Genomic DNA, 57,321 nt, shown 5'->3' with positions numbered 1-57,321 from the left:
ACTTTCCAGCGTCTTTTCATTTTCTGCCTGCATACCCTGCAGGGTTTCCCGCTCAACCTTGATCCCCGCAATCTCCATCTTGGCTAGGACAAAGGCCAGCGGTTGCTCCATTTCAAGCAACAAATCCAGCTGATCGTGGGCGCGAAGCTGTTCTTGCATTGGCTCCTCCGTTTCCAGCAGTACTTGAACCTTACGAGCCAGATGCTCAAAGAGCTGCTCTTGCTCTGGCAGAGCGCGCTTGGCTCCCTTGCCATAAACCTCATCATCAGTCGGCAGAATTGTTTGGCCGTAGAGGCGAGCAATAGTCGCCAGCTCATTATCCTCGACCGTCGAAAGCAGATACTTGGCTAGGCGCGCATCAAAGGCTGCTGCTGGTAGCTCGATGCCATAATGACTGAGCAGTACCTTGGTCCGCTTGAGGTCGTATGTTTTCAAAGCTGTTTTTGTCAAAAACTCCTGAAAGAGAGGTTGCTGTAGTAAATCGCTGGAACCGACATAAATCTGACGGCTATCGCCCCAGGCAAGGCCGACAATCTCTTCCTTATGGTAGTTGTCACCCAAGATTTCAAAATAGAAGAATTGCTCTGGTACCAGCATATCTGCTGTGACCTCAGTCACTTTGGTAAATTCAATTGGTTTGACTTCTACCGGCTCCTGAGCCGTTCCTAGCTGAGCCTTGAGCTGCTTGAAGCCCATCTCGTCGTAGAACTTGCTCAGTGCCTCTATTTGCGGACCCTTATAAACCAAATCATCCAGTCCGATTTCAATCGGAGCTTGAGTATTGATAGTAGCTAGGGTTTTAGATAAAAAGGCCTTGTCCTTGTCATTGATCAGATTTTCCTTCATCTTGGAAGCCTTGAGCTGGTCAATATTTTCATAGAGATTTTCCAAAGAGCCATACTCCAAGAGGAGCTTGAGGCCAGTTTTCTCACCAATCTTGGTCACGCCGGGGATATTGTCCGACTGATCGCCCATCAGCGCCTTGAGGTCAATGAACTGCTCTGGCGTGATGCCCATCTTTTCCATGAGGTAGGCTGGGGTAAATTCCTCAAACTCAGCCACGCCTTTCTTGGAAATCTCCACCACGGTATTATCATCCGTCAGCTGAATCAAGTCTTTATCGCCGCTGACAATGGTCACATCGTAAGGCACAGCTGTCTTTTCAGCCATCTTGTCCAAGGTCCCGATAATGTCATCCGCCTCATACTGAGCCAAGTCATAGAAGTGAATGCCTAGGTGCTGCAGCATTTCACGGATAAAAGGCAACTGCTCACGAAATTCATCCGGTGTCTTGGCCCGACCAGCCTTATAGTCGGCGTACATCTCGGTCCGGAAGGTCGTCTTACCAGCATCAAAAGCTACCAGGACATGAGTTGGCTGCACACGCTCCAAGAGATGATTAAGCATAAGGTGGAAGCCATAAATGGCATTGGTATGCAGGCCCGATGGACTCTTGAAACGGTCAATTTGATTATAAAGCGCAAAAAAAGCGCGAAAAGCAACGGAAGAACCGTCGATTAATAATAACTTATTCTTTTTTTCCATAGGTTTATTATAACACGAAAGGCGGACAAAGATAGGAACAGCGGTGTGGAAAATTTAAAAGTGATTTTAATAATTCCTCTATGGTATAATAATAAAAACTAGGAGGTGAAGCATGTTCCCAATAACCATTCCAACTCTTGTGACTGAGGAAGTGTATCAACGATTTGCATGGTCTGTTTTCATACGTGGAAAAGGATTTTTACTAAATATTCTCATCTTTATAGGAGTCATGTCGCTCTATCTGACCTTTATACCTGAGCAACTGAAGCGATTCTCTGTGTTTACCGTGCTATTTGCATCTTTGATTACATTCTCAGCAATATACTTTGGCATGGACTTTCAGATAAAGAAAGCCTATCAAAAAACTCCTTACTGGAAGGATATGGAGCAAACTCTTATATTTGAGAAAGATAAATTTTCTGTAAAAAGCAAACGAGGAGAGTTTCTTTATACCTATGATGACATCGTCAAAGTTTTTCAAACAAAGGATGATTTTTATATCATGTTGGGGCCAAGTATCGGTTTCCCTATTGAAAAAAAGAACTGTACTCCCGAGGCTCTTGAGTTCTTGCTAGAACTTCACATTGAGCATATGTAAAAGAAAAGCAGGCTAGACTGACAGTAGATCAGTTCTGGTCTGCTTTTTATCTTGTAAATAATTGCTTGATATCCACCAACTTCTCTATTTTCTGATTGATTTCTGGTCGGTAGTCACAGAAGTTAATGCTCTGGATGCCACTGTTGACGGCGACATCCACGTCCAGCGTCCGGTCGCCGATATAGTAGGTTTCCTGCTTATCCAGACCATATTTTTCAACCAGATAATCGACACCCTCTGGGTGGGGCTTGCGCTCAAAGCCATTGGCCGTTGTGATGATTTCTGTAAAATAGTCATGAATGCCCAAGTCTTGCAAGATTTGATGGGCATTGAGTCCTTTGTGGGTATAGACGAACTGGGCAATGTCCTGCTCCTCAGCCCAGGCCAGAATCTCTGCTGCTCCTGCCATCAGATAGACCTGAGCATTCTTCTCCTTTAGGCTTGCTCCACGGAAGGTATTCATCTCGGCAGCGTCTAGGCCCTTCTCAGATGCCACTTCCTCCAAGAGCTTCTGGACAGAGTGCTTTAGGATATAGCTGTGAATACTGGCCCTATCAAAGTCCAGACCATAGTGAGCATAGGTTTCCTCAATTCCTGCCAAAATAGCATCATAGGAGTCCAGCAAGGTGCCGTCCAAATCCCAAATAAACGCTTTTGTCATGCAATTTCCCTCATTTTTCTGTCGTATAAAACCTTTAAAAATAGCCAGCGGAAGCCATTGTCCAAGAGAGTCCCAGCCCAGACTCCTGGCAGACCCAAGCCAAAGGTCACACCCAACAAATAGCCTGAGATGATGCGAATTAACCACATGCCAATAGTCGTGGCATAAAAGGGCAGTCTGGCATTGCCCAGACCCTGCCAAACCGCTGTGTAAATCACGGTTCCAGCTGCCATAGGAGTTCCCAGCAGGGAGAAGAGGATGACTGAAAGACTGGCTGTGATCGCTCCGCTATTGTCCGTATAGAGCAAGGTCAGCGGTCGACCATGGGCGAAAATACCTAAAGCCAAGGGCAGCATGCAAGCAAAAGACAGCCAGAAGGCCCGCTGACGAATCAGACCAACCGCTTGCATATCTCCCTCGCCAACCGCATGGGCTACCAGCATGACTGTTGCTGTCGCGACCCCGAAAGCCGGCATGTAGTTAAACTGAGTCAGGACTTCACCAATAGCATTCCCCGCTACTGCATCCGTCCCAAAGACGACCACAATGGCGATGATCACTACATCGCCCGCCCGCATCATGAGCCGCTCTCCAGCAGCCGGCAGAGACAGACGCAAGAGCTCGCCATCTAAACCCCAGCTCCAGCGGATCGTGGACAAATCCAGCTCCCGCCAGAGAATGAGCACACCGACCAAACGAGCCAGCACCGTCCCCAGCGCTACGCCGACAATACCAAGCCGAAAGACATAAATCCCCAGACCAGAAAAGAGGGCATTGAGGACATTGGTCAGAAGACTAACATACATGGGAAATCTGGGATTGCGCGTGACCCGCACTAAAGCTCCAAAGGAAGTCATCAAGCCTAGCAGGACAATGGTCCCACCAACCAGAGCCAGATAGAGACCACCTGCTTCAGCCACCGCTTTTTCCGTCCCCAGCAGATCCAGCATCTGCCTGCCAAAGAGCAGGGAAATCAGCCCCAATAGAAGGCTCAGAAGCAGCGTCAGCTTGATAGCCTCAGCTGTATGATAGGCCAAACGCTCCTTGTCTCCCTGAGCCAGAGTCTTGGAGATGAGACTGGAAACAGCAGCCCCCAGCGCGATAAAGATTGCCTGATAAATGGTAATGATGTTGCCGGCCACCGAGACACCGGAAATCGCAATCAGCCCAAGACTAGCCACCAGATAGCTGTCGACCATGCCCATGAGCATCTGCAAAAAGTTCTCCGCCATAGCCGGCAGAGCAATGTTCATGATTTTTTTATAACTCGTCATCCACAAAAATTCCTAATCCAATCAAACTACTGTCTATTATGTTCCTTCTGGAAGGCTTCCATTTCCCTGAACTGTTCTAGTTCTTTTTCGTTTCTTGGTTCAAAACCAAGAAACTTATATCTGAAAAAGTTCATGCGAGCAGTTGGCCCAAAGTCGCTTTTATTCCAAGGTGCATAGTCAAAGTCTACTGATAACTTATTATTTTCATCCAGATGAATGATACAAATATACCAATCTGACAAGTCATTTTCAACAAACACCTTTTCCAATTCTTCAGATTTTCTAAATAAAATCTTATTTTCGTTTAAAACTTCTACCATAGATAGACCAAAATCTTCTGGCATTTCAAGATGGTAATGATATTGATTTTATATTTGGAAAAGAAATAAGCCACTCAACTGGAATCATATCGTTGGCTTGATGCACAATTTCAATAATTTCTCATTCATTTGTTCTTCCATGTTATCCTCCAGTTAGGTTATGTTAATTTCAAGTTAAAACTGGGATTAGATGCCACTGTCTAGCTAAAGCCTTTCTTTACAATAATCCACGATAGATTCATTGATCCATTTACCCTTATTTTGGAAGCTCCCAAATTCACGCTTTGCGATCAAATCTTCTGCCATTTGTAGTGCCTCTGCATACTGCTCCCGGTGGATCATTAACAGCATTCCCATCAAGTCATGACGGGCAGGATTTTGGGAATTTTCAACTGCATAAGCGTAAAAATCTTCAAAAGTTGGGAAGCTATTTATAAGTTTTACAACTTCTTCATGCACTTCTGAGAGCACCTCAAAAACCTTGGATTCGACTTTTTCTAAATCAAGACCCTCCATTGTCCAGTCTTCTCTAACTACCTTATATGGTAATGACAAGTCATCAACTGTAAAGGTTCCTACTGCTCGAAGACTCATTGGTTCCTGCGAATTACTCGCCATATCAAAAACTTCCCAAAAAATATCGTCAAAAATATATGGCTTGATATAAGGGCTAATTTTCAAACGAAACTCATTACCTGGAAAGGCAATATCCATCATATATAACCAGATAGTCTCCTACTTTGTTGAAATATGCCCAATCTCGAGACTTTAACTGTAATTTTTTTGCTGCATTGCGCTGAACTTTTTTCAGTTCTTTTTTTAATTGTTTATCTATCTTTGAAAACTTGACCATTCAATCACCTCACCAATCTGGTCTGCTTACTTTTATATTGATATTCGCTGAGAGCGCGATACCACATTTCAAGCTCACTTCTTCAAAACTTAAAATGACCTTTGCTAATCATATGATTCTAGTATAACATAAATAGAATGAGAACTTCCTCTGCTAATAAGAAGGCCACCTCGAGGGTGGCGCTGAACTTATTTCTTTTCAACTTTTATCATTGCTAAAAAATCTGAGAAGGTATTTGCCAAGAAAAATACATTCTCTTCATCAGATGTTTCTGGAAGACCAAAATTACTGTCCCAAAAATAAATACCTCTATCCGCTCCTTCCAAAATATGAATAAACATACCTCCACCATATTCAACTGCAAAAATATAAGTAGACGATGGAAGTTCATCATTAAAGTCATGATTCCAGAAAACTAAATCAACATTCTTATCCTCATTTTTGCCTAAAAAGAAATTAATGACTAGCTCATCTGTCAAGCTAGGTGCCTGAATAAGCATATATTCATTCTCTACATGACCACCATTTGAAAAAGATAAAAATTCTTTATAATCTGATGGAAACTTCAAGTCTAACCTTTGTTCCAGTTCACTTATCTCAAAATTAGAAAGTCTACCAAAACATTTCAAATTATTTAACATCACAATCACTTACCTCGCCTACTACTAGACTAGATCGTTTCCAACGTCTTAGATATAACTATTTGCCATTATGTTCCTGCTGAAAGGCTTCCATGGCCTTGAACAACTCAAGTTCTTTTTCATTAGCTGGTTGCTTTCCGAGATATTTATATTCAAAGAAATCTACTCGAGAACTTGGTCCAAATTCACTTTCATTCCATGGTGTATAGTCAAAATCTAAAGAGGCTTTGTTATTTCATCCACCTTGATTGTAAAAACAGACCACTCTACCAGAATCATATCATTCACTTTATAAATAATCTCTGGCATTTTCTCATTAATCTGTTTTTCCATATGTTCCTCCGGTTTGAAAACTGACGAAATAAGTCCGATTATAAAATCGAATGCACTCCCCTATAAACATTAACTTTTCACTACTTGAACAATGTCCTTAAAATCATCTGAAAGAGCGCCAAATTGACTGTCAGAATATAGGAAGTAGGCTTCTAGACCTCTGTGGATAATCGCATTAACCGTTGGGTGAAATTCCTTATCCGTCGCATTGATGACAAACTGTGTCATTTCAAAGGCTAGCTCGGGAATATACTGAAGCTTTTCAATACCAATTCGAATCATCAGGGCTTGGACATTTTCTGGACTAATGGAATCCTTTTGTGCCTTTCCATTTAACATCCCAAAAATATAGGCTGCTGCCAACTGTCTGTCAAGATCGTCGGCCAAATCAATCGTGACCAAACTTAAAAATTTATCGACCATTTCAATGCTTTCATTGACGATAGTTTCGTTCATAACAAATCCTTTCTAGAATACCGATTGATTCCTTTGCAATATCCACAAGGAATGCAGCTTACTTGATAAAGCCTATATAGGTCATCTTCAATTAAATAACTATGCAGTAAGAGCCACCCGCTTACTGCAAGTAAAGTTTCCTAACTTTATGACTCTAGTATAGCATAAATAAAATGAGAACCTCTTCTGTAAATAAGAGAACTATCTTAAAGATTTCCAAGTTCTTGGACTGTAAAAAGATTGAAAACTCTACAATACTAAAAAATCAGCCAGATATCCAGCTGATTTTAGGCTTTCTAAGCCATTTTTACAATTCCAAGTAATCTTCGACTGCTGCCTGCATTTGGTCTGCCGCGACCGTCGTTTTGTGGCGAACTGGTGCTGTTTCTAAGCCGTCCACAGCTGGTGGCAGGGCTACGCCAGAAAGTTCGTGCAGTTGGCCCAAAGCCTCAAAATCACTGAGGCCTGTCTGACCAGTCACAGCCTCAACGGCCACAACTGGGAATTTATAAGGACTAGCGGTAGACGCGATAACAGTCTTGCGCTGATCGCCTGTCTCTGCCAGATATTTTTGATAGACAGCAGACGCAACGGCAGTATGAGGGTCTTCGATGTAGTTAGAGGCTTGATAGACCCGCTTGATTTCAGCAGCTGTTTCTTTCTCTGTCGCGTAGTCAGCTGCAAAGAGCTCTAAAATCTCAGCGTCAAAGTCCGTCAGTTCATATTGTCCATGCTCATTCAGAGCCGCCATCAGGGCAGATGTTTTCTCAGCGCTATTACCAGACAGATGGAAAATCAAACGCTCCAAGTTAGATGAAACCAAAATATCCATGGACGGGCTAGTCGTCACCTTAAAGCTCCGCTTCTTGTCATACACCTGGGTCTTGAAAAAGTCAGTCAGGACATTGTTCTCATTTGATGCGCAGATCAGCTTGCCAACTGGCAGACCGATTTGCTTGGCATAGTAGGCCGCCAAGATATTCCCAAAATTACCTGTCGGAACTGTAAAGTTGACCTTGTCTCCTGCTGTGATTTCTCCTGTCTTCACTAGCTGAGCATAGGCATAGACATAATAAACAATCTGCGGCACCAAACGGCCGATATTCATGGAGTTGGCAGATGAAAACTGCAGTTTATGCTCCAAGAGACGAGCTCGTAGGTCTGTGTCGTTGAACATGTGCTTGACATTGGTCTGGGCATCATCAAAGTTGCCATCAATGGCCACCACATGCGTATTGGCACCTGTCTGTGTCGTCATTTGCAGCTCTTGGACCTTGCTGACACCATCTTTGGGATAAAAGACGATAATCTCAGTCCCCGGAACGTCCGCAAAACCTGCCATAGCCGCCTTGCCTGTGTCGCCAGAAGTCGCCGTCAAAATGACAATTTTGTTTTCCAAGCCGTGCTTTTTAGCTGCGGTTGTCATCAAGTGAGGCAGGATAGACAAAGCCATATCCTTGAAGGCAATGGTCGCTCCGTGGAAAAGCTCTAGATTGTACTGACCATCCAGTTTGACCAAGGGAGCAATCGCTGCATCATCAAACTTGCTGTCGTAGGCATGGTTGATACAGTGGTCCAGCTCTGCTTCAGAAAAATCATCCAAAAATGCAGACAAAACAAGCTTGGCTACTTCCTGATAAGAAGCGTCTTTGAGCTTGGCAAAGTCCAAATCGACCTGCGGATAGGTAATGGGCGTAAAGAGCCCACCATCTGTTGCCAAGCCTTGCAGAATCGCCTGACTAGCTGTTACTCTATTCTTTTCGTCACGTGTTGATTGATAAACTAAGGTCATTCTCTCTCATCCTTTATCTGTAGTTCGTTTTATTATATCAAAATTTATCAGAAAATTCTCCATTTTCATCAAAATTAAAAAGTAAAAAGAGTCGAAATCCTATGATTTCAACTCAATCAAATGTTAAAACTCAGACAAGGCTTTTATTTGCTGGCCCTTTTCGTCGAAATTGTCTGGGCTCAGCCATTTCTCCAGACGAGTCTTAACGGTAGGCCAATCGCTGTCAATCATGGAGAGCCAATCCGTGTCTCGGTTGCGTCCCTTATAGACAACCGCCTGACGAAACCTGCCTTCGTAGGCGAAACCAAGCCGCTCTGCTGCCCGCCTTGAAGGCTGATTGAGGGCATCGCATTTCCATTCGTAGCGGCGATACTCCAACTCTTCAAAGACATAGCGTGCCAGTAAATACTGGGCTTCCGTAGCCAGCCTAGTGCGCTTCAGCTTGGGCGAATAGGTCACAGCTCCCACTTCGATAACGCGGTTGCCCCGGTCAATCCTCATCAAGGCAAAAGTTCCGAGAGCCTTTCCGCTCTCCTTGTCCACAATCGCATAGTGAAAACGATCCTTTGCTGCCAGCATCTGATCTAGCAGCAGAGACCATTCTTCCTGATTTTGGGCAGGATTTTGAAAGAGATAGGTCCACATATCCGCAGGAGAATCCGGTCCATACACTTCGTATAAATCTGCTCCATGCTTGTCTTTGGACAACCGCTCAATGACAACATACTGGCCTTCTATTCGCTCTAGCTTAGGTAAATCCCCCGGCTCAAAATCTGGCAAAGCCTCTCCAATAGGCTGGCCTAGTTCATTGATTCGCATAAAAAACCTCACAATCTAGCTTTACTGATTTCCAAAATAAGAATTGGAAGCTGTAAGTGGCAGTGGCTCCTATCTTCCCTGCTTCAGATCCAAACTTGGAACATTACTTGTGTAAATTATAGCACTTTTTCTTTCATTCGGCGCAATCTTTAGGAAATAGCTGCTCAGAAAGAAAGACCGTCATATTATCAGGAAATACTGAAACTATTGACCGCTCATACTCCAATGGAAAGTAAGGTCTGATAATTCTTGGCTGTGAAAACACTTTATTCCCTCTAAACTATGTTATAATGAAATTATGTTTTATTATTTTGACCAAAGAAAGTGACCCATCATGAGACACCAGCAAAATATCTTGGCCATCATCGAAAGCTGTTACGACACTATGACCGATGTCGAAAAGCGGATTGCCGACTATTTTTTGACTCCGACAGAGATAGAAGGTGATCTGTCCTCCCTCGAAGTAGCCCAAACTTTACACATCTCACAGGCGGCCTTGACCCGTTTTGCAAAAAAATGTGGCTTTAAGGGCTATCGGGAGTTCAACTTCCAATATCTCCAACAGCTGAAAATCAGCAAAACGGAGCATACAAATCTGAAAAATGATTCGTCCCGCCAGGTGCTACGCAACTATATTCAAATTCGGCAACAAACCGAGGACTTGATTGACGAAAAAAGATTGGAGCGTGTAGCCCAGCTAATTGAAAAAGCGGATCGTGTCTATTTTTTTGGCACGGGAAGCTCGGGGCTCGTCGCTCGCGATATGAAACTGCGCTTCATGCGCTTAGGGGTCATTTGTGAAGCTCTGACAGATGCGGATGGCTTTGCTTGGACAACGAGCATTTTAGACAAAAACTGCCTAGTTATCGGCTTTTCTCTTTCAGGTCAAACCCCGTCCATTATTGACAGTTTGATTGATGCTAAGGGCATGGGAGCCAAGACCGTGTTAATCACTGGCCAGCCTGATTTGATTAAAGAAGACTTTTCAGAAATCATCCCAGTTGCAATGCAAAGTAAACCTCAGTTCATCCAACGAATCTCAGCTCAGTTCCCAATGCTGCTGATGATTGACATACTTTATGCCTTTTTCCTAGAAATTGACCGAGAGAGAAAGGAAAAAATCTTCAATAGTTACTGGGAAAATCACAAACTTAACGGCTATTACCGTAGGCATCAATAAAAGGCTAGGACAAACATCCTGGCCTTATTTTTAACCCCTTGATGGGTTACTGATTGCTCAACCTCAAGGGGCTGGTACTTCTTAAAAGTCTTGAAAAACTTTTAAATCTACTCCTAAAGACAAGTAAGCAAAGTTAAATTTTTGAAAATTTAGCTCTATCCACCGAATTTTTCCTGTTATTTCAATCCCTTCTAAAATATCGTCTAGCCATCTACAGAAGCAGTTTTCTAAAAGCAAGAAACCCGAGGTCACTCCCCAGGTTTACTTGGATTACTGATGTTTATTTTTAAAGTGGTAGTAGGCCCCAAACATGCCTGCCGTATTTTGGTGATAGGCAAAGGCTAGTTTGGTCTTCTCAGCTATGCTAGGAACCAGAGCATCCTTGAGAGCCGCTTGAATACGCGGTCGAAGAATGGCCTCTTGTCCCATGATACCACCGCCCAAGACGACGATTTCCGGATTGACGACATAGCAGATATTGGCAATGCCCTGCCCCAGATAGCCTACCATGCGGTCAATTCCTTTGATACAGAAGGTATTGCCCTCGGTCGCTTCTTTGAAAATCCTTCGACCATTCCAGAGAGAGGGATCTTCTCCGTGCAAGTCAGCAACATATTGAACCAAGGCTGTAGTCGAAGCTACATCCTGAAAGGCTCCATCCGGCAGGTGCAGATAGCCTACTTCGCAGGCTGAGTTGCTAAAGCCGTGAAAAACTTGCCCATCCGCTACTAGACAGCCACCAATCCCTGTCCCAATCGTTAGACAGACCGCAATTTTTGCTCCCTTACCATGGCCAGACATGACCTCAGCCAGACCGGCACAATTGACATCATTCTCAATCTCGCAAGGAATGGAAAACTCCTCCTCCAAGACCTTCTTAAATTGCGTCCCAGCATAGTTAGGAATCTGAGGACCAGCATAAAAGACCTCTCCCTTGTCTGGATCGACCATACCAGCTGAGGAGATACAAATCCCCTCAATCGAACCAGCCTGCGCATAGTCCGCAACTATCTTTTGAACCTTACGCATAATCTCTGGACCGCCCTTATGGGCTTCCGTTGGTATTTCATGGGCTTCTACTAGCGTTTCTTGGTCGTCTATCAGGCCGTATTTGATATTGGTACCGCCAATGTCAATCGTAACATAATTTCCCATAAGCATCCTTCTTTCTTTTTAGAGGAAGCGCTCCTTAGTTTCTTGGATCAAGGCCGCTGCTGCTTCTACGACCGGACGGTCTGCTTCTACGACTGGTGTCAAAGGAGCACGGACAGAGCCGATAGCCAGTCCTTCGTTGAGCTTGAGAACTTCTTTGATAACAGCATACATATTGCCGTGAGCACTGGTTAGCTTGCCGATAATGTCGTTAATGGCAAACTGCAGCTCTTTAGCTCTTTCCAATTCCTTGTCAGCAATCAGTTGATTGAGTTTGAGGAAGAGCTCTGGCATAGCCCCGTAGGTACCACCAATTCCAGCTGCTGCTCCCATGAGACGACCACCCAAGAACTGCTCATCTGGACCGTTAAAGACCAAATGGTCACTGCCACCAAGTGCTGCAAAAGTCTGGATATCCTGAACTGGCATAGAGGAATTTTTCACCCCAATCACGCGCTCATTCTTCAGCATTTCCTTATAAAGACTCGGAGTCAGGGCTGCGCCAGCCAATTGCGGAATATTATAAATCACAAAATCAGTATGTGGGGCAGCCGCACTGATATCATTCCAGTACTGAGCGACAGAATATTCTGGCAGTCGAAAATAAATTGGCGGAATAGCCGCAATGGCATCAACTCCTAGAGCTTCCGCATGTTTTGCCAACTCGATACTGTCCTTAGTATTGTTGCAGGCTACGTGAGCAATGATGGTCAGTTTGCCCTTAGCAACTTTCATTACTTCTTCCAAAATTACTTTTCTGTCGGCCACGCTCTGGTAGATACATTCTCCTGACGAGCCGTTGACATAGAGACCTTGCACGCCCTTGTCGATGAAATACTCCACCAAAGCGCGAGTCCGCTCCGGGCTGATTTCACCCTCCTCGTCATAACAAGCATAAAAAGCTGGGATGACACCGTGATATTTCTTTAAATCTTTCATTTTCAAATTTTCTCCAAATGTACTAATTGTAGATTATAGACTGCTGTATTTAGCGAAGATTTTTTCCAAAATAGGAAGCTGCAAAAAAGCCAGACCTGCAAAGCCGATAAAGGCAAAGAGGGAAAATCCTAACAGCAACACAAAGCCTGAACTATAGATAATGACAAGGATCGCGGCTATAACCGCCATCATAACAAAGAACCAAGGAAAATTCAGACTTACAATCACTAGGCTGGTCTGTAAAAGGTCTCTAAAAGACATGAGAAACTTACCAGCCAAGGGATAAACGCAAAGAGAAAGCAGGATTGTAAAAATAATAATTCCAAAACAAACCGCCTTTAAAACTTGGAAAGGCAGAGCTTCCTGCGTCCGAAAAAGCAGGAGGTCAAAGAGACTGATACCGACTAAAGCCAATTCCAGCAAGCCCAGTTTGAGCCCTTGCTTCCAATTTTCTCGAAAGATTCGAGTGTAAGTTCTGATTACTTTTACCCGACGGTTTCCCTTGATTTCAAAAAGTGTTTGATAGAGGCTGATCTTGGCAATCCCAATGGTCACCAAAGGCAGGCAAGACAAGAGAAAGAGAAGATTGACCGTCATCAAATCTAGGATTTTCTCACAGATTTGCATGAAAAAATTATCCGTATCAAATATAGCTCTGATGAGTCCTGTTCCCTTATCTGACATAAGTCTCTCCTTTCTCTGCTAGCCTTGCGCACTCAAAAATCTCGCTCACCTAGGGCTAGTCTATTAAAACTTTAAAAAGATACTTTCTGACATTTTCTTCCAGACCCGCATAGCCATTCGGCTGATGAGCTTCTCCTGGAAAGAAAATTGCAAAATTATGGTAACCCAACAAGAGAGGATAACGATTTTGACAATGAACAAAGCCGATATCCGCCTCTTCATCAAAAGCCACTGCCTCATCGACTATCTGGCTACCATAGGCAGAATACTCATGCCCTGCTACTAGCAGATGAAAATCTGCATATTTTTTATGATATTCAAATTGATCATTGACCTCTTGATTGAGGGTATTTTCCTGAACCAAGAGAAAGACCTTATCTCCATCCACTTCATAGCGTCCCAAGTCAAAGCTGTCTTTGCGGTGCTCATAGAGATAATCAATCGCTTTATCCAGGTTCGGATGAAGGCCCTTGTAACGAGTCACATTTTTTAAATCATCAAAAATCATAGTTTTATTTCCTCTATTGAGCGCCTTATCCTTTGACAGCTCCCATAGTAATCCCTTGGGTAAAGGATTTTTGGAAGATAAGGAAGACTGCTACGATTGGCACCGCCGCCAAAGCAGCACCGGCCATAATCAGACCGTAGTTGGTTGCCATCTCAGCCTGCATGGTCGCAACACCTAACGAAATCGTCAGATTGTTCCGCGAGGTCAACATTACGAGCTGCATGAAATAGTCATTCCAAGTATTGATAAAAGTGAAGATAGCCAGTGCAGCAAAGCCGGGTTTGACGATAGGAAAAGCTACACTCCAGAAGGTTCGGATTTCACCACAACCGTCGATCTTAGCTGATTCCAGAAGCTCTGTCGGGATATTTTCACTAAACTGCTTCATGAGGAAGACCCCAAAAGGCCAGCCAACTAAAGGTAAAATGACCGCCCAAAGGGTATCGTGGATTCCCATGAAATTGACAATCCGCACTAGAGGAACTAGGACAACCTGCTTAGGCAAGGCCATAGCCGCGATAAAGATAGCAAAGAGAATCCGTTGCCCATAAAAGCGTTTCTTAGCCAAAACATAACCAGCTAGGGATGACGTCGCACAAACCAAGAACATGGTCGCCAGCGAAATGAAGACACTGTTCCACATCCATTGTAAAGCTGGGTTTTGAACGGCTAATTGCTGGAAGTTCTCTGTTGTCGGGTTTTGTGGCCACCATTGAGGCGGAATCATAATGGTATCCGGCTGAGATTTAAAAGCTCCAGTCAGAATCCAGTAGAATGGAAAGACAAAGAGCACGGTCAAAAGTGCTAAAATAACAGATGAGAACACTTTAAATGAATTAAATTTTTTTGGTTTCATATTCCTGCTCCTTTCTTTAATATTCCACATCGTTACCGAGAATCTTGAACTGGGCGAAACTGATAATCGCAATCATAATCGCCAGAAAGACTCCCATAGTGTTTGCATAGCCATATTCAGATAGCTTGAAGGCTTTTTCATATAGATAGTACATAAGCGTACTCGTTGAATAATTTGGCCCACCTGATGTCAACAGCTGAATCAAGGCGAAACATTGGAATGAGTTAATAGTTGTGATGATAGCGATATAAAGTGTCGTTGGCAAAAGGCTAGGCCATTTGATCTTCCAAAAAACTTGCATCTCTGTCGCCCCATCCACACGCGCAGCCTCCACTAGAGAATTATCTATATTTCCCATAGCTGCAATGTAGAGAATGATGGGCTGACCGACAGATGTTGTCAGCAAAATAACAATGATAGCAGCCAAGGCCCACTGTTTGTCTCCCAACCAAGAAATGTTTTGGTTGATGATATGGCCAGATTTCAAAACAAAGTTCAAAATACCAGACAAGGGATCGTAGATCCACTTCCACACGACTGTCACGGCAACACTACCTGTAACAACCGGTAGGAAGAAGACGAAACGGTAGAAAGAGCGAGAAACAGCATTCATCTCATAGGTTTGTGAAGCTACAAACAAAGAGAAGAGCACAACTACCGGCACAGAGCCGATTACAATAATGACTGTATTAATGAGTGACTTAACAAAAACTGGATCATTGAACATCCGAATGTAGTTATCAAACCCAACGAATGTAAATGAGGTCATTGTATAATTAAAGAAACTAGTGATAAATCCCATTATCATAGGCGCCAAAACAAATACTGTAAAGAATATAAGAATTGGAGCTAAAAACGCATATGATATTAGGGTTTCTTTCATTCTGATTTTATTGACTTTCACAATGAGGTACCCCTCTTTCAAGATTTTCTAACAAAATACCCCTTTTTCTATTTTTAGAGACTGACAACAGAAAAAGGGGCGGATTTTAAACTTGCTTATTTTTTAGTAATCGTTTCGTTTGCTTTTTCAGTAAATGTCTTCAAAGCAGGCTCAACTTTTTCATCTCCATTAGATACAGATTGCAACATTGGGAACCAGAGTGTTCTCATTTCTGCAAATCCATCAATGGTGTTGTAGTATGGTGAGTAGTATTTAGTCCAGCCACTGATTGTTTCCATACGCTTGTCATCATAGAGTTTACCAAAAGATGTACGAACTGGGAAAGCACCTGTACGAACAACGTTCTTAGGTCCCCATTCTTTGTCATCAGCGATGAATTTCACAAATTTCTTAGCTGCTTCTACTTTCTTGTCGTCTTTGTTGTTAAAGACTGCAAAACCATTTACAAGGTATTCAAGGGCTGGTTTGCCTGAGTCTGATGGGAATGGTACTTCTACCACGTCTACCTTACTTGCTTCCAAGAGTTTCGCTTGGATACCGTTTTGAGCTGGTGCCCAAAGGAGTGTGTATGAAGTTTGACCGTTCGCAAAGTTTTGGATGTCTGCTCCACCATCGTATTGAGAACCGTTCATCATAAGGCCATTGTTGATCCAGCTCACTGCTTTTTCAAGACCTTTGACAAATTTCGGATCATCAGTTGTATATTTAGTTACTTTTTCGTCTGTAACAGATCCACCATAGAGGTTAGCGATGAAGGCACGAGTTCCTTGGTCACCACCTTGACCGTTACTGAAGAGAGAGCCAGGTGTATAACCTTTATCTTTAAGCGCTTTCAAAACTTTTTCAAAGTCATCTGTTGTCCAGCCTTCTTTAACTAGGTTGAGGACACCAGCATCTTCCAACATTTTCTTATTCATTGCCATGTAGAATGGAGCAGAGCTGATTGGATACATATAAGCTTTGTCTCCAGCCTTGCTGGCTTGGATAATATTGTCGTTGTTAACATCTTTGACGAAATCATCTGTGAAGAGGTCGTTCAAGTCTGCCAACTTACCGTTTTTACCGTATTGAATAATCCGGCCTGGTGCATCGAAGAGCACATCTGGCGCTGTTCCAGCCTCGATAGCTGTCGTAATTTTTTCTGGACCTGACTTGAAGTCGATTGTTTCCAAGTTGACATGAATGTCTGGATTTGCTTTTTCAAATGCTTCAATGATGGATTTTTCATAAGTTCCCACACCATCGCTGGCATTTTCTTGAGTGAAGACCGGGAATGCCCACCAAGTAATCTCTGTCTTACCAGATTTATCACCAGAGCTAGCTGCTTTATTTGAGCTACCACCACCGCTACAAGCTGCTAACGTAAGAACTGCGGCTCCCGCTACCAATGAACAAAGCAATTTCTTCATTTTCATTTGTTTTTCTCCTTTAAAATTAAGATTCCAAGCTGACCTAAACAGCTTTTACCTGCCTATTGGGTGGGACGGACCTATTTCATTAGGCGCCCCAGCCTCGTTTTTCCTGTGTTATTCCTCTGGACAAGCGTCCACCTATATTTGATTAAAATCCTAAACTTTTAAAAGTACAATCACTCCTTATCTGTGACTTTTCTTTTATCCTAAAATAAAGTCAGTCAGTTCATTTTAGGTTGTTTTACAAAGTAATTCGTTTTTGAGTCTCGCTATCAAACAGATGACTCTTAGGTAGTTTGAAGGTGAAGCGAAGCTTCGAACCTGGCTCCAGATAATTGGAAGCATCTACCTTGGCTGAAAACTCTTGGCTGCCCACCTTACAGTAGAGCACTGAGTCACTACCCAGCAACTCTGACACGACAACTTCCGCATCGACCACATCGCCAGGGAAAGTATCCTCTACAATCAAGTCGGCTGAGATATCCTCTGGTCGGATACCCAAAATAACTTTCTTACCTTGGTAGCCTTTTTCTGTCAAAAGCTTCTCTTGACCACCTGTCAGGGTAAGATTGAGTTGATCACCATCAGTCAATTGATGACCAGATACCATCACTTCAAAGAAGTTCATAGCTGGACTGCCGATAAAGCCTGCAACAAACTTATTCGCTGGTTCATTGTAAAGCTCTTGCGGAGTTCCGACTTGCTCGATACGACCGATAGTTCCTGTGCCCGCTTCATTTTTCGTCGCTGACATGATAACAATGCGGTCGGCCAAGGTCATTGCCTCGGTTTGGTCGTGGGTAACGTAGATGGTTGTTGCTCCGATACGGCGGTGGATTTTGGCAATCTCAGCACGCATGGACACACGCAGTTTCGCATCCAAGTTTGACAAAGGTTCATCCATCAGGAAAACCTTGGCATCTCGGACGATGGCTCGTCCCATAGCTACCCGTTGACGTTGACCACCAGACAAGTCCGCTGGTTTGCGGTCTAGAAACTCTTTCAAACCAAGGATTTCAGCTGCTTCTTGCACCCGTTTGTCGATATCTTCCTTGCTGTACTTGCGCAGTTTCAATCCAAACGCCATGTTGTCATAGACTGTCATGTGTGGGTAGAGGGCATAGTTCTGGAAGACCATGGCAATATCACGATCCTTGGGAGCAATATCATTGACTAGTGTCTCATCGATATAGAGCTCGCCCTCAGTGATGTCCTCCAGTCCCGCAATCATACGAAGCGTTGTGGATTTCCCACATCCAGAAGGGCCAACAAAGACGATAAATTCTTTGTCTTTGATTTGCAAGTCGAAATTTTCTACAGAGTAGAAATCACTATTAGGATATTTTTTGTAGAGCTTATTTAACTTTAAGGTCGTCATTGCTTTACCTCACTTTATTTTACTGCTGCAACGAAACGCTCGGTGATTTCCTTTGGTCGAGTAATAGCTCCGCCTACTACAATACCGCGGACGCCCAAATCATGGATTTGCTTAGCCTGATCTGGATAGTGAATCTTGCCCTCAGCAATCACATCTACTCCCGCATCACAGAGCTTCTTGACCAGTTCAAAGTCTGGTCCGTCTACCTTAGGACTGTAGGATGTGTAGCCTGATAAGGTCGTACCGACAAAGTCAACACCAGCTGCTACAGCCGCTACGCCTTCCTCAAAGGTACTGATGTCAGCCATCAGCAGTTGCTGCGGATATTTCTCCTTGACTTGGCGGATAAAGTCCTCAACCTTCAAACCATCATAGCGTTCCCGCTGGGTGCAGTCCAGAGCGATGACCTCGATATCAAGGGTAGCCAGCTCATCCACTTCCCGCATGGTCGCAGTGATAAAAGGCTCCTGTGGTGGATAGTCCCGTTTGATAATCCCGATAATCGGGAGCTTGGTTACTTCCTTAATCTCCTTGATGTCTCGCACGCTGTTGGCTCGAATACCAACTGCCCCGCCCTCTTCAGCCGCCTTGACCAAGAGAGGGATGACACCGCCAGCCTCCGTATAGAGGGGCTCATGCGGCAGAGCTTGACAGGAAACGATAATGCCATCTTTGATTTTTGCAATTAATTGATCTTTGCTAATCTGTGACATAAATAATCTCTCCTTTTTCTATGTTTTCTCCGTTCTTTTTATAATGTCATTATATACAAAAAATAAAGCGCTTTCAATAAGTTTTGAGATTTAGATTTTAGTTTCTAAAAACCGACTTCCTTTCTTAAAAGCTGAAACTACTTTCAGGATTAGAAGTGTTTCTACAAAAAAGTTACTATAGATTTTTGAATATTTATCATAAAAAGCCTGAGATTATGCTAATCTCAGACTTAGTTTCTTTCTTAGTACTATCTATTTTTACCAGTCTTTAAAAGCTTCCAGCAAGGATGGATGGTTAATCTTTGAGCCACAAAGCCAGTTGAAGACCCTATCATTGACATAGACATTCATGGCTTCATGCTCGTACTCTGGCATGAGATGGTGCTCCTTAGTACACTCCAGCCGGTTGTAAATCGCAAACTGGGTAATCGGATAGCAAACATCGTCAGCAAGCCCTGTTATCATCCGCACGCTCCCTTGAATGCGGTGAGCCATATTTTTTACATCGATATAGGACAAGGTCTGAATAATCTCATCCTCCGTTTCGTGGAAAGGATCGTGGAATTTAAAATAACGAAAGAGCTCATCATAGGCCTCACTGGTATTGCCAATCTCCAACACCCTCCGAAAGTCTGACAAGAAAGGATAGATAGCCACTGTCTGCTTAATGCGCGGATTGAGAGCCGCTGCCACCAAAGCCAAGGCTCCGCCCTGAGAAGCACCATAACTGGATAGATCCTCCTCGTCCACAAGGTCCAAACTCGCCACAATCTCAACCAAGCTGTAAATATCCAGATAGACATCCTTATAAAAGAGACACTCTGGTCCATCCACTGCCCCACGGATAATCTGACCCTTGACCGTATTGCCCCTTACAGGCGCCCCTCCATCCAAAGAATAGCCTGACTGGCCGCGTACATCCATAGATACAACACCATAGCCAGCAACCGTATAAGCTAGCATATCGGACCAATCCCAGCCACGCCCCATATAACCGTGGAAATGAAAGATAATTGGAACTTTTTTACTCGATCTGGGAAGAACTATACGGGCATAGGTTCGCCCCCGATTCGTCCCCTCAAAAACTAGCTCATAGCAGGTCACACCAGCGATTTGAAAGTCTTTTTCAATCAGCTGATAGTCCGGCAAGCCACTCAAACTGCTAATCTGCTGATCCCAAAAAGCATCAAAATCCGCTGGAACTTCATCTCTGCCTTTGTAAGCCTTTGCTTCTGCTAATAAATCTGGATTGCGCATCTTATCCTCCAACAATATTGTTTTTTGTAAACCCTTACAAAATAATAGCACAGCACCTTTCCTTTTTCAATCCTTTACAACATTAAGAATTTAGTTTCTGTTTTTGCTATGATTCTTTTTCTTTTTGAAACTAGTTTCAAAAAAGCTTTCTGGCCTATCTTTCCCCCAGTTTTTTAGAAAGTCGTCTATTTCATACATTTTAAAGAAAGAAAAATCCCTCACTTAGTAAGGGATTGATTCTACATTATTTACGACGTCCTGGACGTTCTCCGTAACCATAGTAGGCATCTGCCATGATTTCTTCCATGTCAGCTACCATTGGCAAGCGTGGATTAGCTGGTGAACATTGGTCTTCATAAGCTAGAAGAGCGATTTCATGCAAGCTGTCTTTCCAAGCTTTTTCATCGATTCCTTGGTCTTTGAAGTTCATCTTGATACCTACTGCAACACCAAGTTCGTAAACAGCTTTAGCGTATGCTTTAACCGCTTCTTCTGGAGTTGAGTGAGGCAAGCCGAGCATTTTCGCGATGTCTTGGAATTTCTCATCAGCTTTCCAATAGTTGTATTTAGGCCATGTAGTGGTCTTAGATGGACGAGTACCATTGTAACGGATGACGTATGGAAGCAAGATTGCGTTTGTACGTCCGTGAACAGTATGGTGAACACCACCGATCTTGTGGGCCATTGAGTGGCTCATACCAAGGAAGGCATTGGCGAAGGCCATACCAGCCATTGTAGACGCATTATGCATTTTTTCACGTGCTTCTGGGTCAGCTGTCTTAACAGATTTTTCCAACCATTCAAAGACAAGCTTGATAGTTTGAAGGGCGATACCGTCTGTGTAGTCGTTAGCGAAGTTTGAAGTGTAGGCTTCAGTCGCGTGAGTCAAGACGTCCATACCTGTATCAGCAGCGATAAAGTCTGGAACGGATTCAACCAAAGCAGGGTCAACAATGGCAATAGTTGGTGTCAATGAGTAGTCAGCCAATGGGTATTTGCGGTTATTTTTCTTATCAGAGATAACGGCAAATGGTGTTACTTCTGAACCTGTACCTGAAGTTGTTGGAATACCGATGTATTTCGCTTTCTTACCAAGTGATGGGAAGCGGAAGGCACGTTTACGGATATCCATGAATTTTTGAACCAAGTCACGGAAGTCAATTTCTGGTTGCTCGTAGAAGAGCCACATTACTTTCGCCGCGTCCATTGGAGAACCACCACCAAGAGCGATGATTGTGTCTGGTTCAAATGCTTTCATCACTTCAGCACCACGTTCTACAGTTGTGATGTCTGGATCTGGTTCAACATCTGAGAAGACTTGGATCGTTACACGGTTGCTACGTTCGTTCAATTGATCGATCACACGTTGAACAAAGCCAAGTTTTTCGATAGATTTGTCAGTAACGATCATAACGCGTTCAATATCTTCACATGTTTGAAGGTATTGGATAGAGTTGCGTTCGAAGTAAATTTTTGAAGGAACTTTAAACCATTGCATATTATTTCTACGTTTCCCTACTTTCTTGATGTTTAGAAGGTTAATAGCGCTCACGTTATCACCAACTGAGTTGCGTCCGTATGAACCACATCCAAGTGTCAAGGATGGAATGAAGGCATTATATACGTCCCCGATACCACCGAAAGTAGATGGAGAGTTCCAGATGATCCGCATCGCTTTGATTTCAGTACCAAAGCGTTTAGCCAAGTCTTCGTCTTTTGTATGGATAGCTGCTGAGTGACCAAGTCCGTTAAATTCAACCATTTGACGAGCTTTTTTAAGGCCGTATTCTCTATCTTCAGCTTTCAAGACAGCAATAACTGGTGACAATTTTTCACGAGTCAATGGCTCATTTGGACCCACTTCCGCACATTCTGCAGCCAAGATGTTTGTACCTTCTGGTACTTTAAAGCCTGCTTGTTCTGCAATCCATGCAGCTGGTTTACCAACGATGTTTGCATTCAGTTTAGCACCAGCACAGTTCTTGCTGTTTGCTTTAGCGCCAAAGCAGAATTCTTCAAGAAGGGCTTTTTCTTTTTTGTTTACAAAGTAAGTGTGGTATGACTTGAACTCTTCTACAAATTCGTCATAAACTTCCTTGTCAATGATTACCGCTTGCTCAGATGCGCAGACCATACCATTGTCAAATGATTTAGACATCACGATATCATGAGCTGCTTGGCGAAGGTCAGCAGATTTTTCAATGTAAGCTGGTACGTTTCCGGCACCCACCCCAAGAGCTGGTTTTCCGCAAGAATAGGCAGCTTTAACCATGGCATTACCACCAGTTGCAAGGATGGTTGCAATACCATCGTGGTTCATCAAAGCTGCTGTTGCCTCCATAGATGGCTGAGTGATCCATTGCACACAGTTTTCAGGTGCGCCAGCTGCGATTGCCGCGTCACGAACGATTTGCGCTGCGTGAGCAGATGATTCTTGAGCAGATGGGTGGAAGGCAAAAACGATTGGGTTACGTGTCTTCAAGGCAATCAATGCTTTAAAAATTGCTGTTGATGTTGGGTTCGTTGTTGGAGTGATACCACAAATAACTCCGACAGGCTCAGCAATCTTTGTCAATCCAGTAACAGGATCATCTTCGATAACACCAACAGTTTTCACACCACGCATGTTGTTGACAACGTGTTCACAAGCAAAGAGATTTTTCGTTGCCTTGTCTTCAAATACACCGCGACCAGTTTCTTCAACTGCATGTTGAGCAAGGATCCCGTGCGCATCAAGAGCTGCAACTGAAGCTTTTGCTACGATGTAATCTACTTGCTCTTGATTCAGTTTTCTCATTTCTTCAAGAGCTAAGAGACCTTTTTGCACAAGCTCATCAACATGTTTTTCTGCCGCTAGCACTTTATCTTCTTGTTCAACAGTTTTCTTCTTATCAGCCATTATAGTCCTCCAATGGTTTCTGCCAAAAGGTTAAATAGAGATTTCAACCTTTGTTAATTATTTCACAATATAATTATACTCTATTCCTACAAATTTGTAAACACTTTCAACAAAAGTTCACAAACTTTTTATGGATTATTTTTTAAACACTGATATTTCAGGCTTTTTTACTAAATTCTATATCTATTCTCAAAAATTTCACATACTTTTCTCTAAAAATGTGTTAGTGCTTTCTTTTTTGTTATAAAATGAGCTCGGTTAAATAACCGAGCTAGTTTTATGGCTTAACACTGCCACTTGAAGCGGCAGCCAAAGCTTCTTTTATCATGTTAGAGTAGAGTTTACCTCCCTCTGCCATAGACTCTGAATCTGCCCCATAATGGACATAGTCTGTTCCAATCCAAATCTGCGGATTATTAATCGCTACCTGATACCAGTCTGCTACATATACAAAATCGTATTTCTTAGCAAGTTCAAGTTCGTATTGTCGCATCTTAACTGGAATACTACTTGGATCATTGGCTGTTCGGCCATCATATGGCGTGACTAAAATCAAGCGATGGCCTTTTGGTAAGAGCTCGATATACTGATCCAGCAATTCTTCATAATTGTCAACTGGATTGGTTCCCAATGCCAAGACGACGTTTTGAAGCAGTGTTTGGTTAGCAATATCGTTCTTGAAAAATTCCAGACCAGACACTAAATTACGGCTAACCACTGCATCGACTTGAGCGTCAGGTATAGCCTCTTGGATCCATTCAGCGGAGCGCAAAGTGACCGAATCACCAATAACAGTCGTTCCCTCTGCCACGTTATAATTTGTCGCAGTTTTTTGGTCTGCGTGCTTACGGGTTGTCTGCATTTTCGTATCGGCTTGGTTCAAAGAATTGACAATCAGGCTTTCCTCAAAGGCACCCACAGACGGAGCTGTGATGGTGATAATAAGCAAGATAAAAGTCAGCGGAATGAAACTGTAGAAAATCGGCTTGGTGATGGATGTTACATTCATCTCCTTGCCAAAAATCCGAGGCTTCCGTCCAGCTAAAGTCGGCTCTAAGATATAGAAGGAAAGAGCCGCGAAACCAAAACTCAAGATTGTAGTCAAAAGCACAGCCCATCCATTGCTCATCAACTGAGTAAAAATAATATAGAAAGGCCAATGGAAGAGGTAAACACCGTAGCTAGTATCTGCAATAAAGTTGAGAGGACTAGGCTCCTTAATATTTGGCAATTTATCGTGCAAGATGCGGGTTGCTGCTATCATGACACAAGCCAGAAGCGTTGAAATCAAGAAACCAAATAAATAAGTCCACAAGCTGTCAAATTTCAAAATAAAGCTGAGTAAGATAAGAAGAATAAAACTGCCAGCTAAAGCGATCAAGACTTGCTTGATTTCGACCTTTTCTTCCAGTTTCTTCATCTGAACGCCCACATTTCCGACTCCAGAGAAAGTCGCTAGCACTGTCCCAGCAAAGAAAGGAAAGACATGGGTCAAACTTGAGAAATAAATATTGGAGTAATTCTTGCTGAAAAAGGCCCCGATAAACATAGCCAAGAAACTGAACAGAAACAGAGCAATTGAAGTCAGAGAAATCAGACCCCGATATTGAGCAACTGACTTGCTAATCTTGCTAATTCCCCAAGCAGCCAAGCCCCAGAGGATATAGTAATGCACTTCCAGTGCCAAACTCCAAGTGTGAATTAGCAAATGCGGTACAAATTGGCTTTCATAACTGCCGCCCGACATCATTTCATAAAAATTGGTCACAAAGCCAAGCGCAGCTGAAATCTGCGTCCCGATACCTGCTACAAAATCCCGACGAATCAATAAAGTAAAGGGCATGATGACCAAAATCATAAAAACGAGCGGAGGAACGATCCGATAAAAGCGCCGTTTCAGAAAGCCCATAATATCAATCGTACGACTTCTTGTAAACTCATCAATCAATAATGAAGTAATCAAAAATCCTGAAAAAGTGAAAAAGATGTCCACTCCAATAAAACCTCCAGGAAAAACTCCCTGAAAGTAATGATAGAGTAACACCAAGACCAGTCCAGTAATCCGAACCAGTGAAAACCATCTAATGCGCATTTTGATAAATTCCTTGCTTGAACGTTCCTTCATAGACGACATTACTTTCTGTCGTCAGTTTTCCTTTACCATTGGCCTGACCGTTGGCAAACTCACCTTCATATTTCCAACCAGCCTTCGATGTAAAAGTACCCTTACCATCAAAAGTACCATTTCTGAAATGTCCTTTATAGCTATCCCCATTTTTAAATGTCAGGGTACCTTCGCCGTTCATCTTTCCGTGAACTAGACTGCCTTCATATTTTATCTTACCTTGATCCAACGTTAGCGCACCCTTACTAGGGATATTGGAGGTAAACACTAAAATTGCTGACAAGGCAATCACAGTCACAGCTAAGATTTCTAGATTCTGACGGGTCAGATAGATTTTATATTTATCGTAAAATTCTTTTATTTTATCCATTTTTCATCCATTTAAGCGTTCTAGCCACTTGTGGCAACCAGCCAAAATCAGGTCATAAGTCTCATCGAAATCACCTGTGTACCAAGGATCTGGCACGCCGAGATCAGCAAACTGGTAGATTTTATCCTGACAATCCACTGGCGCCATTTTCTTCAAATCTCGAATATTGGCTTCATCCATGCCGATGATATAATCAAATTCTGCAAAATCTTGCGCGGAAATCTGCTGAGAAGTCTTTCCTTTGTCATAAGAAATCGCATGTTTCTTAAAAATAGTCTGAGTCCCCTGATGTATAGGGTTGCCATGCTCCCAGCTGGACGTCGCACGACTCTCAATATGTAGGTCATCGGTCAGACTTTTCATAACAAACTCTGCCATCGGACTGCGGCAGATATTTCCTAAACAAACAAATACAATTTTCTTCATAGATCTATTATACCAGAATAAAAAGAAAACTGCGGAGCTTTCTTGATTATTCTGTGACAGCGGAAGCGGGCTCTGAAAAACAGCTAATTATGCCGACTTACATAAAAGTGCAGATCATTAAGACAGTAATCCACTCAATCTAGCTTGCACCAGATCAAATTTATTTTTCTTCAGAAAGATATTCAAAACTTAATTGTGGCCATTTAGCCTGCCAGTTTTTCTTGCAAATTCTTTGCCTATAAAGCTTCTTTTGCTCTGCATCCGCCAAAAAATGTGGTGTCGGCCGCACCTGAAATGCTCGAATATCTGCCAAGCCATAGGGCGCAAAAAGCTCTAACTTATCATTTTCCAGCAATCGAAGACCGATAGCTGTGCAGCACTCAGGATACTTGCTCATGGCATCTTTCGAGCTAGTATAGGGCTGGGTGTTGGGACTATGAATGTGCATATAAACTTGATTTTTCAGCTCCCAAGAATAAGCGGGAAAAGCTTTTCTCAGCTCCATCTCCAGCTGCAAAGTTTTCTCATAAGACACAGTTGGGTCAAAGAATATGACATCCACATCCGTTTCAGCATCAAAGCCCGACTTGCCAGACAAGATATTCCAGATAAAATTTCTGATACTGCCTGCAGCCAGCCAAGAGTCCTCGAGCCGCAAACTGCGAATAATTTTCAAAATCGCTCGGATGTCTGGATCTTGACCTAGATAGTCTAAAATCTCCAGATCTGTCTTCATTCCTTCATATACTCATATCCCAGATGCTCATAAGCTTTACGAGTCGCCACGCGCCCAGTCCGAGTCCGCATGACAAAGCCCTTCTGAATCAGGTAAGGCTCATACATATCCTCCACTGTTTCACGTTCCTCGGCAATATTGACTGAGAGGGTTCCCAGCCCCACTGGACCACCACCATAAACTTCAATCATGGTTCGTAGGATTTTCTGATCCACATAGTCCAGCCCTTCCTGGTCCACATCCAGCATGGAGAGAGCCTGGTCGGTTATCTTATCATCAATCAAGCCATTGCCCATAATTTGCGCGTAGTCTCGCACCCGCTTGAGCAGACGATTGGCAATCCGCGGCGTTCCTCGGCTACGCAGAGCCAGCTCACGAGCAGCCTCGTGAGTAATATCCATCTCAAAAATCTCAGCCGTCCGCTCGACGATTTCGGTCAGATCGCTGGCTTCATAATACTCCATGTGACCGGTAATCCCAAAACGAGCCCGCAGAGGATTGGACAGCATGCCCGCCCGAGTGGTCGCCCCAATTAACGTGAAAGGTGGCAATTCCAGATGGACGCTGCGACTGGTTTCGCCAGTCCCAATCATAATGTCAATGTAAAAGTCCTCCATGGCGCTGTATAGTACTTCCTCTACCGCCATAGGCAAACGGTGAATCTCATCGATAAAGAGGACATCGCCCGGTTCCAAATCATTGAGAATGGCCACCAAATCACCAGCCTTTTCAATGACCGGACCAGAAGTCTGCTTGATATTCACACCGAGCTCATTGGCGATGACAAAGGCCATAGTCGTCTTTCCCAGACCCGGAGGACCAAAAAGGAGAGTATGATCCAACGCCTCATCCCGCAATTTAGCCGCTTCAATAAAAATCTTTAGCTGATCTTTGACCTTGTCCTGACCAATATATTCTCTTAAATACTGAGGACGGAGGGTACGTTCTACCAACTCCTCATCCCCCATTAATTCATTATCTAAAATTCTATTCATAGGACTATTATAGCAAAAAATAGGGCAGAGGAAGCAATCCGACCCGCTTCTGAACACAAAAAAAGCCACCGAATTTGGTGGCTCTTATGGGAGATTATTATGAAAAAGTTTTAGGATTTCTATCAAATAAAGTTAGGAGGTCTTCATTTGATGGTATTAGTATAACGTCCTTATCTTAAAATTTGCTTAAAGAAAAAATATTTTTTAAAAATAAAATACTTTTAGATATCTTAGTAAGATGATACAAACTAATATGAATTGTTCAGTCTGATTAAAATAGCCGCTATTTCATTGACTGTCTCAAAAACTCATGATACAATGAAAAAAATCGAAAAGGAGATTTTAGATATGAACAATCTTAAAAAGAAAACTTATCGGAATACACCAGCCTTTATGTTTATGGCTTGGGGCTCATTCGCCTTCTTTGTGACTCTTGTTCTCGTCGGACTCTATACTTTGAAAGAACCTTTGATGGTTAAAGGATACTATCTCATGGGTTCTGTCGGACTGATTTCTTCTTCATTCACTCTTGCAAAAGTTATCCGTGATAACCAAGAAGACGAAGAGCGTTACAATCAATTTTTCCAACCACAAGACTTAGATAACCAATAAAATAAATAGTAAAAACGGCAGAGGGGGATTCTGCCGTTTTCTTGTATCTGAGGCTGATATCGCCAGATGAGATACACTTCAAATGAAGCAAGTTTAGTATTCATTTCACTCCTGCGAAATAAACGGTGGTGCTGGTAAAGAGGCTTCCTGCCTTGAGAATGACCTGATCTTTCAAGTCACTATGAATCGCATCAGGCAAGGCCTGTGCTTCCAGCGCTATACCATTATGCTGAATCATTGGCTGTCCATTGATGATAACTGACTCATCAACAAAATTAGCCGAATAAGTCACGACACAAGGAGCATCCGTACGGAAAGTCAGATAGCGTCCTGAGGCCGCATCATAAAGACATCCTGCCTCTTCCTGCTCTTTATCTAAGGCAAAAGGATGATCCAGCCCTGATACGATCTGAATTTGCTCGTCTGGATCAGCAAAAATTTCTTTCAGCGTCAGACCTTTTTGCAGGCCTTTGACAAAGCCACGATCTGTATCCACTTCTTTTGCTGGCACGCCGTCAGGAGCAATCGGATACACCCCTTTGGTATGCAGCTGGAGGACATGCTGATCAATCGGCTGACTAAAATTACCTGACAGATTGAAATAGCTGTGGTTGGTCGGATTGACCAGACTATCCTGGTCTGTCTGGACTTGATAGGAAATCTCAATCTCCCCTTTTTCCGATAAGGAATAGGAAATCCAGATTCTCAAATTTCCAGGAAAGCCACCCGTCCCGTCTGGGCGCTCTGTGTAAAATGTGACGCCCTCGTTTGTGACTTCTTCTGTCTGAAAAATCACACTGTCCCAGCCAGTAGAACCACTGTGGTTACAATTCTGACCATTATTGACTTCCAGCTGGTAGGACTGCCCATTCAGCTCAAAGCTAGCCTTCGCAATCCGCCCCGCAACTGGTCCCACGCTGGCACCATGCTTGGGACTATTGCCAACATAATCCTCAAAACGCTCAAAGCCTAGAATAATATTGGCAAAATCACCATTTTTATCCGGCGTCCGATATTCTAAAATCGTTGCGCCATAGTTCATGACCTTGAAGCGATAGCCTAGCTTATTTTCAAAGGTGTAGGCTAAGACATCCTGTCCTTTAAAAGTACCAAAAATAGATTCTTGATAAGATTTCATACAATCTCCCTCTGTCTCGAGTCTGGGACAAAAGTCCTAGCCTCTCAATTGTCTTTGGATTGTCGAGCAAGACGCAGTGGTTGAGTGGGCTCTACTACGCTGATTTCATCAGCTTTTACAGCCCTACTCAACTGTGCGGAGGTGGGACGACGAAATCGAATTCTAACCAATTACCGATTTCTGTCCCACTCTCTTTCTTGACTTAGTCAAGGGACAAGGATGGAAGGCCATCCTTTTTGTCTGAAAGTCTTTTTAATAACTAGCTTTTCCATGACTAATGTTTGACTTTTCCATATTCAGCTTTCTACTGCTAGAAAGGGTGGATGATAACTCCCTGAACGACCCGATTGACCGTACCTGTCGGAGACGGTGTATCTGGCCGATTTTTCACTTTCAAAGAAGTCAAGAGAGAGAAGAGCTGAGCATAGACGATGTAAGGGAAGGCTCGATAGCTATCTTCCAAGATATCACTTTCAAGAACCACTTGCTCAACATTTTCCAAATCTTCCCTGCGCTCTGTAAAGAAGACCACCTTGCGAGCAATCTGATCTCCTGCCACTTCACGCACCAAATCCAAATCGTAGCGTTTGGTGTATGCATCCCTTGAGCCAAATACCAGCACAAGCGTCTCTTCGTTAATCAGAGATTTTGGTCCATGACGGAAGCCGACTGGACTTTCATACATGGTCGCAACCTTCCCAGCGGTCAACTCCAAAATTTTCAGCTGTGCTTCGTGCGCCAAACCAAAGAATGGCCCTGCTCCAAGATAAATGACACGGTTAAAGTCTAATTCTGTCAAAGCCTGAACGTCAACTACATCTGCCAAAACCTTTTGACTCAAAGCAATCAACTCAGCTACTCTTGCTTCTTTTTGAGCTAAATCTACTGGGTCAAAAACAAGAAGAGCTGTCAACATCATAGAGGTGAAGCTAGAAGTCATGGCAAAGCCTGCATCATTTGATGGAGCTGGTTGCAATAAGAGGAGATTCCTCTCATCACTATGTGCCTGCTGAGCCAATTTCCCCTCTGCAGCACAGGTAATGGTCACTTGATAAAGCTCATCAACCAACTGCTTAGCCAAGTCCACTGTCGCAACACTTTCTGGCGAATTGCCACTGCGGGCAAAAGAAACGAGAACCGTTGGAATTTCCTTATGCAGATGTACCTTAGGACTCGCCACAATATCAGTCGTCGCAACCGAATTAAAATTCCATTTGCGCTCATCATAAAGCTTTCTGAAATATGGCAGCAGCGTGTCCCCTACATAAGCCGAAGTTCCTGCACCTGTAAAGATGACTTTTATATAATCATGCTTTTCTTCGATACCTTTTAGAAAAGCAGCGACTTGGTCAGCTTGATCCTTGTAATGATTAAAAGCTGTCTGCCAAACATCTGGCTGTTGGTAGATTTCACGCGTGGTGATTTCAGCGCCTAATTCAACCAGTTTCTCTTTTGAATAATCTAGCATGGTAGTCCTTTCAAAAATAAACATCGATATATTAGTTATTTGCCTTTAAAAGAGGGAATGGGAAAATTCCCCACTCCCCTTCATTTCTTTTTTCCTTACAAAACAGTCCTACTCATCCTCATCATCTGATAAGCCTGCTAAAATATCATTGACTTTAACGATATTTTCGACTGCATTTTTCGGATAGTCAACATCAGCTCCTGTCAGAGAAGCATTGAGAAACTCAATCACCATCGGCAGATTCATGCCGGCGTACAAGTCAATGTCCTTACCTTCTAAAATAAGGCGGCTGACTACATTACATGGTGTGCCTCCCAAAAGATCTGCAAAGACAATATAGTCATCAAAATCCTTGACTGTGTCTAAGAACTTGGCTGTAAAATCATCTGGTCCCTCCTCTGGCAACAAGGCAACGGCATGAATATCCGCTTGAGGTCCCATAATCATCTCAGTGGTTGTTTTCAGCTCTTCACAAAAGCGACCATGACTAATCAAAATTAATTGTTTGCTCATAATTTACACCATTATGCCATTCCAAAGAAGAAGTGGCCAAACGCTGAGAAAGCAATCGCTGCAAGAATGATGAGCAAGATAGCTTTTGTAGAGTTCATACCCTTACGTCCAAGCAACCAGAAGATTACACCTGTGATGATAGCTGGTACCAAGCGTGGGAAGACCAAGTTAAGCATGTCTTGGATATCGATAGCTTTGTCCCCGATGTGTGGAACCCAAGAAACTTCAACACCAATCATGCTGGCAATCAGGGCACCAACCATGAAGACACCAAGTACGGATGCAGCATCAATCAAAGCTGTCAAAGTACTTTGCATATTGTTGACGAGGTTAACCCCTTCTTTATAGGCAAATTCCAATTGTTTCCAACGGAAAATGTCATAAGCAACTGCTACAGCGATCCATAGGAAGATACCGGCTGGGTTTCCCGCAGCAGCCAAAGTTGCTGCGATTGAACCCATAATAGCTGGCACCAATGATCCAAAGATTGAGTCTCCAAGAGGAGCGAATGGCCCCATGAGACCTGTCTTGATACCATTGACCGCATCTTTTGATTTCACACCATCTTTTTCTTCCAAAGCAAGATCAAAACCAGTGATAATGGTGTGGAAGAATGGTGAAGTATTGAAGAATTGCGTATGCAATTTCATCATTTCTTTCAGTTCAGGTGTACCGTCTCCATACATTTTGCGCAATTGTGGCAAAATCATGTAAAGGTAACCAGAAGCCTGCATACGCTCATAGTTCCAACCCAATTGGAAGGTAAACAAGCTACGTTTGTTAATCTGTTTAAAATCTTCTTTTGTTAGTTTGTAATTAGAATTCGTCATCTTCAATTTCCCCGCTTTCTGATTCAGTTACTGGAGCAGCTACGACTGTACGTTGGCTGTTTTTGAAGTGTTGTACTGCAAGGAAGACACCGATGATGGCGATACCAATCATAGATACACTCTTGAAGTTGTTAACAAAAGTAATAGCTTGTTCTTTTGGAAGTTTAGAGAACACTTCAGAACCAACAATGCTAGACACTGCAGCACCAAGGCTTTGAACATTACTGTAAAGCACTGTCAACATAGCTGTCAAGCCAAATCCAAGTGCCAAATAGTGAAGGTTGCGTTTAACTGGAAGATAACGAAGCAAGATTGCAAATCCAAGACCTGGAAGCATTTGACCTGCAAGTTTCAGACCGTTTGCCAACCATTGTACATTACCGAGACCTGTAACAACAGTTTCTACAAAAGCTCCACCAAAGGCAAGGGCAAAGAAGACTGGGAGGGCACGAGAAAGAGCCCAAGGAATCGCACCAAGGAGATAGTTGCGTTCGATGCCTTTGTAGTCAAAGCGTTCAATCGCAGCATCTACACGGTGAGCGAAGTAAGTTGTAGTCATACGACCAAGGATATCGAAATATGTCAACAAAGTTGCTACCGGCACAGCGATTGTAGCAATAGCAAGCTCTGGATCAAGCCCTTGTGCTACTGAGAAAGCAGTCGCAAGAACCGCACCAGAGGTAGCATCAATACGAGAAGCACCACCGAAGGTACCAACACCGAGTACCACCAATTGAAGGTTGGCACCAATCAATAAACCTGTAGGTAAATCTCCCATGATGAGACCTGTGATAAATCCAGCAAATACAGGTGAACCTGCTGAAGAAACGATCGTCAACTCATCACAGATTTGATAAGCTGAGTACAGAGTGAGTAGTAAAATTTGCCACCATTGTATCATGACAATGACCTCCTAAAAATTTTTCCTTATTTTAACAAATTCATAAAATCCGCAACCGGATCATTTGGAACCATCTGAGCTGTCAGCTTCACTCCTTTTTCATGCAGCTTGTGGAAAGCTTCCACATCCGCATCAACCACATTGATAGAGCGAGTGATGGGGCGAGTTTCGTCTGACTGAGACATATTCCCGACGTTCAGTGTTTCCAGTGGAACACCAGCCTCTACCAAACGAAGGAAACGGTCTGGTTTGCGAGCGACGATAAAGAGTCGTTGTGAATCATATTTACCAGCCAAGATGTTTTCTGCTGCTTTAGCGATTGGCAAAATGCTGAGCTTCACTCCTGGCGGCGTTGCCAACTTGAGTCCGCTCTTTTCGATAGCATTTTCAGCTACCTCATCGTCAATCACCATAATGCGTGAAATGTTAAGCTTGGTAGTCCAGAGATTGGCTACCTGTCCATGGATCAAACGTCCATCGATACGTGCACCTACTATTGTCATAAATTTTCCCCCTTTATTGTTTTAAATGTAGGTTGGTTAACTAAGTTAATTGATTCTTCATATTCCCCTTCCGTTTCAAAAATGATGATTCGGTTATGTCCTTCTTTCAGAAGGCTATGTGGAATATAAAGCGATAAGGTTGGTCCGACATTCCAGAAACGGCCGATGTTGACGCCATTTACAAAGGCAAGACCCTTTCCGAAACCGGACAAGTCTAAATAAGTGTCTTTAAGCGCTTTCATTTCAAAGTCAAAAGCGTAGAAAGCTGGTTGCTCTGGCTGCCATCCTTTTGAATAATCAATGTTTTCTATGTTTTCAAAAGAAAGTGGATACTGTTGCCAATTCAGCAAGAAGTGCAAATCCTTGCAAACACCCGTCCGAATCCCTTTTCGCTGGGTATCTGCCAAGAACTTATGCCCGTAGTTGACCCGCCCCATGTTTTCCATCAGGACGTCAATACGGTGGGTGGTTTTCTTTTCTCCAGCAACAAAGATATCTTGACCAATCTCTGCTTGATACTGGGTTGCCATAAGCTTGCCGTCCACAAAGAGCTGCATCCGGTCGCGCCCGTCAATCACCCGAATTTTTTCCTCATCCGCATCCCAGCTGGCTTCGGTACGGTAAAGCAAGTAGCCATAGCTCTGCCCCAAATCCTCCATTTTGACAGGATAGAGACTCTCTACTGGCTGAGCCAAATCAGGCAATGCCTCAAATAAACTCACCTTCTCACTCAGAGCAATATCTCTCAGTTCAAAAGATTCTTTTGTGAGCGGTTTCATTTGTGGGTACTCAGGATAGTAGGTCTCCATCATTTTTTGCACTGCAAAATATTTCGGAGTTGGATTTCCCTGTTCATCGAGCAGGGCATCGTAATCATACGAAGTCACCTGTGGTAAATCCGTCACACCTCTGGCCGAGCAGCCATTCATGAAGCCAAAATTGGTGCCGCCGTGAAACATATAGAGGTTGATAGAGCCTTGTTTCAGAACCTCATGGACAGCTTGAGCCAGTTCCTCAGGATCCCTTTTGATAATTGGTTCTTTCCAACGATTGAACCAACCATCCCAAAACTCCATACACATGAGCGGCCATTTTTTGCCATGCTCATCAAAGAATTCCTGCATCTGGGCAAAATTATAATCTGCCTTGGAGCCGAAATTTCCTGTAACAAATAAATCTTCCTCAATCAGCGTGCCAGCTCTCAGCGTCGCCCGCCAAGGACCATCCGATGTAAAGAGCGGACAATCAAGGCCTCGATCCAACATCATCTGCCGAATCGCTCTCAGGTAGTCTTTATCCTCCCCGTAAGAGCCATATTCATTTTCCACTTGCATCATGAGGATATTCCCACCCTTGTCCAAGAGCCTTGGAACCAAGCGAGGAAGCAACTCATCATAGTAGTCTGCAACAGCTTGAAGATAAGGAGCATCAGAAGAACGGATTCTCATATCCTCAGTCAAGAGCCAGGCTGGCATGCCGCCAAATTCCCACTCCGCACAGATAAAGGGCGAAGGGCGAACGATGGCATATAATCCTAAATCTTGAGCAATCTGAAGAAATTTCTCAATATCCAAAATCCCCTGAAAGTCAAACTGGCCTTTCTTTGGCTCGTGCATGTTCCAAGGAACATAGGTCTCAACTGTATTGAAGCCTAGGGCTTTAAGATTGTAAAGCGAGTGATACCAGTCTTCCGGCTGAATCCGAAAATAGTGAATCGCTCCTGATAAAATCTTAAACTCCTGGCCATCCAAGTAGAAAGAAGAGCCTATTTCAAATCTCTTCATCTCCCCATTCCTCCTAGATTTAAAACGCTTTCATTTCTTGTTAATATTAATATAATAAACTTTTGCATAAATGTCAACATTTTTTTTAAAAATATGTTAAAATCAATATAGAGAGGGATAAAAAAAGAGAGGTGAGCACAATGGCTATTCCTAAATATCAACAAATCAAAGATGATTTGAAACAACAAATCATTTCTGGTAACTTTGAAAACGGTGATAGATTCTACACAGAAGCTGAATTAATCAAGATGTTCAACGTCAGTTCCATCACCGTTGTCCGCGCTTTGAACGAACTTGCGAATGATGGCTACATCATCCGTCAGCAAGGGAAGGGAACGTTTGTTTCACGCGCAAGAAAACACAAGCGTGTAGAATTCTCTGATATCGAAACTTTCCCTATCCAAAAGGATAAGGTGACTGTTCTGTCTATCGAACGTGGAAATGAATTAAGAATCTTGGAAAAACTAGAACTAACTCCGTCCCAGTTCTACTACAAGATTGACCGTATCAGAAGGACCGGCGATAAAGTCTATATTTATCACCAAACCTACATTCCTGAACAGTACATCAATCCAAATTATCCAGATTTGGACTACTACAGCTCGATCTACAATCGCTTCAAGACGGATTATCACATCCACATGAATGATGAGTATTTCGAAGAAACCAACGAAATCGTCTTTCCAACGCCAAAAGATATTGCTAAGACCTTGGAAATTGATCCAAACTTCCCAACTGTGCATCAAGTCAAGATCACAAAACTGGAAAATACTGGACAAATCCTAGAGTACAGCGAAACCTACAAGCGTGGCGATTTCTTCAAAATCAAATTTATTTCTTCTAGTCGCGATCATTAATCTGAAAAACGATGGTTCTCATGAGCTGTCGTTTTTCATTTCCTGACCAACTAGCCTACCTTTATTATAAACCTATCTATACCAATTTGCAAGACATTCTAAGAACTTTTGTTCATTAAAAAGTGAATTGTGTCAAAAAGTAAACAGAGCCTATTAATTTGTCCTGTTTTTCAATTATCCTAAGGAAGAAAAAATAAGAAACACTGGCTATTCCCCTGAAAATTGGTATAATGATAAAGCAAAAAAGCTGGGATTCAATCCCAGCTTTTTTGATATAAAATGTTCTTTATTTTTCAAATGAAATCGTTTATCAAGTCTTTAGAAAACCTGCTATTTCTTTATTTCTAATTCACGAACCTGAAGCAAAACATTAGACAAATCTGCCCCGGCCTGAAGAAGAGCAGCAGCCATATAGGCTCCCTCTACCAAAGGAACATTATTGATAATGATTTCCTTGTCAGAAAAGTCTGCGACCATTTCGAGATTCATGCGAGCTGAGCCCAGATCGAAAAAGGCCAAAATAGTGTCCTTGTCATTGGCATCTAAAGCCGCCTGAATACCTTCAAAGCTCGTCCCGATGCTACCGTCGTCCAACCCGCCCACATAGCTGATGGCCACATCTGCCGCCACCTGCGAGATGAGATCAAACAAGCCTTGGGCCAGATTTTTGGAATGGGAAACGATAAGAATGCCAGTATCTGCCATCAGCCTGCCTCCGTTTCTAGAAGAGCCTCAAAGAGGAGACCAGATGAAGCCGAACCAGGATCGATATGGCCGATAGAGCGCTCACCGACATAGGAAGCCCGCCCCTTGGTCGCTTTCAGATCTTTGGTCGCTTCCACTAGAGAACCAATCTTTTCACGCGTCAAGTCTCCAGACTGCAGAGAAACAGGAATCCCCGACCAGACATCCACCATGGTTTTCTCACCAGGCACAGCCTTGCCCCGCTTCTGAATCATGTCCAGCCCAGCTTGGATGACTTCTAGCAAGTCTTTGCCGTCTTTTTCAGCTTTGGCCATGCCCATGAAAGCCGAGCCATATAGAGGGCCTGAAGCACCGCCGACCTTGCTAATCAGCTGCATAGAAACAGCCTGAAAAACCTCAGCCGCACTAGCAAAGTCCTTAGCAGCTAGATTCTCTACTGCTGCTGCCATTCCCCTAGCCATATTGGCGCCATGATCACCATCGCCGATGGGGGTATCAAGGTCAGACAGATAGTCTTTCTGACTCTGGATCTTTTCGTTGAACAACTGCATCCATTTTTTTGCTCTTGCTGCGTCCATAGGCACCTCCTTACCAAGCGGCTGTCGTGACAAGACTGTTGAGAGCCTCCAGCCAGTCTGGCTGATCCAGCTGGATAAAGGTCAGAGAAATCCCAGCCATATCAATGGAGGTCATGTAATTACCCAGCTTTTTATAGACAACTTCGACTCCAGCTTCTGCCAGAAGATTTGCTACATCTGCCGCAAAGACATACTGCTCCATGAGCGGTGTTGCACCCATACCATTGATAAGAATGCCGATTTTCTTACCAGATTTGAGCTCAAAAGACTGACTGAGTTTTTCGACTAATTCCTTGGCTAAGTCCTTAGACGGCTGCATCTTTTCCTTGCGATAGCCGGGCTCTCCATGGATGCCGATACCAAACTCTATCTCATCATCAGCCAACACAAAACCAGGTTTACCGACTTCCGGCACGGTTGCCCCGCTCAGAGCCAAGCCAACCGTGTGAATATTTTTGACTAGCTCATCAGCTAGAGCCTTGATTTCAGACAGAGATTTGCCTGCACGCGCCGCATCCCCTAGAATCTTATGGACAAGAATGGTACCTGCCACTCCACGGCGACCTTGAGTATAGAGGCTGTCTTCCACTGCGATATCGTCATCGACGACGACGCTAGCCACCTCAATCCCTTCCATCTCAGCCATTTCCTGAGCCATTTCAAAGTTCATGATGTCACCAGAGTAATTCTTGATCACCATGAAGACCCCAGCTCCCTCATCTGCTTCCTTGATAGCCTGCAAGACCTGATCAGGTGTTGGTGAAGTAAAGACCGCTCCGCAAATAGCAGCCGACAGCATGCCCTCACCGACAAAGCCAGCGTGAGAAGGCTCATGACCGCTACCGCCGCCAGAAACCAGCCCAACCTTGCCCGTCTTCTCACTCTTGCGGGCAATGATATCAAAGCCCTCGACCCGATAAACCAAATCGCTGTGAATATAGGCCAAGCCCTCCAGCATCTCATCTACAACCGCTGTTGGGTCGTTGATAATTTTCTTCATAGGTGTCCTCCGTTTCTCAGCGTTTCTCTAAAATGAGCAATTCGCCCTAAAAAGAAAGCGCTATCATTTTGATATTATTTTAACATTTTATCTTACCGAAAGCAAATTCTGCCACATCATAGACTAGAAGAAAGCATCAAATTAGTTGACAATAAAAAGTAGACAGTGTATACTAAAAATAGATAAGTAGACAGTGTATACTTTAGGAGAAAATGAATGAAACGCAATACTGCCCAGCTGAAAGAACAACTCATCCAAACAGGGATTGACGAAATCGGAAAACACGGAATTGAACAGCTTTCGCTCAGGACTGTTGCCAAGGCCTGCGGCGTGACTCACGGCAGCCCTTACCGCCATTTTGAGAGCAAGGAAGGCTACCTTAAGGTCGTTTTGACCCAGCTTTCGCTGTTTCTCAATCAGGAAATCAATGAAAAGATTGATGCGACAGGTTCTGCGCGTGATCAGCTGACCCAGCTTGGTCTTAATTTCATTATTTTTGCCAAGACTTACCCTCATTTTTTCGAAGCTCTCTTTATCAAATTCCCTTTTAAATATATGAAGGTGACGCAGAACACCATTCTCTTGGAGTCTGACTTGCCTGGATTTGATAAATTTAAGGAGCTTGTTTTAAAGCTTCGCGAGGAGGAAAATTTTAGCAATAGCGAAGCGGAAAGTCTTTTTCACTTTTGGAGCTTTATCACGGGTCTAGCCGTTCTGGCTAACAGTCCTATCGGACAAGACCTTGACCCTCAAGCTATCCAAAGTACTATCGAGCACATGCTTGACATTTATATCAAAGGAGAACGATCATGAAAACCTTGATTATTTACACCTACCCCAGTCCAACTGGCTTCAATACTGCTATTCTCAAAGAGGTTCAAAGCAACCTTTCTAAGAAGCATGAGGTAAAAACCTTGGACTTGTATGCTGAAAATTTTGACCCTATCTTACGCTTTGACCAAGAACACAGACGCCGTGACCTGCATAAAGACCCTGAAATGGCAAAATACCGAGATTTGATTACTTGGGCAGACCATCTGATTTTCATTTTCCCTATCTGGTGGAGCGGTATGCCGGCCATTCTCAAAGGCTTTATCGACCGTGTCTTTGCGGCTGACTTCGCCTACTCTTATAAGAAAGTCGGCATGCAAGGCCATCTGCAAGGCAAGTCTGCCTGGATTATCGTCAGTCATAATACACCAGGTTTTGCCCTGCCTTTTGTCCAAGACTATGGCAAGGTGCTTAAAAATCAAATCCTGAAACTTTGCGGTATTTCTCCAGTCAAACTGACCGAGCTCAACGGAGTAGAACGTAAAACAGACCAACAACGCCAAGAAATGCTCAAGAAAATCGGGCAGCTGGCCAGTCAAATTTAAGATAAAGAAAACGGGAGCGGGAAAGAACTTCAAACAAGTTAAAAAGTTCGTCTTCCCACCCCCGCGCAGTTGATTAGGTCATCTTTGGAGCTTAAAAAGCGAAGGAAGATGCCAATTAACCACTGCGTTATCTATTTTTTCTAATTTAGATTCAAAAGCCTGGACTTTTTGTCCAGGCTCGTTTTTATGTCTAATCCAACCCCAAACGCTTGAAGATTTCATCTACGCGCTTGGTGTAGTATACTGGGTTGAATATCTCATCAATCTCTTCCTGAGTCAGGCGGGAAGTGACTTCTGGGTCCGCTTCGAGCAAAGGCTTGAAGTCCACTTGATTGTCCCAAGACTTGGCGGTCTTTGGCTGCACCAAGTCATAAGCCTGCTCCCGCGTCATGCCTTTTTCAATCAAGGTCAACATAGCCCGCTGGCTAAAGATAAGACCAAAGGTCGAGTTCATGTTGCGCTTCATATTTTCTGGGAAGACGGTCAAGTTCTTGACGATATTACCAAAGCGGTTGAGCATGTAGTCGATAAGAATAGTCGTGTCCGGAGCGATAATCCGCTCAGCTGATGAGTGGGAAATGTCACGCTCATGCCAGAGAGAGACATTCTCAAAGGCTGTCACCATGTGACCGCGAATGACACGCGCCAGACCAGTCATATTTTCAGAGCCGATAGGGTTGCGTTTGTGAGGCATAGCAGATGAACCCTTTTGCCCCTTGGCAAAGAACTCTTCGACTTCGCGCTGCTCAGACTTTTGCAGACCGCGAATCTCGGTCGCCATGCGCTCGATAGATGTCGCAATCAAGGCTAAGGCTGAGAAGTATTCGGCGTGGAGGTCACGTGGCAGAACTTGAGTCGAAATCTCCTGCGGACGGATGCCTAATTTCTCACAGACATAGCTTTCCACAAATGGCGGAATGTTGGCAAAGTTCCCAACTGCACCAGAGATTTTCCCGGCTTCCACACCCGCAGCCGCAATCTCAAAACGCTCAATGTTGCGCTTCATTTCGCTGTACCAAGTCGCGAGCTTAAGTCCGAAAGTCGTCGGCTCCGCATGCACCCCGTGGGTACGACCCATCATGATGGTGAACTTGTGCTCCCGCGCCCGCTCTGCAATGATGTCAGTGAAGCGACGCAAATCCTCACGAATGATGTCATTGGCCTGCTTGTAGAGGTAACCGTAGGCCGTATCCACCACGTCGGTTGAGGTCAGGCCATAGTGCACCCACTTGCGCTCCTCACCCAGCGTCTCAGAAACCGCCCGCGTGAAAGCCACCACATCGTGGCGCGTCTCCTGCTCAATCTCCAAGATGCGGTCAATGTCAAAGCCCGCCTTCTCACGAATCAAGGCCACATCTTCCTTGGGAATCTCACCCAGCTCAGCCCATGCCTCATCAGCCAGAATCTCTACCTCCAGCCAAGCCTTGTACTTATTTTCCTCAGTCCAAATGTTCGCCATCTCAGGGCGAGAGTAACGGTTGATCATTGTTTTATTTTCCTTTCTTTTTATCTTCATCTTATATCTAGTAATCTATCCAAGTAGATAAACTCATTCTAATTTAAACAAAATCAGTGCTCTATCTATGACTACGATTCATTCAAAAACAGTATTTCATATTAAAAACTAAAATAACAATTCGAAAAGACTTGTCAACTATTTTAGTTTTTTCTTATAGAATATTATACACTCGATTATATTAATCATTATGTTTTTTTGCCTGTTAAAGTATTTAATGCTGTTTTCACTCCCGCCCTACTTGATCCGATAGTATTAATATCTAATTTTTCAAAGAGTAATCTGGATTGCAATTCAACTACTAATTCATCTTCACTTAGATCTGTTAATTTTGAAAAATTATCTTTAAATAAATATTTAAACACGTCAAATGCCAATATAAAACCTACTGTCTTCTTAAGTGTTTTTTGATATAAATTATTCTGATTTAAAGATCGTATCCAAGAATTTAAATATTTAATTAATAATTCTGAAAGAGTTTCAACCTGGTAGGTTAAAAGAAAGTCTCTTAACAACAATTCATCATTCTTTTCTGGTGAGTAACCACCTATGAGCAGTTTATTATCTTCTAATACGTCTTTTGAAACCAGAGGTATTATTTGCTCAACAAGTGTAGCTTGAGAAACAATTTCAGCATCTGTCTTATAGCCCAACATCTTCACTTTTCTTCTCATTAATGATTTTGGGGAAGAATTTATATTATTAACCACCTCATGAGCAAATTTTTCCACAGTGATATCGTCAGATAATCCGTATAAGTCATACACTAAAGATTTAGACACTGGCTTTTGATGTCTATTTATAGCAGTAAAAATTTTGGCATCCTCATAATTTTCAGTATCAAAGACAAATAAAACAGATAATTCAAAATCCTCCTTATTCCCTCCCTCGTTTTCCATGTACTTTTCTATACCAGCCAATCTATGTTGTCCGTCTACTATTGAAAAATAAAGACCATTTTTTTTTATTTTTTCACTATCGACTAACAAAAATCCATTTTCAAGTGACAAAAAATCATTCTCCAAGGATTTTCCTTTATCATCATAAAAACTAATTACATTACTTTTGGCAGAAACAATTATTGGAGTAGGAAACATAGCAGATTCATCTTCACAAAATTTTGCAATATCTTCGATTCTTTTTTGACTAAGTAAGCGTTGAATTCCTGTTGAATTATACGGTGTTCTGACATTTGATTGACTGATTGGAATTAACTTCGAAGCCAACATCTTACTTAAGTAAAATTTTCCTGCCGGTTGTTTTATTGAAGTAAATCTATACTTTTCCATATTAATCTTCGCTTTCTGTCAAACTAGCTTGAATTTGGGTTACTAATTTAAAATACCTAGAGGCAAAACTGTTGGTATCGATAAAAAATTCCTTTAAATCTCTTATCTTTTCTTTATCTATAGATGAAGAAAACTCATCACCAATTTCTTTTAAGCTTTTAAAATAATTATTATCTATCTTATTTAATTTATCTTCCATACTGTTAATTTCGTCACAATTTAAAGGAAAAGGATTAGTTTGTGAAGTTTTTTGAGAAATTTTTTCTTTTGTACTTACTCTTCCTCTTACAAAATAAACAGTTTCTTGTTGAAATTTTTTAAACTTTGCTAAAGAATCCTGTGCATTTTCAATAGTATTAGGTAGCATATTAGAATTGCGATTGCTTCCATTTTGGATATTATAATATTTTTCTATATTTTTTATACCATTTCTAACGTCAGATAACTCATTCTCGATAGTCTTAATAAACTGTTCTACTTCAGATTTTTCAATTTTCCTATTTTCTAATTCAGTTTCAATTGCCTTATTTAAATCAGAATTTAGATTAAAACGATCCAATACAATAAAACTCATTATAAATGCTGGAACTGATAACATGATTGAGACCCATTCCATATTAGACTTCCACTGCGCAGTAATAAAAGATGAAAGCAATATTATTCCCGAGATGATAAGGAGCTGTTTCAAATTTTTTCTAATAAACGTTATCATATTTTATACCTATTAAAATATATATCCTTTCCCAAACTCAACCACATTATCTGGTTCATCACTAAACAAAGTCACATGCCCCATCTTGCGGTTGTGTTTTGCTTCTATTTTACCATACATGTGGAGGTGGGCGCTTGGATTTTCTGTGACATATTTCTCAGCGGCGTCGACATGCTGGCCGAGTACGTTGAGCATGACAGCTGGTGCATGCAGGTGGATAGCTGGCAGTGGTGCTCCCAGAACACCGAGAATATGGGTGTCAAACTGGGAGAAATCGCAGGCTTCGATAGAGTAATGTCCAGAGTTGTGTGGCCGTGGGGCAATCTCATTGACGATGATATCATCAGCGGTCGCAAACATTTCCACGCAGAGGGTTCCAGATAAGTTAAGCTGGTCTGCGATTCGCACCGCCATGGCTTTTGCCTTGTCTGCCAGACTTTCTGAAATGCGAGCTGGCACAATGGTCTTAGACAGGATATTGTTGCGGTGGATATTTTCCTGAACTGGGAAAACCGTCACGTCCTTGCCATTTCCTGACACGATGACGGAAATTTCAAGGTCAAAGTTGACGAACTCTTCCAAGACACAAGCTGCTGAATCGGCTAGCGCATAGGCTTCTTCCAAATCTTCTTCCGAGCAAATAACCTTTTGTCCATGCCCGTCGTAGCCACCTGTCGCAGTCTTGAGGACATAGTTTTTCGACAGGTCAATATCTGCCAAGTCTTGGCTAGAAGTCACGACTTTATAGGGTGCAACGGTGACTTGGGCCTTGTTTGATAGAAAGTCCTTTTCAAAAATACGATTTTGAGAAATGCGGAGCAGGTCCGTCCCTTGAGGGAGCTGACCATCCTTGATAACGGCATCCAAACCGTCAGCATCGACATTTTCAAATTCATAGGTCAGGACATCGCAACGTTCCGCCAGCTGACGAAGGGCGTCCACATCATTATAAGACGCCACGATGATTTCCGCCACGCGAGAGGCTGGACAGTCCGCCGCAGGATCCAGCGCAATGACCTTGTGCCCCATGTAGATAGCAGAAATAGCCATCATCTGTCCCAACTGACCGCCACCGATGATTCCGATTGTTTTAGATGAGCTCATTGCTAGACTCCTCTGCGATTTTTCCTTGTTCTTCAGCAAAATCCGCTAGCGCTGTTGCCAAGTCTTGGTCCTCAATGGCCAAGATCCGAAGGGCAGTCAGGGCAGCGTTGGTCGCACCAGCTTCCCCAATAGCCATAGTTGCCACAGGTACACCGCCCGGCATCTGCACAATCGAATAAAGCGAGTCCAGACCACTGAGCGCGCGTGATTTGACCGGTACGCCAATGACTGGCAGAGTGGTTTTAGCCGCTACCATTCCTGGCAAATGGGCGGCACCACCTGCACCTGCAATGATGACCTTGATGCCGCGACTGCGGGCTTCTTCGGCATGCTGAAACATGAGGTCTGGTGTACGGTGGGCAGAGACGACTTTCTTTTCGTAGGCTACACCGAAACGGTCTAGCACTTCGGCGGTTTTTTGCATGGTGGCCCAGTCGGATTTGGAACCCATGATGATGGAAATAATTGGTTTAGTCATGATTTTTCTTTTCTTTCCTTTCAACAATCACCTTAGGTTGTGAGGGACGACAGCAGCCACCAAAGGTGTCTCATGCCTAAATCGGAAGCCCAGGGTCTTCCGATTTCCCTGAACGATTAGCCTATCATCCAATCGTTCTTTCACAACGGCGGTGATTGTTCTATATTAGCTCGCTAACGCTCGCAAATCAAACGACCATTATCGTATTTGGCGACTACGTCGCTTTTTCTTACATCTTTATCTAATCGCCTTGCTTCCAATATCTGTTCGGTAGAAGAGGCCTTCTGTTTTTTGTTGGGATAGTTCTTGGTAGATGGTATCTTGGGCTTCTTTGACAGTGTTGGCTGTGGTGACTAGCATATAGACACGGCCGCCATTTGAGAGCAGTGCTCTGCTACTTTCCGCAAACTTAGCCCCTGCATAATAGGTGATGATGTCACCATCGGTTTTGGCTGGCAACTCAACGCCCTTTTCATAATCTAGCGGATAGCCATTTGACGCGACAACCACACCCAGAGTCACACCCTTGTCCGTCCAAGTGATAGCTGGCTCTTTACCTTCCAAAATATCAGTGATATTTTGCGCAAAGTCAGATGTCAGGCGGGGCAGGATAATCTGAGTTTCAGGATCTCCAAATCGAGCGTTGAACTCAATGACTTTAGGTCCATCAGCTGTCAAGATAAGCCCTGCATAAAGAACACCAAGATACGGGCGACCTTCCTTGATCATGCCCTCAAGGACTGGCTTGACAATAGTGTCAACCGCTGTGTCAACCACACTCTGTGGCAAGTGAGGGACTGGCGCATAGGCACCCATCCCACCAGTATTAGGACCCTTGTCGCCATCATAGGCCCTCTTGTGATCCTGAGCCGTCGGCAGGATGTAAAACTTATCGCCATTGACAAAGGCAAAGAGGGAGAACTCCTCCCCTTCAAGGAATTCCTCAATAACCACACGCGCTCCTGAGTCGCCAAATTTATTGTCCAGAAGCATATCGTGAGCTGCTTCGACTGCCTGCTCAACTGTCTCAGCAACGACGACACCTTTCCCGAGCGCCAAGCCGTCTGCCTTGACGACGATAGGAGCACCCTGCCTTTCGATGTAGGCTTTAGCTTCCTCAAAGTCGGAAAATGTACCATAGGCTGCTGTCGGAACGCCGTATTTAACCATGATTTCCTTGGCGAAATCCTTGGACCATTCCAGCTCAGCCGCAGCCTTGGTCGGACCAAAAGCCTTGAGCCCAGCTTGGTTAAAATCATCTACAATCCCAGCTGCCAGGGCATCATCCGGACCGATAAAGGACCAAGCAATATCGTTGGCCTTTACAAACTCAATCAATTTAGAATGTTCGGAAATTCCAATATTCACCAAGTCTAGCCCATCCAAGGTCATACCGTCATTTCCAGGTGCGACAAAGACTTGCTCCACATCCTGAGACTCCAACAACTTCTTGGCAATCGCATGCTCACGACCACCCGAACCAACAACTAAAAGCTTCATAGCTAAGATACCTCAATGTCCAATATCATAGGTGCTTACGCACCAAGCTAACACATCACGTAAAAACTACCGTATTTTTACGAATTATTTATCTAAATTATATCATAATCGTTCGTTTTATTCCATGATAAGCAGGAAAAGAAGAGAAATAATCTATTTTTGTTAGGGATATCCATCTCTGACAAATAAAGTCTACCTATATTATTTTTGATATTTTGACTATTTCATTACTTTTATTTTAAATATCAAAAATTTCATAAAACTAAAATAAATTAGAAATTCAACTATCATTATCTTTTAAAATTTTTTCTTTTTTTATATTTTTTCCCGAATAATCTAAATGGAATCATCCAAATTACTTATTCAAAGGAGATTTATGAAAAAATATCAGAAGCTATTTTTATTATCCGGAGCAGTCCTTGGGCTATTTGCCAGTCATTCCACGGCTCAAGCTGTTGCATCGACTGAAGCTGGAAACAAAGTCCTAGGCCCCACTGATCGTGCCAGCAATGTAACCGTCAATGTCACTGGGGATACGGCGCAGATTCATTACGCCCGCTCCAAAGCTCAGGTTCCCTACACCATTTCCCACGCAGTCTGGTCCGACGAAAATGGGCAGGATGATTTGAAATGGTACACCACACCTCAGACATCTAGCACAGCCATTGACCTCCGGCAGCACGCTGGCTATGGCACCTTCCATGTTCATACTTACATTAATATTAACGGTAAAATGATAGGCTTGAATGGTACGACCTTCACTGTTAATAAACCTGCGGTTAAGGTCTCTACTAATATTGTCGGACAAACTGGTCAAATTCACTTTAAGCGTAACAAAGACCAGATAAACTCTCGCATTTTACATGCGGTCTGGTCTGATGAAAACGGACAAGATGACTTAAAATGGTATAATGCCGGACAAGATATCACCGAATTTACACTTTCTAAGCACAAAGGTTATGGAAAATATTTCGTAGATACTTATGAAAATAAAAATGGCAAAATGATTTACCAATCGGGCACCACTTTCCATCTAGAAAAGCCTAATCCGATCATTCAGACAAGCTTCCCTGAACCCGGCATTATGGAAATCCTTATCAAAAATATTCCTGAATCCATGTATAAGGTCAATGTCCCAACCTGGTCTGAAAATAAGGGGCAAGATGATTTACAATGGTATCAAGCAAGAAAAAATCCTGATGGCAGTTATAGCGTTAGAGTCGAGCTGAAGAAACACAATTACGATACAGGAACCTACCATATCCATCTCTATGGAGAAAGCTATGTCAAGCCTGAATTTACAGGATTAGCAGGAACAACTGCTACGATAGATGTCGGAAAGCTGCCTTCCCCAGAAGAGCAAAAACCGCTTTTCTCTGTTGAAAATATCAATCAGGAAGAGGGGACCTACACTGTAAAAGTCTCTGAAACTGCAGCATCTAAGCCAATTCAATCCGTCCGCGTCCCTATTTGGAGTACCCAGAATCAAAGCAATATCAAGTGGTATGACGCGAGTAACAATGGAGATGGGACTTTTACTGCACAATTCAATATCCGCAACCACCAAGCCTTATCTGGAAGCTACACCAATCATATCTACGTTAAGTACAAAGATGGTAGCGAGCATAGCTATGCGACAGACAGCGTCACCCTCTCTGCTGAAAATATCAAAGCCAAGGTCTCTGTCAATAAAATTTCTACCTACAATTACGAAGTGACCGTTTCCGATGCTTTCGGACCAGGAACCATTTCTCTACCAACTTGGTCAGAGGTCAACGGCCAAGATGACATCAAATGGTACACTGCTAACAAAGTGGGCAATGGCTTGTATAAATTTACCATCAATACGCAACAGCATGCTGGAAATGGACTTTTCCATACACATGTTTACCGCAATCTCAATGGTCAGATGACTGGACTTACAGGCACCAGCTATCAGGTTGATAAACCAACTACGCCTGAGCCAACCCTCTACACCCCTGATTATGCGGGAGCCTCCTCTTATCCTCATGGTCAGTGTACTTGGGGAGCAAAAGTACTGGCTCCTTGGGCTGGTCCTTACTGGGGCAACGGTGGCCAATGGGCAGCTAGCGCACGCGCAGCTGGTTTCCGAACAGGAAGCACACCACAAGTCGGAGCCATCATCTGCTGGACCGATGGTGGTTATGGGCATGTCGGTGTTGTCACCCATGTCGAATCCAACACCCGCATCCAAATCAAAGAATCTAACTATGCAGGCAAACAGTACATTGGCAACTTCCGTGGCTGGTTCAATCCCTACGCCGCTGGTCAAGGAGCTGTCAGCTATATTTATCCAAAATAAATTTACTAAAAAACCTTGGCTTTATCAACCAAGGTTTTTCATCTGTTCAAATCGAAGCCGATTTCTTACTTCGCTAGTTTCTTTTCCAAATAGGCAACAATATCTGCGACATTTTCAAAGCGATCAACATCTTCATCTGAAATTTCAATCGCAAACTCATCCTCTAAAGTCAGGATGAATTCCATTAAGTCAACAGAATCAGCGCCTAAATCATCTTTTAAGCCCAAAGTTGGCTGGACAACAAAGTCCTTTCCTTGACGTTCTTGGATAATTTCTGTTACTTTTTGAAAAATTTGTTCTTGATTCATTCTGTATCCACCTCTTTTGAAAATTCCACCACAGATTTTCCGACAACATCTGTCTCCAGCATGGTTCGGATCTGACGAATGGTGCTATAAACAGCCTTGGCATCGCTTGAACCGTGTGTCTTGACCACTGGCGCCTTAAGACCAAAGAGAACGGCCCCACCGGCACTGGAATAGTCCAGACTCTTGCGCATTTCCTGTAGGCTGTCTTTGAGCAACAAAGCTCCTAGCTTAGCCTTGAGACCACCGCCTAGCACAGCCTTTTTGAGCTGGCCTAGGATGCTAATGGCAGTTCCTTCGATAGATTTGAGCACAGCATTGCCCGTAAAGCCATCTGCTACGACAACATCTGCCACTCCATCCATAAGGTCACGCGCCTCCACATTGCCGATGAAATTTAGTTTGTCATCCGCTGACAACAATGCATAGGTTTCCTTACGCAGAGGATCTCCCTTGCTGGCCTCAGTACCATTATTAAGCAAACCAACCCGTGGCCGCTTAATGCCACGAACATTTTCCGCATAAAAAGAACCTAGGATAGCATATTGATGCAGATGGTGAGGGGTATTTTCAGCATTTGCCCCCAGATCCAACATATCAAAACCTCGACCATCCACAGTCGGTAAAGTGGATAAAAGCCCTGGTCGGTCAATATTTTTGATCCGTCCGACGATAAAGAAGCCCGCCGCCAAAAGCGCTCCCGTATTACCAGCAGACAGGACTGCATCTGCTTCCCCATCCTTGACTGCCTTAGCTGCCAAAACCATGCTAGCCTGCTTCTTCTTGCGAATGGCCTTGGTCGGCTCATCATCCGAATCAATCTTTTCATCCGTATGAACGATGCTGACGCGCTCTGTTGCTGTCAACAGAGGTTTAATCTTGGCCTCATCCCCATAGAGAACAAGCTCAATATCCGAGAAGTCTCTCAGAGCCTGATTAGCACCTTCGACCAAAGCCTGAGGGGCATTGTCTCCGCCCATGGCATCAATAGCTATTTTTTTCATGCTGTTCTTCCTCATGTTTGTCTTGTAAAATACTGCCCCAGTCGCCCAGAGAGTCGATAAATTTCTTTGATTTGAGATGAATACCCACGTATTCATCATAAACTTGATCTATAAAGTCCCTGATCTGTCGCTTGATTTCTGGCTTAAGCGAAATCGTCTCCAGCTCACTAAACTGAACCGCCTGAAACTGATTGAGCAAAAAAGGAATATTGGGATTAAGATGACTGCGATGAGCATCCTTGTGATAATGCTCTGGGCAGAGCACCCCGCCATATTGAAAGGAAAAATCAAAAGGCAGACCTGTCCGATGGCAAAAAACACAGTCATGGAAATTCAGAGAAACCCCGAAGCGAGATAAAATCTGAATTTCAAAAATATTTGTCAAAACCTCATAATCCAGCCCTTGATTCATCAAATCCAGTGTCTTTTGCAAAAAAGCAAAGAGGGCTGGATCTGGTTGATTGTCCTGAATACTAGCATCTGCTAGAGCCGCCACATAGCTGGCATAAGCCATGACAAAGAGATCGCCCTTGATTTGCCCGTAACTTTCCACAGCTTGGTAATCTTCGATATAGCTGAGCCCATCGTCATTGATTTTCATCAAGAGTTCTGCCGCAGTCAGAGGCTGAATGACTGGTGCCAGCTTAGATTTTCCAGCATGTTTCACGAAAAACATTCGCTTGCCAGCCTGTTCCGTAAAGATCTTGATCAGCTTATCATCTTCCCGGAAATTCCGATTATAGAGAATCAAACTCTTGCTCGTTAACGGTCTAAGCATGCTCTTCCATGTACTCCTTGAGCCGTTTTAGAGCTTCCTTGATGGTTTCCATACTAGCTGCATAAGACAGACGGATATAGCCCTCTCCGTACTGGCCGAAGGCCGCTCCTGGGATAAAGGCCACAGCCTTCTTCTCAGCAAAATCCCGCAAAAAGGCAAAAGAATCTTGGTTGTAGCCTGCTGGAATCTTGGCAAAAATATAGAAAGCACCGTCTGGCTTGATAATCTGATAACCCAGCTCCGTCATCTGTTCGATAATATAATCCCGCCGCTGAACGTATTCCGCCTTCATGGGTTGAGCATCATCCTTACCAGCCGTCAAAGCTTCAATAGCTGCATATTGAGCCATGGTGTTAGCTGCCGTCACCAGATACTGATGGCTCTTGATCAATTGAGCCGTAAAAGCAGCAGGAGCAAAGATAAAGCCTAGTCGCCAGCCCGTCATAGCATGAGACTTGGACAAGCCATTGATGACGATGGTCTGCTCAGGCAAATATTCCGCCAGTGAAACGTGCCCCTGCTCCGTATAAGTCAACTCAGAGTAAACCTCATCGCAGACGACAAAAACTTCATACTTGCTCAATACAGCTGCCAAAGCCTCGATCTGCGCCCTAGAATAAGTCACACCAGTTGGATTGGCCGGATAGTTGAGAATAACCGCCTTTAGCTTGTCTCCTTGCGCCAAGATAGCCTGCTCCAGCATTTCAGGAGTCAAAACAAAGTCGTTTTCTGTCGTATCAATCTCGACAATCTCCGCCCCAACCAAATTCACAATCGGCTCATAGCCTGGATAAGCTGGTGCTGGTAGCAAGACCTTGTCGCCCTCCTCCAGAATAGCCGTCAGAGTCGCAGATAGGGCCTCAGTTGCCCCAATAGTGACTAAGACTTCATCTTCTGGACGATAGTTCAGATTGTACTTCTCCTTGACAAAGTCAGCCGCAGCCTGCCGCAGCTCCAAAAGCCCGCTCATCCCTGTATAGTGGCTCTGATTGGCATCAATAGCTGCCTTGGCCGCCTCCTTAATATGATCCGGTGTCGGAAAGTCCGGCTCCCCCAAGGTCAGCCGCAGAACACCTGGAATCGTAGAAATGGACTGGTCAAACTGACGAATCAGAGACACTTCAATTTTATCTAAATTCTTATTAAACTTCTTAGTCAAATCCATAGCCGCCTCCGATAATCTAATAGAACTATTATACTATAAATGCAGTACTACAGCAAAATTTTATTACAAATAGGAATAAGAAAGAGATTTAGCAAGTTGCTAAATCTCTAATACTCCACAATCCTTATATATTATGTCTTTCAAAAAGGGGCGAAAGTGGACGTTTTTCATGGATTCGAACGATGGCTTCTGCCAAGAGATGAGCGATAGAAATCTGCTCAATCTTATCGATTAATCTGTCCTCTGAAAGATAGATGGTATCTAAAACCACAAGTTTTTTGATAGCGGATTTTTGGATATTTTCCATAGCTGGCCCTGACAAGACTGGGTGAGTACAGCTCGCATAGACTTCCACAGCACCGGACGCTGCCAAAGCGTCTGCCGCATGACAAATAGTTCCCGCTGTATCAATCATATCATCTATCAGAATACAGGTCTTACCTTCCACCTTACCAATGATATTCATGACTTCACTGGTATTCATCTTATCAACGCTGCGACGTTTGTCGATAATCGCAATCGAAGTCTTGAGAAATTCAGCCAACTTACGAGCGCGGCTGACACCACCATGGTCTGGACTGACAACCACATAGTCGCTACCAACCATGCCCCGACGCTCAAAATAATCAGCAATCAAAGGCGCTCCCATCAAATGGTCGACAGGAATGTCAAAGAAACCTTGGATCTGAGCAGCATGCAAATCAATGGTCAATAGGCGATCTACCCCAGCAATCTCCATTAGGTTAGCCACTAATTTAGATGTAATTGGCTCACGAGCACGAGCTTTTCGATCTTGTCTAGCATAGCCATAGTAAGGCATCACTACGTTGATAGACTCCGCACTAGCCCGCTTCAAGGCATCCACCATGATCAAAATTTCCATTAGATTGTCATTGACAGGTGAGCTAGTTGACTGCAAGATAAAAACGTGCTTACCACGGATCGATTCTTCGATGTTTACTTGAATTTCCCCGTCAGAAAATTGACGAACCGTTGATTTCCCAAGCGGCATCCCAATCTCCTTTGCAACACGCTGCGCTAATTCTTGATTAGAAGAAAGAGCAAAGAGCTTTAAATCAGAAAAAGACATGATTCCCTCCAGATTCTAAATCGTCTTTTATTGTAACCAATTGCATTTGTCCTATCTACCATTGTAACGCTTTTCCAGCAATTTTTCAATAAAAAATAAAAGGGAGAACGAAAAGTCGTTCTCCTTCATATTTCATTAGTTTGGATAGATGTATGTTACGTATCCTTGTGCATTTGTTGGGTCAAACCATCCACGGTGATTACCGAGTGATTGGTTACCAGCATAGTTTGCTTCTGATACTTGAATGTTGTTAGCAGATTGAACTGCTGTTACAACTGCAACGTGTCCGTAGCCACCGTCGTTCCAACATGCGATTGCTCCAACTTGTGGTTGTGATCCTGTACGGAAGCCTGCTGCTGCTGCACTAGCTGCCCATTGGCCACCGTTACCCCAGTAGTCGCCAGCCCATGGTGCCAAAGTCTTAGCACCCCAAGTACATTGACCAACAGGATAAGTTGATGCTGAAAGGCTATAAGATGGAGTTGCAACAACTCCTGATGTAGCAACTGCTGCTTCTGCTGCAGGAGTCCCACCTGTATTATTTACAGCTTGAACTTGTGCTGCGAAGCTTGTATTTCCTGAAGCAAGGATTACTTGTTGTTGCGCTTGTTGCTGGTTCTTATATGCTGCTTCTGCCGCCGCTGCCTCAGCTGCTGCTTTTTCAGCTGCTGCTTTTTGCTCTAAGAGACTATTTTTTTCATTTTCAGCAGTTGCTTTTTCAGCTGCAAGGTTCAGTTGAGCAACCTTGAGTTCAGCCTGCTTAGTTGTCAACGCTTGTGCATCGTCTGCAAGTTTTTGTTGGTTTGCAATGACTGTATTGATAGCTTCATTATTAGCAACTTGTTTTTCAGCAATTTTTTCTTTATCTTCTTTTTGTTGTTCCAGCATTTTGTTGTTAGCCGAAACGATTTCGCTCATCGCTGCTACACGAGAGATAGCTTCAGTGATTGAAGCAGAGTTGATGATTGTGTTGATATAGCTTGTTGCCGTACCATTTGTTTGAGCACTACGCGCTTGGTTTGCAAGAGACTCATTACGAGCAACAATATTCTTTGATAACTCTTCAATTTCAGCAGTAAGTTTCGTAGATTCAGCATTCAATTTTTCATTTTCTGCTTGAAGCACTTCTTGTTGCTTTTGAATAGCTGAAACTTGTTTTTGAATTTCATCAACTTGTGCTTGTGCCGCTTTTTGTTGATTTGTTAAACTGTCAATTTTACTATTTTGAGCTGCAATTTTATCATCTGTACTATCAGCTTTAACATTAACTAGCGCAGCACCTTGAGAAAGGATCACCGCACTCAATAAAACTGATGTAAGTAGCTTTTTCTTCATAAAAATATTAACACTCCTTCTTACTAAGACATTATATAGTATATCAAAAAAATTCTGGCTATATATTACGCATTCGTTACATTTCTATTTCTAAATCATCATAAATAGACTTTTTCAAACAAAGGCTGTAACAATAGGAAAAGAAAGGCATTAAATACTAAAGTCGGCACCAAAGCATAGATAATAAAATCAGGGAATGTAAAGCTCGCTAAGTGCAAGAATGATGCAGAAGCAAAGCTAATCATTTCAAAAAAGAAGACAATCGTAATGATTGCTAAAACGCGTGTCCAACGATTTAGCAAAAATACAGACAGAAAATGATAGATGACAACTGTCAGTAGAGGCAAGATAAAAGTAAAAAGCCCAATCACATGTAGATAATAAACATCGTAAAAAAGCCCTAAAGTAAAGAAGAGGAAAAAAATATATTCCTTTGAAAAGTTTAAAAATAAGAAAACAGTAAAGAACAATAAAATATGACTTGCCGGATGCCACTTCTCAGCAAAAAGATCTACAAGACTTCTTGATAATTGACCATCAGTGAAGAAGATCAGAAATAGAAACAAAGCTGTAAAAAAAGTTCCTCTTAGAATTTTCATACTAATTTCTCACCAACAGAACCGCTTGAATATCAGATAAATCAGCAGCAGGCTTCACCAAAACTTCTTTGTTTAATTGGTCCTTATCAGCTGACATTGATAAAACTTGACCAACCAAGACATTCTCAGCATTATAAGAGCCGAGACCACTTGTCGTCACAGTTGCCCCTTCTTCAATTCCATCCACCGTATTTAGCTGGCTGACGATAAAAGCTGACTTTTCAGTGTCAAAACCAACAATGATGCCATAGGCAAAACCAGTTTTTGTCTTAATTTTAATTGCAATAGAACTATCATTCTTTTCATTTGTCAGTAGACTAACGACACTGGAAGAATCAGAAACACTAGTAACCGCTCCGATCAAACCACCATTAGAAATAGCCAACATAGAGGTTGTCACATCGCTAGACTGCCCCTTATCAAGAGTTAGTTCATTCTTCCAAGTAGATGGAGAGCGAGAAATAACCTCTGCAGCAATCTTGACAGCACTTTGATCATTATTTCGTAATTCTAATAGGGAACGCAACTCCTCATTCTCCAATTTTAAGGCATCAGAATTATTTGCCTTCTCTTCAAGATTGTAAATTGTTTCTTTTAGTGTCTCATTTTCTTGATAGGTCTCTATTAACTGAACAACCTTTTTCTTTTCCTTAGCAAAATAGTTAAAAGGAATAGCAACTACCCGATCAACACTGGACAAAAAATCACCAGTCACAGAAACAATCCATGGTGAAAGAGGGGAAAGCATCAAGCTTATCATAACAATTCCCAATAGCAAAATAGAAATCAAAAATTTAGACATCTTTAATTTATTCATTCCAATCTCCGCAACCAATAAATCCTAAAAAATGCTTATATGAATCCAGATCAGACTATAACAATTCAACTAACCGAGTTCAAATAAACAATAAAAAACAATTCTACAAAATAAAAACATTATAAAACAAGAAAAGGAGATAGCAAATGCTAAACTCCCTCATTTACGGAGAATGGGGGATTCGAACCCCCGCGCCAGTTACCCGACCTAACGATTTAGCAAACCGTCCTCTTCAGCCTCTTGAGTAATTCTCCAATATACTTAATGGGCACGAGTGGACTCGAACCACCGACCGAGACGGAATCGAACCGCCGACACATGGAGCTTCAATCCATTGCTCTACCAACTGAGCTACCGAGCCAAATTGCGGGAGCAGGATTTGAACCTACGACCTTCGGGTTATGAGCCCGACGAGCTACCTAGCTGCTCCATCCCGCGATATTCTAATCTAAGGAGGATGTGGGATTCGAACCCACGCACGCTTTTACACGCCTGACGGTTTTCAAGACCGTTCCCTTCAGCCGGACTTGGGTAATCCTCCAAGATATTTAATATGGACCTTGTAGGACTTGAACCTACGACCACTCGGTTATGAGCCGAGAGCTCTAACCAGCTGAGCTAAAGGTCCAACAAGATCGTTATAGCGGCGAAGGGGATCGAACCCCCGACCTCCCGGGTATGAACCGGACGCTCTAGCCAGCTGAGCTACACCGCCAGATATCGGGAAGACAGGATTCGAACCTGCGACACCTTGGTCCCAAACCAAGTACTCTACCAAGCTGAGCTACTTCCCGATCATAAGTAAAAACGGAGTCATATGACCTCGTTTCCCTTCATGCACCCTAGAGGAGTCGAACCTCTAACCGCCTGATTCGTAGTCAGGTACTCTATCCAGTTGAGCTAAGGGTGCTCTATATCACGATAATCAATTATAACAAAAACACATAAAAAAGTCAAAACTTTCTTATGCACCCTAGAGGAGTCGAACCTCTAACCGCCTGATTCGTAGTCAGGTACTCTATCCAGTTGAGCTAAGGGTGCCCTGTCGCATATCCGCTATGCCGAGGACCGGAATCGAACCGGTACGATCGTTACCAATCGCAGGATTTTAAGTCCTGTGCGTCTGCCAGTTCCGCCACCCCGGCCTCAAAGCGAACGACGGGATTCGAACCCGCGACCCCCACCTTGGCAAGGTGGTGTTCTACCACTGAACTA

Annotated in this window: 57 protein-coding genes, 11 tRNA genes and 2 pseudogenes (1 of these 70 only partly in view); 7 read left to right on the top strand and 63 right to left on the bottom strand. The window is 43.2% G+C overall.

Annotation, left to right across the window (positions count from 1 at the left end):
* Positions 1–1,545, bottom strand: partial view of a DNA polymerase I gene (gene polA / locus D8797_RS08135; protein WP_125380124.1) — the 5' portion only. 1,098 nt of this gene lie to the left of the window's left edge; 1,545 of the gene's 2,643 nt are visible here — the first part of the coding sequence; its start codon is at positions 1,543–1,545; its stop codon lies off the left edge, out of view.
* A gap of 112 nt (positions 1,546–1,657) precedes the next feature.
* Between polA and D8797_RS08130 the strand changes: the two genes are divergently transcribed.
* Positions 1,658–2,143 carry a YcxB family protein gene (locus tag D8797_RS08130; RefSeq protein ID WP_125380121.1) on the top strand — a complete coding sequence of 162 codons (486 nt, stop codon included), beginning with the start codon at positions 1,658–1,660 and terminating at the stop codon, positions 2,141–2,143.
* Between the two features lie 46 nt (positions 2,144–2,189).
* On the opposite strand, the gene D8797_RS08125 is transcribed toward D8797_RS08130, so the two are convergent.
* The 10 genes and pseudogenes from D8797_RS08125 to D8797_RS08085 form a co-directional block, all read right to left on the bottom strand.
* Positions 2,190–2,804: an HAD-IA family hydrolase gene (locus D8797_RS08125; RefSeq protein WP_125380119.1), complete on the bottom strand. Its 615-nt coding sequence runs from the start codon at positions 2,802–2,804 to the stop codon at positions 2,190–2,192.
* Positions 2,801–4,078 (bottom strand): MATE family efflux transporter, encoded by a 1,278-nt coding sequence (locus D8797_RS08120; protein ID WP_125380117.1) that lies wholly within the window; start codon positions 4,076–4,078, stop codon positions 2,801–2,803. The genes D8797_RS08125 and D8797_RS08120 overlap by 4 nt, the downstream gene beginning before the upstream one ends.
* 26 nt (positions 4,079–4,104) lie before the next feature.
* Positions 4,105–4,539: pseudogene (locus tag D8797_RS08115) on the bottom strand (immunity protein YezG family protein).
* Between the two features lie 63 nt (positions 4,540–4,602).
* On the bottom strand, positions 4,603–5,115 hold the full coding sequence (locus D8797_RS08110; protein WP_260471224.1) for a hypothetical protein: 513 nt from the start codon (positions 5,113–5,115) through the stop codon (positions 4,603–4,605).
* Positions 5,090–5,251, bottom strand: coding sequence for a hypothetical protein (locus D8797_RS10445; RefSeq protein WP_260471223.1), 162 nt, complete (start codon positions 5,249–5,251; stop codon positions 5,090–5,092). Before D8797_RS10445 ends, D8797_RS08110 begins: the two co-directional genes overlap by 26 nt.
* 188 nt (positions 5,252–5,439) lie before the next feature.
* A complete protein-coding gene (locus D8797_RS08105) occupies positions 5,440–5,892 on the bottom strand; it encodes an SMI1/KNR4 family protein (RefSeq protein ID WP_142999731.1) in 453 nt (150 codons plus the stop codon).
* A 58-nt stretch (positions 5,893–5,950) separates the two neighbouring features.
* Positions 5,951–6,061: pseudogene (locus D8797_RS10440) on the bottom strand (TIGR01741 family protein); the annotation flags it as partial.
* Between the two features lie 233 nt (positions 6,062–6,294).
* A complete protein-coding gene (gene imm48, locus D8797_RS08095; protein ID WP_125380113.1) occupies positions 6,295–6,681 on the bottom strand; it encodes an Imm48 family immunity protein in 387 nt (128 codons plus the stop codon).
* A gap of 307 nt (positions 6,682–6,988) precedes the next feature.
* Positions 6,989–8,473 (bottom strand): threonine synthase, encoded by a 1,485-nt coding sequence (gene thrC, locus D8797_RS08090; RefSeq protein ID WP_125380110.1) that lies wholly within the window; start codon positions 8,471–8,473, stop codon positions 6,989–6,991.
* Between the two features lie 123 nt (positions 8,474–8,596).
* Positions 8,597–9,292: a GNAT family N-acetyltransferase gene (locus tag D8797_RS08085; RefSeq protein WP_125380105.1), complete on the bottom strand. Its 696-nt coding sequence runs from the start codon at positions 9,290–9,292 to the stop codon at positions 8,597–8,599.
* 334 nt (positions 9,293–9,626) lie between these two features.
* Here D8797_RS08085 and D8797_RS08080 point away from each other — a divergent pair, with 334 nt between their 5' ends.
* Positions 9,627–10,472 (top strand): MurR/RpiR family transcriptional regulator, encoded by an 846-nt coding sequence (locus tag D8797_RS08080; RefSeq protein WP_125380103.1) that lies wholly within the window; start codon positions 9,627–9,629, stop codon positions 10,470–10,472.
* 270 nt (positions 10,473–10,742) lie between these two features.
* On the opposite strand, the gene D8797_RS08075 is transcribed toward D8797_RS08080, so the two are convergent.
* The 16 genes from D8797_RS08075 to ruvB all read right to left on the bottom strand — a co-directional run bounded on the left by D8797_RS08075 (position 10,743) and on the right by ruvB (position 27,826).
* Positions 10,743–11,627, bottom strand: coding sequence for an ROK family protein (locus D8797_RS08075; protein ID WP_125380101.1), 885 nt, complete (start codon positions 11,625–11,627; stop codon positions 10,743–10,745).
* Positions 11,628–11,645: 18 nt separating this feature from the next.
* Positions 11,646–12,563 carry a dihydrodipicolinate synthase family protein gene (locus D8797_RS08070; RefSeq protein ID WP_048791786.1) on the bottom strand — a complete coding sequence of 306 codons (918 nt, stop codon included), beginning with the start codon at positions 12,561–12,563 and terminating at the stop codon, positions 11,646–11,648.
* 33 nt (positions 12,564–12,596) lie between these two features.
* On the bottom strand, positions 12,597–13,247 hold the full coding sequence (locus D8797_RS08065) for a DUF624 domain-containing protein (RefSeq protein ID WP_062004934.1): 651 nt from the start codon (positions 13,245–13,247) through the stop codon (positions 12,597–12,599).
* Between the two features lie 55 nt (positions 13,248–13,302).
* Positions 13,303–13,755, bottom strand: a complete 453-nt coding sequence (locus D8797_RS08060; RefSeq protein ID WP_125380099.1) for a NanQ anomerase/TabA/YiaL family protein — start codon at positions 13,753–13,755, stop codon at positions 13,303–13,305.
* A gap of 25 nt (positions 13,756–13,780) precedes the next feature.
* Entirely contained in the window at positions 13,781–14,611 is an 831-nt protein-coding gene (locus D8797_RS08055) for a carbohydrate ABC transporter permease (protein ID WP_045498288.1), read from the bottom strand.
* A gap of 16 nt (positions 14,612–14,627) precedes the next feature.
* Positions 14,628–15,515 (bottom strand): carbohydrate ABC transporter permease, encoded by an 888-nt coding sequence (locus tag D8797_RS08050; RefSeq protein ID WP_045498290.1) that lies wholly within the window; start codon positions 15,513–15,515, stop codon positions 14,628–14,630.
* Positions 15,516–15,610: 95 nt separating this feature from the next.
* Complete coding sequence (locus tag D8797_RS08045; RefSeq protein WP_125380097.1) at positions 15,611–16,930, bottom strand: ABC transporter substrate-binding protein; 1,320 nt, start codon at positions 16,928–16,930, stop codon at positions 15,611–15,613.
* Between the two features lie 238 nt (positions 16,931–17,168).
* Positions 17,169–18,305, bottom strand: a complete 1,137-nt coding sequence (locus D8797_RS08040) for an ABC transporter ATP-binding protein (protein WP_015604211.1) — start codon at positions 18,303–18,305, stop codon at positions 17,169–17,171.
* 14 nt (positions 18,306–18,319) lie between these two features.
* Complete coding sequence (locus D8797_RS08035; RefSeq protein ID WP_125380095.1) at positions 18,320–19,018, bottom strand: N-acetylmannosamine-6-phosphate 2-epimerase; 699 nt, start codon at positions 19,016–19,018, stop codon at positions 18,320–18,322.
* Between the two features lie 258 nt (positions 19,019–19,276).
* Entirely contained in the window at positions 19,277–20,275 is a 999-nt protein-coding gene (locus tag D8797_RS08030) for an acetylxylan esterase (RefSeq protein WP_125380093.1), read from the bottom strand.
* Between the two features lie 244 nt (positions 20,276–20,519).
* Positions 20,520–23,174: a bifunctional acetaldehyde-CoA/alcohol dehydrogenase gene (adhE, locus tag D8797_RS08025; protein ID WP_125380091.1), complete on the bottom strand. Its 2,655-nt coding sequence runs from the start codon at positions 23,172–23,174 to the stop codon at positions 20,520–20,522.
* A 277-nt stretch (positions 23,175–23,451) separates the two neighbouring features.
* Entirely contained in the window at positions 23,452–25,266 is a 1,815-nt protein-coding gene (locus D8797_RS08020) for an acyltransferase family protein (protein WP_125380089.1), read from the bottom strand.
* Entirely contained in the window at positions 25,256–25,669 is a 414-nt protein-coding gene (locus tag D8797_RS08015; protein WP_125380087.1) for an MORN repeat-containing protein, read from the bottom strand. Before D8797_RS08015 ends, D8797_RS08020 begins: the two co-directional genes overlap by 11 nt.
* 3 nt (positions 25,670–25,672) lie before the next feature.
* On the bottom strand, positions 25,673–26,095 hold the full coding sequence (locus tag D8797_RS08010; RefSeq protein ID WP_125380085.1) for a low molecular weight protein-tyrosine-phosphatase: 423 nt from the start codon (positions 26,093–26,095) through the stop codon (positions 25,673–25,675).
* A 160-nt stretch (positions 26,096–26,255) separates the two neighbouring features.
* Positions 26,256–26,831, bottom strand: coding sequence for a nucleotidyltransferase family protein (locus tag D8797_RS08005; RefSeq protein WP_125380083.1), 576 nt, complete (start codon positions 26,829–26,831; stop codon positions 26,256–26,258).
* Positions 26,828–27,826 carry a Holliday junction branch migration DNA helicase RuvB gene (gene ruvB, locus D8797_RS08000; protein ID WP_125380081.1) on the bottom strand — a complete coding sequence of 333 codons (999 nt, stop codon included), beginning with the start codon at positions 27,824–27,826 and terminating at the stop codon, positions 26,828–26,830. Before ruvB ends, D8797_RS08005 begins: the two co-directional genes overlap by 4 nt.
* Before the next feature lie 348 nt (positions 27,827–28,174).
* Between ruvB and D8797_RS07995 the strand changes: the two genes are divergently transcribed.
* Positions 28,175–28,438 (top strand): YiaA/YiaB family inner membrane protein, encoded by a 264-nt coding sequence (locus tag D8797_RS07995; protein WP_179856134.1) that lies wholly within the window; start codon positions 28,175–28,177, stop codon positions 28,436–28,438.
* A 100-nt stretch (positions 28,439–28,538) separates the two neighbouring features.
* On the opposite strand, the gene D8797_RS07990 is transcribed toward D8797_RS07995, so the two are convergent.
* The 7 genes from D8797_RS07990 to D8797_RS07955 form a co-directional block, all read right to left on the bottom strand.
* Positions 28,539–29,576 carry an aldose epimerase family protein gene (locus D8797_RS07990; RefSeq protein WP_125380078.1) on the bottom strand — a complete coding sequence of 346 codons (1,038 nt, stop codon included), beginning with the start codon at positions 29,574–29,576 and terminating at the stop codon, positions 28,539–28,541.
* Positions 29,577–29,886: 310 nt separating this feature from the next.
* Positions 29,887–31,044: an SIS domain-containing protein gene (locus D8797_RS07980; RefSeq protein ID WP_125380076.1), complete on the bottom strand. Its 1,158-nt coding sequence runs from the start codon at positions 31,042–31,044 to the stop codon at positions 29,887–29,889.
* A 108-nt stretch (positions 31,045–31,152) separates the two neighbouring features.
* Positions 31,153–31,557, bottom strand: a complete 405-nt coding sequence (locus D8797_RS07975) for a PTS sugar transporter subunit IIA (RefSeq protein WP_015604195.1) — start codon at positions 31,555–31,557, stop codon at positions 31,153–31,155.
* Between the two features lie 11 nt (positions 31,558–31,568).
* Complete coding sequence (locus D8797_RS07970; protein ID WP_125380074.1) at positions 31,569–32,387, bottom strand: PTS system mannose/fructose/sorbose family transporter subunit IID; 819 nt, start codon at positions 32,385–32,387, stop codon at positions 31,569–31,571.
* Positions 32,374–33,288, bottom strand: coding sequence for a PTS mannose/fructose/sorbose/N-acetylgalactosamine transporter subunit IIC (locus tag D8797_RS07965; RefSeq protein WP_045498332.1), 915 nt, complete (start codon positions 33,286–33,288; stop codon positions 32,374–32,376). Before D8797_RS07965 ends, D8797_RS07970 begins: the two co-directional genes overlap by 14 nt.
* Before the next feature lie 26 nt (positions 33,289–33,314).
* Positions 33,315–33,791, bottom strand: a complete 477-nt coding sequence (locus D8797_RS07960; protein WP_045498334.1) for a PTS sugar transporter subunit IIB — start codon at positions 33,789–33,791, stop codon at positions 33,315–33,317.
* Positions 33,788–35,575: a glycoside hydrolase family 35 protein gene (locus D8797_RS07955; protein ID WP_125380072.1), complete on the bottom strand. Its 1,788-nt coding sequence runs from the start codon at positions 35,573–35,575 to the stop codon at positions 33,788–33,790. The genes D8797_RS07960 and D8797_RS07955 overlap by 4 nt, the downstream gene beginning before the upstream one ends.
* Positions 35,576–35,715: 140 nt before the next feature.
* Here D8797_RS07955 and agaR point away from each other — a divergent pair, with 140 nt between their 5' ends.
* On the top strand, positions 35,716–36,432 hold the full coding sequence (gene agaR / locus D8797_RS07950) for a transcriptional regulator AgaR (protein ID WP_005591344.1): 717 nt from the start codon (positions 35,716–35,718) through the stop codon (positions 36,430–36,432).
* A 330-nt stretch (positions 36,433–36,762) separates the two neighbouring features.
* Here the strand turns inward: agaR and dhaM are convergent, their stop codons facing one another.
* The 3 genes from dhaM to dhaK are packed head-to-tail and all read right to left on the bottom strand — an operon-like array spanning position 36,763 to position 38,715.
* The gene (gene dhaM / locus D8797_RS07945) at positions 36,763–37,137 is read right to left on the bottom strand and encodes a dihydroxyacetone kinase phosphoryl donor subunit DhaM (protein ID WP_125380070.1); all 375 of its coding nucleotides are present in this window, start codon (positions 37,135–37,137) and stop codon (positions 36,763–36,765) included.
* Positions 37,137–37,715, bottom strand: a complete 579-nt coding sequence (gene dhaL / locus D8797_RS07940) for a dihydroxyacetone kinase subunit DhaL (RefSeq protein WP_125380068.1) — start codon at positions 37,713–37,715, stop codon at positions 37,137–37,139. Before dhaL ends, dhaM begins: the two co-directional genes overlap by 1 nt.
* A 10-nt stretch (positions 37,716–37,725) precedes the next feature.
* Positions 37,726–38,715 (bottom strand): dihydroxyacetone kinase subunit DhaK, encoded by a 990-nt coding sequence (dhaK, locus tag D8797_RS07935; protein WP_125380066.1) that lies wholly within the window; start codon positions 38,713–38,715, stop codon positions 37,726–37,728.
* Positions 38,716–38,931: 216 nt separating this feature from the next.
* Between dhaK and D8797_RS07930 the strand changes: the two genes are divergently transcribed.
* Positions 38,932–39,528, top strand: coding sequence for a TetR/AcrR family transcriptional regulator (locus tag D8797_RS07930; protein WP_125380064.1), 597 nt, complete (start codon positions 38,932–38,934; stop codon positions 39,526–39,528).
* Positions 39,525–40,091 (top strand): NAD(P)H-dependent oxidoreductase, encoded by a 567-nt coding sequence (locus D8797_RS07925; protein WP_125380062.1) that lies wholly within the window; start codon positions 39,525–39,527, stop codon positions 40,089–40,091. The genes D8797_RS07930 and D8797_RS07925 overlap by 4 nt, the downstream gene beginning before the upstream one ends.
* Before the next feature lie 190 nt (positions 40,092–40,281).
* Here the strand turns inward: D8797_RS07925 and purB are convergent, their stop codons facing one another.
* From purB to purD, 7 genes are all read right to left on the bottom strand, one after another.
* Positions 40,282–41,577 carry an adenylosuccinate lyase gene (purB, locus tag D8797_RS07920; RefSeq protein WP_125380060.1) on the bottom strand — a complete coding sequence of 432 codons (1,296 nt, stop codon included), beginning with the start codon at positions 41,575–41,577 and terminating at the stop codon, positions 40,282–40,284.
* Positions 41,578–41,795: 218 nt separating this feature from the next.
* On the bottom strand, positions 41,796–42,896 hold the full coding sequence (locus D8797_RS07915; RefSeq protein ID WP_125380058.1) for a DGQHR domain-containing protein: 1,101 nt from the start codon (positions 42,894–42,896) through the stop codon (positions 41,796–41,798).
* Position 42,897: 1 nt separating this feature from the next.
* Positions 42,898–43,512 carry a hypothetical protein gene (locus D8797_RS07910; RefSeq protein WP_125380056.1) on the bottom strand — a complete coding sequence of 205 codons (615 nt, stop codon included), beginning with the start codon at positions 43,510–43,512 and terminating at the stop codon, positions 42,898–42,900.
* Between the two features lie 108 nt (positions 43,513–43,620).
* Positions 43,621–44,712 (bottom strand): 5-(carboxyamino)imidazole ribonucleotide synthase, encoded by a 1,092-nt coding sequence (gene purK / locus D8797_RS07905; RefSeq protein ID WP_125380054.1) that lies wholly within the window; start codon positions 44,710–44,712, stop codon positions 43,621–43,623.
* A complete protein-coding gene (gene purE, locus D8797_RS07900) occupies positions 44,699–45,190 on the bottom strand; it encodes a 5-(carboxyamino)imidazole ribonucleotide mutase (protein WP_125380052.1) in 492 nt (163 codons plus the stop codon). Before purE ends, purK begins: the two co-directional genes overlap by 14 nt.
* Positions 45,191–45,217: 27 nt before the next feature.
* Positions 45,218–45,334, bottom strand: a complete 117-nt coding sequence (locus D8797_RS10560) for a phosphoribosylaminoimidazole carboxylase (RefSeq protein WP_080553372.1) — start codon at positions 45,332–45,334, stop codon at positions 45,218–45,220.
* 93 nt (positions 45,335–45,427) lie between these two features.
* Positions 45,428–46,690 carry a phosphoribosylamine--glycine ligase gene (gene purD, locus D8797_RS07890; protein WP_125380050.1) on the bottom strand — a complete coding sequence of 421 codons (1,263 nt, stop codon included), beginning with the start codon at positions 46,688–46,690 and terminating at the stop codon, positions 45,428–45,430.
* Between the two features lie 376 nt (positions 46,691–47,066).
* Between purD and D8797_RS07885 the strand changes: the two genes are divergently transcribed.
* Positions 47,067–49,013 carry a GBS Bsp-like repeat-containing protein gene (locus D8797_RS07885; protein ID WP_125380048.1) on the top strand — a complete coding sequence of 649 codons (1,947 nt, stop codon included), beginning with the start codon at positions 47,067–47,069 and terminating at the stop codon, positions 49,011–49,013.
* Positions 49,014–49,078: 65 nt separating this feature from the next.
* On the opposite strand, the gene D8797_RS07880 is transcribed toward D8797_RS07885, so the two are convergent.
* The 19 genes from D8797_RS07880 to D8797_RS07790 form a co-directional block, all read right to left on the bottom strand.
* Positions 49,079–49,321, bottom strand: a complete 243-nt coding sequence (locus D8797_RS07880; protein ID WP_005591354.1) for an acyl carrier protein — start codon at positions 49,319–49,321, stop codon at positions 49,079–49,081.
* A complete protein-coding gene (gene plsX / locus D8797_RS07875) occupies positions 49,318–50,322 on the bottom strand; it encodes a phosphate acyltransferase PlsX (RefSeq protein ID WP_125380046.1) in 1,005 nt (334 codons plus the stop codon). The genes D8797_RS07880 and plsX overlap by 4 nt, the downstream gene beginning before the upstream one ends.
* Positions 50,303–51,100: a DNA repair protein RecO gene (gene recO, locus D8797_RS07870; RefSeq protein WP_125380044.1), complete on the bottom strand. Its 798-nt coding sequence runs from the start codon at positions 51,098–51,100 to the stop codon at positions 50,303–50,305. Before recO ends, plsX begins: the two co-directional genes overlap by 20 nt.
* Positions 51,093–52,265: a pyridoxal phosphate-dependent aminotransferase gene (locus D8797_RS07865; protein WP_125380042.1), complete on the bottom strand. Its 1,173-nt coding sequence runs from the start codon at positions 52,263–52,265 to the stop codon at positions 51,093–51,095. The genes recO and D8797_RS07865 overlap by 8 nt, the downstream gene beginning before the upstream one ends.
* A gap of 124 nt (positions 52,266–52,389) precedes the next feature.
* Entirely contained in the window at positions 52,390–53,355 is a 966-nt protein-coding gene (locus tag D8797_RS07860; protein ID WP_061909808.1) for a ribose-phosphate diphosphokinase, read from the bottom strand.
* 135 nt (positions 53,356–53,490) lie between these two features.
* Positions 53,491–54,690: a peptidoglycan hydrolase PcsB gene (gene pcsB, locus D8797_RS07855; RefSeq protein WP_125380040.1), complete on the bottom strand. Its 1,200-nt coding sequence runs from the start codon at positions 54,688–54,690 to the stop codon at positions 53,491–53,493.
* 98 nt (positions 54,691–54,788) lie between these two features.
* Positions 54,789–55,289, bottom strand: coding sequence for a rod shape-determining protein MreD (mreD, locus tag D8797_RS07850; RefSeq protein WP_125380038.1), 501 nt, complete (start codon positions 55,287–55,289; stop codon positions 54,789–54,791).
* Position 55,290: 1 nt separating this feature from the next.
* On the bottom strand, positions 55,291–56,106 hold the full coding sequence (gene mreC, locus D8797_RS07845) for a rod shape-determining protein MreC (protein WP_125380036.1): 816 nt from the start codon (positions 56,104–56,106) through the stop codon (positions 55,291–55,293).
* Positions 56,107–56,272: 166 nt separating this feature from the next.
* Positions 56,273–56,360 (bottom strand) — tRNA-Ser (locus D8797_RS07840).
* Positions 56,361–56,371: 11 nt separating this feature from the next.
* Positions 56,372–56,461: transfer RNA gene (locus tag D8797_RS07835), tRNA-Phe, on the bottom strand.
* Between the two features lie 9 nt (positions 56,462–56,470).
* Positions 56,471–56,544: transfer RNA gene (locus tag D8797_RS07830), tRNA-Met, on the bottom strand.
* A gap of 13 nt (positions 56,545–56,557) precedes the next feature.
* Positions 56,558–56,647, bottom strand: a tRNA-Ser gene (locus D8797_RS07825).
* Between the two features lie 13 nt (positions 56,648–56,660).
* Positions 56,661–56,734: transfer RNA gene (locus D8797_RS07820), tRNA-Ile, on the bottom strand.
* A 13-nt stretch (positions 56,735–56,747) separates the two neighbouring features.
* Positions 56,748–56,821: transfer RNA gene (locus tag D8797_RS07815), tRNA-Met, on the bottom strand.
* A gap of 5 nt (positions 56,822–56,826) precedes the next feature.
* Positions 56,827–56,900: transfer RNA gene (locus D8797_RS07810), tRNA-Pro, on the bottom strand.
* A gap of 42 nt (positions 56,901–56,942) precedes the next feature.
* Positions 56,943–57,016, bottom strand: a tRNA-Arg gene (locus tag D8797_RS07805).
* 57 nt (positions 57,017–57,073) lie between these two features.
* Positions 57,074–57,147, bottom strand: a tRNA-Arg gene (locus D8797_RS07800).
* 18 nt (positions 57,148–57,165) lie between these two features.
* A tRNA-Leu gene (locus tag D8797_RS07795) sits at positions 57,166–57,251 on the bottom strand.
* Between the two features lie 8 nt (positions 57,252–57,259).
* A tRNA-Gly gene (locus tag D8797_RS07790) sits at positions 57,260–57,320 on the bottom strand.
* Position 57,321 lies beyond the last annotated feature (1 nt).

Origin of the sequence: Streptococcus cristatus, assembly GCF_003944225.1 — a bacterium.
GTDB classification, from domain to species: Bacteria; Bacillota; Bacilli; order Lactobacillales; family Streptococcaceae; genus Streptococcus; species Streptococcus cristatus_K.
Note: the sequence above shows the minus strand (reverse complement) of the source record. Positions and strands in the feature narration are given on the sequence as shown.

Coding starts and splice junctions, on each gene's coding strand:
- D8797_RS08015 (WP_125380087.1), bottom strand. CDS start 25,669: ATGGATAAAATAAAAGAATTTTACGATAAATATAAAATCTATCTGACC.
- D8797_RS08020 (WP_125380089.1), bottom strand. CDS start 25,266: ATGCGCATTAGATGGTTTTCACTGGTTCGGATTACTGGACTGGTCTTG.
- mreC (WP_125380036.1), bottom strand. CDS start 56,106: ATGAATAAATTAAAGATGTCTAAATTTTTGATTTCTATTTTGCTATTG.
- D8797_RS08105 (WP_142999731.1), bottom strand. CDS start 5,892: ATGTTAAATAATTTGAAATGTTTTGGTAGACTTTCTAATTTTGAGATA.
- D8797_RS08125 (WP_125380119.1), bottom strand. CDS start 2,804: ATGACAAAAGCGTTTATTTGGGATTTGGACGGCACCTTGCTGGACTCC.
- D8797_RS07915 (WP_125380058.1), bottom strand. CDS start 42,896: ATGGAAAAGTATAGATTTACTTCAATAAAACAACCGGCAGGAAAATTT.
- D8797_RS08030 (WP_125380093.1), bottom strand. CDS start 20,275: ATGCGCAATCCAGATTTATTAGCAGAAGCAAAGGCTTACAAAGGCAGA.
- D8797_RS08075 (WP_125380101.1), bottom strand. CDS start 11,627: ATGGGAAATTATGTTACGATTGACATTGGCGGTACCAATATCAAATAC.
- D8797_RS08110 (WP_260471224.1), bottom strand. CDS start 5,115: ATGATGGATATTGCCTTTCCAGGTAATGAGTTTCGTTTGAAAATTAGC.
- D8797_RS08085 (WP_125380105.1), bottom strand. CDS start 9,292: ATGCGAATCAATGAACTAGGCCAGCCTATTGGAGAGGCTTTGCCAGAT.
- D8797_RS07910 (WP_125380056.1), bottom strand. CDS start 43,512: ATGGAATGGGTCTCAATCATGTTATCAGTTCCAGCATTTATAATGAGT.
- D8797_RS10445 (WP_260471223.1), bottom strand. CDS start 5,251: ATGGTCAAGTTTTCAAAGATAGATAAACAATTAAAAAAAGAACTGAAA.
- D8797_RS07925 (WP_125380062.1), top strand. CDS start 39,525: ATGAAAACCTTGATTATTTACACCTACCCCAGTCCAACTGGCTTCAAT.
- D8797_RS07955 (WP_125380072.1), bottom strand. CDS start 35,575: ATGAAGAGATTTGAAATAGGCTCTTCTTTCTACTTGGATGGCCAGGAG.
- mreD (WP_125380038.1), bottom strand. CDS start 55,289: ATGAAAATTCTAAGAGGAACTTTTTTTACAGCTTTGTTTCTATTTCTG.
- D8797_RS07930 (WP_125380064.1), top strand. CDS start 38,932: ATGAAACGCAATACTGCCCAGCTGAAAGAACAACTCATCCAAACAGGG.
- D8797_RS07960 (WP_045498334.1), bottom strand. CDS start 33,791: ATGACAATAGTAGGTGCACGTATCGATGGACGTTTGATCCATGGACAG.
- D8797_RS07885 (WP_125380048.1), top strand. CDS start 47,067: ATGAAAAAATATCAGAAGCTATTTTTATTATCCGGAGCAGTCCTTGGG.
- adhE (WP_125380091.1), bottom strand. CDS start 23,174: ATGGCTGATAAGAAGAAAACTGTTGAACAAGAAGATAAAGTGCTAGCG.
- D8797_RS08005 (WP_125380083.1), bottom strand. CDS start 26,831: ATGAAGACAGATCTGGAGATTTTAGACTATCTAGGTCAAGATCCAGAC.
- D8797_RS07980 (WP_125380076.1), bottom strand. CDS start 31,044: ATGCTAGATTATTCAAAAGAGAAACTGGTTGAATTAGGCGCTGAAATC.
- imm48 (WP_125380113.1), bottom strand. CDS start 6,681: ATGAACGAAACTATCGTCAATGAAAGCATTGAAATGGTCGATAAATTT.
- D8797_RS08035 (WP_125380095.1), bottom strand. CDS start 19,018: ATGTCACAGATTAGCAAAGATCAATTAATTGCAAAAATCAAAGATGGC.
- plsX (WP_125380046.1), bottom strand. CDS start 50,322: ATGAAAAAAATAGCTATTGATGCCATGGGCGGAGACAATGCCCCTCAG.
- D8797_RS07990 (WP_125380078.1), bottom strand. CDS start 29,576: ATGAAATCTTATCAAGAATCTATTTTTGGTACTTTTAAAGGACAGGAT.
- D8797_RS08120 (WP_125380117.1), bottom strand. CDS start 4,078: ATGACGAGTTATAAAAAAATCATGAACATTGCTCTGCCGGCTATGGCG.
- dhaL (WP_125380068.1), bottom strand. CDS start 37,715: ATGGACGCAGCAAGAGCAAAAAAATGGATGCAGTTGTTCAACGAAAAG.
- ruvB (WP_125380081.1), bottom strand. CDS start 27,826: ATGAATAGAATTTTAGATAATGAATTAATGGGGGATGAGGAGTTGGTA.
- D8797_RS08010 (WP_125380085.1), bottom strand. CDS start 26,095: ATGAAGAAAATTGTATTTGTTTGTTTAGGAAATATCTGCCGCAGTCCG.
- D8797_RS08065 (WP_062004934.1), bottom strand. CDS start 13,247: ATGTCAGATAAGGGAACAGGACTCATCAGAGCTATATTTGATACGGAT.
- recO (WP_125380044.1), bottom strand. CDS start 51,100: ATGCTTAGACCGTTAACGAGCAAGAGTTTGATTCTCTATAATCGGAAT.
- purK (WP_125380054.1), bottom strand. CDS start 44,712: ATGAGCTCATCTAAAACAATCGGAATCATCGGTGGCGGTCAGTTGGGA.
- D8797_RS07975 (WP_015604195.1), bottom strand. CDS start 31,557: ATGAGCAAACAATTAATTTTGATTAGTCATGGTCGCTTTTGTGAAGAG.
- D8797_RS07995 (WP_179856134.1), top strand. CDS start 28,175: ATGAACAATCTTAAAAAGAAAACTTATCGGAATACACCAGCCTTTATG.
- pcsB (WP_125380040.1), bottom strand. CDS start 54,690: ATGAAGAAAAAGCTACTTACATCAGTTTTATTGAGTGCGGTGATCCTT.
- D8797_RS07880 (WP_005591354.1), bottom strand. CDS start 49,321: ATGAATCAAGAACAAATTTTTCAAAAAGTAACAGAAATTATCCAAGAA.
- D8797_RS08055 (WP_045498288.1), bottom strand. CDS start 14,611: ATGAAACCAAAAAAATTTAATTCATTTAAAGTGTTCTCATCTGTTATT.
- D8797_RS07970 (WP_125380074.1), bottom strand. CDS start 32,387: ATGACGAATTCTAATTACAAACTAACAAAAGAAGATTTTAAACAGATT.
- agaR (WP_005591344.1), top strand. CDS start 35,716: ATGGCTATTCCTAAATATCAACAAATCAAAGATGATTTGAAACAACAA.
- D8797_RS08080 (WP_125380103.1), top strand. CDS start 9,627: ATGAGACACCAGCAAAATATCTTGGCCATCATCGAAAGCTGTTACGAC.
- D8797_RS08040 (WP_015604211.1), bottom strand. CDS start 18,305: ATGACGACCTTAAAGTTAAATAAGCTCTACAAAAAATATCCTAATAGT.
- D8797_RS07965 (WP_045498332.1), bottom strand. CDS start 33,288: ATGATACAATGGTGGCAAATTTTACTACTCACTCTGTACTCAGCTTAT.
- dhaK (WP_125380066.1), bottom strand. CDS start 38,715: ATGAAGAAAATTATCAACGACCCAACAGCGGTTGTAGATGAGATGCTG.
- D8797_RS08045 (WP_125380097.1), bottom strand. CDS start 16,930: ATGAAAATGAAGAAATTGCTTTGTTCATTGGTAGCGGGAGCCGCAGTT.
- D8797_RS08130 (WP_125380121.1), top strand. CDS start 1,658: ATGTTCCCAATAACCATTCCAACTCTTGTGACTGAGGAAGTGTATCAA.
- purB (WP_125380060.1), bottom strand. CDS start 41,577: ATGATCAACCGTTACTCTCGCCCTGAGATGGCGAACATTTGGACTGAG.
- thrC (WP_125380110.1), bottom strand. CDS start 8,473: ATGACCTTAGTTTATCAATCAACACGTGACGAAAAGAATAGAGTAACA.
- D8797_RS08070 (WP_048791786.1), bottom strand. CDS start 12,563: ATGAAAGATTTAAAGAAATATCACGGTGTCATCCCAGCTTTTTATGCT.
- D8797_RS08060 (WP_125380099.1), bottom strand. CDS start 13,755: ATGATTTTTGATGATTTAAAAAATGTGACTCGTTACAAGGGCCTTCAT.
- purE (WP_125380052.1), bottom strand. CDS start 45,190: ATGACTAAACCAATTATTTCCATCATCATGGGTTCCAAATCCGACTGG.
- D8797_RS07865 (WP_125380042.1), bottom strand. CDS start 52,265: ATGGATTTGACTAAGAAGTTTAATAAGAATTTAGATAAAATTGAAGTG.
- dhaM (WP_125380070.1), bottom strand. CDS start 37,137: ATGGCAGATACTGGCATTCTTATCGTTTCCCATTCCAAAAATCTGGCC.
- purD (WP_125380050.1), bottom strand. CDS start 46,690: ATGAAGCTTTTAGTTGTTGGTTCGGGTGGTCGTGAGCATGCGATTGCC.
- D8797_RS07860 (WP_061909808.1), bottom strand. CDS start 53,355: ATGTCTTTTTCTGATTTAAAGCTCTTTGCTCTTTCTTCTAATCAAGAA.